The 54,071-nt window shown below is 71.7% G+C and carries 61 protein-coding genes and 1 tRNA gene (2 of these 62 only partly in view); 32 read left to right on the forward strand and 30 right to left on the reverse strand.

The features are described from left to right. The 3 genes from AB0O48_RS03240 to AB0O48_RS03250 form a co-directional block, all read right to left on the reverse strand. Positions 1-269, reverse strand: the beginning of a protein-coding gene (locus AB0O48_RS03240; protein ID WP_365062583.1) for an RNA methyltransferase. It extends 355 nt beyond the left edge of the window; 269 of the gene's 624 nt are visible here — the first part of the coding sequence; it begins with the start codon at positions 267-269; the stop codon falls past the left edge of the window. A 51-nt stretch (positions 270-320) separates the two neighbouring features. Then, the gene (locus AB0O48_RS03245; protein WP_357241173.1) at positions 321-836 is read right to left on the reverse strand and encodes a hypothetical protein; all 516 of its coding nucleotides are present in this window, start codon (positions 834-836) and stop codon (positions 321-323) included. Positions 837-953: 117 nt separating this feature from the next. Continuing rightward, positions 954-1,469 (reverse strand): MaoC family dehydratase, encoded by a 516-nt coding sequence (locus tag AB0O48_RS03250; protein WP_357241170.1) that lies wholly within the window; start codon positions 1,467-1,469, stop codon positions 954-956. A gap of 547 nt (positions 1,470-2,016) precedes the next feature. Here AB0O48_RS03250 and trxA point away from each other — a divergent pair. The 3 genes from trxA to AB0O48_RS03265 all read left to right on the forward strand — a co-directional run bounded on the left by trxA (position 2,017) and on the right by AB0O48_RS03265 (position 3,921). Next, a complete protein-coding gene (trxA, locus tag AB0O48_RS03255) occupies positions 2,017-2,379 on the forward strand; it encodes a thioredoxin (protein ID WP_074316526.1) in 363 nt (120 codons plus the stop codon). A gap of 148 nt (positions 2,380-2,527) precedes the next feature. Beyond that, entirely contained in the window at positions 2,528-2,968 is a 441-nt protein-coding gene (locus tag AB0O48_RS03260; protein WP_357241166.1) for a hypothetical protein, read from the forward strand. Beyond that, complete coding sequence (locus AB0O48_RS03265; RefSeq protein ID WP_357572088.1) at positions 2,965-3,921, forward strand: HTTM domain-containing protein; 957 nt, start codon at positions 2,965-2,967, stop codon at positions 3,919-3,921. The genes AB0O48_RS03260 and AB0O48_RS03265 overlap by 4 nt, the downstream gene beginning before the upstream one ends. Here AB0O48_RS03265 and AB0O48_RS03270 read toward each other — a convergent pair. After that, on the reverse strand, positions 3,885-4,304 hold the full coding sequence (locus tag AB0O48_RS03270; protein ID WP_357241161.1) for a DUF393 domain-containing protein: 420 nt from the start codon (positions 4,302-4,304) through the stop codon (positions 3,885-3,887). The genes AB0O48_RS03265 and AB0O48_RS03270 overlap by 37 nt on opposite strands. A 93-nt stretch (positions 4,305-4,397) precedes the next feature. Here AB0O48_RS03270 and AB0O48_RS03275 point away from each other — a divergent pair, with 93 nt between their 5' ends. Then, positions 4,398-5,444: an Rv2578c family radical SAM protein gene (locus AB0O48_RS03275; RefSeq protein ID WP_357572087.1), complete on the forward strand. Its 1,047-nt coding sequence runs from the start codon at positions 4,398-4,400 to the stop codon at positions 5,442-5,444. Positions 5,445-5,464: 20 nt separating this feature from the next. Then, positions 5,465-5,872, forward strand: a complete 408-nt coding sequence (locus AB0O48_RS03280; RefSeq protein WP_357241155.1) for a CoA-binding protein — start codon at positions 5,465-5,467, stop codon at positions 5,870-5,872. 206 nt (positions 5,873-6,078) lie between these two features. Here the strand turns inward: AB0O48_RS03280 and AB0O48_RS03285 are convergent, their stop codons facing one another. After that, entirely contained in the window at positions 6,079-7,275 is a 1,197-nt protein-coding gene (locus AB0O48_RS03285) for an acyl-CoA dehydrogenase family protein (protein ID WP_365062588.1), read from the reverse strand. A 178-nt stretch (positions 7,276-7,453) separates the two neighbouring features. On the opposite strand from AB0O48_RS03285, the gene AB0O48_RS03290 reads away from it, so the two are divergent. After that, complete coding sequence (locus AB0O48_RS03290) at positions 7,454-7,993, forward strand: DUF4190 domain-containing protein (protein ID WP_357241152.1); 540 nt, start codon at positions 7,454-7,456, stop codon at positions 7,991-7,993. Positions 7,994-8,006: 13 nt separating this feature from the next. Here AB0O48_RS03290 and AB0O48_RS03295 read toward each other — a convergent pair whose 3' ends face one another. Next, positions 8,007-8,912: an SDR family NAD(P)-dependent oxidoreductase gene (locus AB0O48_RS03295; protein WP_357241149.1), complete on the reverse strand. Its 906-nt coding sequence runs from the start codon at positions 8,910-8,912 to the stop codon at positions 8,007-8,009. A 118-nt stretch (positions 8,913-9,030) separates the two neighbouring features. On the opposite strand from AB0O48_RS03295, the gene AB0O48_RS03300 reads away from it, so the two are divergent. Further along, complete coding sequence (locus tag AB0O48_RS03300; protein WP_357241146.1) at positions 9,031-9,549, forward strand: DUF4190 domain-containing protein; 519 nt, start codon at positions 9,031-9,033, stop codon at positions 9,547-9,549. A 76-nt stretch (positions 9,550-9,625) separates the two neighbouring features. On the opposite strand, the gene AB0O48_RS03305 is transcribed toward AB0O48_RS03300, so the two are convergent. Further along, positions 9,626-10,582 carry a CoA ester lyase gene (locus tag AB0O48_RS03305; RefSeq protein WP_357241143.1) on the reverse strand — a complete coding sequence of 319 codons (957 nt, stop codon included), beginning with the start codon at positions 10,580-10,582 and terminating at the stop codon, positions 9,626-9,628. A 118-nt stretch (positions 10,583-10,700) separates the two neighbouring features. Here AB0O48_RS03305 and AB0O48_RS03310 point away from each other — a divergent pair, with 118 nt between their 5' ends. Continuing rightward, entirely contained in the window at positions 10,701-11,522 is an 822-nt protein-coding gene (locus AB0O48_RS03310) for an SDR family NAD(P)-dependent oxidoreductase (RefSeq protein ID WP_357242345.1), read from the forward strand. Positions 11,523-11,532: 10 nt separating this feature from the next. Next, positions 11,533-11,808 carry a hypothetical protein gene (locus AB0O48_RS03315; protein ID WP_357241140.1) on the forward strand — a complete coding sequence of 92 codons (276 nt, stop codon included), beginning with the start codon at positions 11,533-11,535 and terminating at the stop codon, positions 11,806-11,808. Here the strand turns inward: AB0O48_RS03315 and AB0O48_RS03320 are convergent. From AB0O48_RS03320 to AB0O48_RS03330, 3 genes are all read right to left on the reverse strand, one after another. Then, on the reverse strand, positions 11,786-13,180 hold the full coding sequence (locus AB0O48_RS03320) for a hypothetical protein (protein WP_365062592.1): 1,395 nt from the start codon (positions 13,178-13,180) through the stop codon (positions 11,786-11,788). The two genes, AB0O48_RS03315 and AB0O48_RS03320, sit on opposite strands and share 23 nt — an antisense overlap. Next, entirely contained in the window at positions 13,177-13,701 is a 525-nt protein-coding gene (locus tag AB0O48_RS03325; RefSeq protein WP_357241134.1) for a SigE family RNA polymerase sigma factor, read from the reverse strand. Before AB0O48_RS03325 ends, AB0O48_RS03320 begins: the two co-directional genes overlap by 4 nt. 96 nt (positions 13,702-13,797) lie before the next feature. Next, on the reverse strand, positions 13,798-14,754 hold the full coding sequence (locus tag AB0O48_RS03330) for a DMT family transporter (RefSeq protein WP_357241131.1): 957 nt from the start codon (positions 14,752-14,754) through the stop codon (positions 13,798-13,800). Between the two features lie 106 nt (positions 14,755-14,860). On the opposite strand from AB0O48_RS03330, the gene AB0O48_RS03335 reads away from it, so the two are divergent. After that, positions 14,861-15,568, forward strand: a complete 708-nt coding sequence (locus AB0O48_RS03335; protein WP_365062595.1) for an HAD family hydrolase — start codon at positions 14,861-14,863, stop codon at positions 15,566-15,568. Between the two features lie 39 nt (positions 15,569-15,607). Here AB0O48_RS03335 and AB0O48_RS03340 read toward each other — a convergent pair whose 3' ends face one another. Continuing rightward, the gene (locus AB0O48_RS03340) at positions 15,608-16,138 is read right to left on the reverse strand and encodes a hypothetical protein (RefSeq protein ID WP_357241125.1); all 531 of its coding nucleotides are present in this window, start codon (positions 16,136-16,138) and stop codon (positions 15,608-15,610) included. A 12-nt stretch (positions 16,139-16,150) separates the two neighbouring features. Next, positions 16,151-17,020 (reverse strand): PhzF family phenazine biosynthesis protein, encoded by an 870-nt coding sequence (locus AB0O48_RS03345; RefSeq protein ID WP_357572085.1) that lies wholly within the window; start codon positions 17,018-17,020, stop codon positions 16,151-16,153. Between the two features lie 33 nt (positions 17,021-17,053). Between AB0O48_RS03345 and AB0O48_RS03350 the strand changes: the two genes are divergently transcribed. From AB0O48_RS03350 to AB0O48_RS03360, 3 genes are all read left to right on the forward strand, one after another. Next, entirely contained in the window at positions 17,054-18,340 is a 1,287-nt protein-coding gene (locus AB0O48_RS03350; RefSeq protein ID WP_357241119.1) for a CBS domain-containing protein, read from the forward strand. Further along, on the forward strand, positions 18,333-18,983 hold the full coding sequence (locus AB0O48_RS03355) for a DUF1003 domain-containing protein (protein ID WP_365062599.1): 651 nt from the start codon (positions 18,333-18,335) through the stop codon (positions 18,981-18,983). Before AB0O48_RS03350 ends, AB0O48_RS03355 begins: the two co-directional genes overlap by 8 nt. Positions 18,984-19,060: 77 nt before the next feature. Then, on the forward strand, positions 19,061-20,212 hold the full coding sequence (locus AB0O48_RS03360; RefSeq protein ID WP_357241113.1) for an Mrp/NBP35 family ATP-binding protein: 1,152 nt from the start codon (positions 19,061-19,063) through the stop codon (positions 20,210-20,212). Between the two features lie 300 nt (positions 20,213-20,512). Here the strand turns inward: AB0O48_RS03360 and AB0O48_RS03365 are convergent, their stop codons facing one another. Together AB0O48_RS03365 and AB0O48_RS03370 are read right to left on the reverse strand one after the other, a co-directional pair. Further along, positions 20,513-20,932, reverse strand: coding sequence for a preprotein translocase subunit TatB (locus AB0O48_RS03365; RefSeq protein WP_357241110.1), 420 nt, complete (start codon positions 20,930-20,932; stop codon positions 20,513-20,515). Positions 20,933-21,007: 75 nt separating this feature from the next. Then, entirely contained in the window at positions 21,008-22,264 is a 1,257-nt protein-coding gene (locus tag AB0O48_RS03370; RefSeq protein WP_357241107.1) for a trypsin-like peptidase domain-containing protein, read from the reverse strand. A gap of 513 nt (positions 22,265-22,777) precedes the next feature. On the opposite strand from AB0O48_RS03370, the gene AB0O48_RS03375 reads away from it, so the two are divergent. Continuing rightward, entirely contained in the window at positions 22,778-23,422 is a 645-nt protein-coding gene (locus AB0O48_RS03375) for an O-methyltransferase (RefSeq protein WP_357241104.1), read from the forward strand. A gap of 6 nt (positions 23,423-23,428) precedes the next feature. On the opposite strand, the gene AB0O48_RS03380 is transcribed toward AB0O48_RS03375, so the two are convergent. Together AB0O48_RS03380 and AB0O48_RS03385 are read right to left on the reverse strand one after the other, a co-directional pair. Then, a complete protein-coding gene (locus tag AB0O48_RS03380; RefSeq protein ID WP_365062603.1) occupies positions 23,429-24,904 on the reverse strand; it encodes a M17 family metallopeptidase in 1,476 nt (491 codons plus the stop codon). Positions 24,905-25,050: 146 nt separating this feature from the next. Continuing rightward, a complete protein-coding gene (locus tag AB0O48_RS03385; RefSeq protein WP_007455245.1) occupies positions 25,051-25,218 on the reverse strand; it encodes a DUF3117 domain-containing protein in 168 nt (55 codons plus the stop codon). A gap of 189 nt (positions 25,219-25,407) precedes the next feature. Between AB0O48_RS03385 and AB0O48_RS03390 the strand changes: the two genes are divergently transcribed. From AB0O48_RS03390 to AB0O48_RS03405, 4 genes are read left to right on the forward strand one after another with little or no spacing between them, the layout of a single operon-like run. Then, the gene (locus AB0O48_RS03390) at positions 25,408-26,226 is read left to right on the forward strand and encodes a PaaX family transcriptional regulator C-terminal domain-containing protein (RefSeq protein WP_357241098.1); all 819 of its coding nucleotides are present in this window, start codon (positions 25,408-25,410) and stop codon (positions 26,224-26,226) included. Positions 26,227-26,230: 4 nt separating this feature from the next. Then, positions 26,231-27,022, forward strand: a complete 792-nt coding sequence (locus tag AB0O48_RS03395) for an enoyl-CoA hydratase-related protein (protein WP_357241095.1) — start codon at positions 26,231-26,233, stop codon at positions 27,020-27,022. Positions 27,023-27,081: 59 nt separating this feature from the next. Then, positions 27,082-28,380 carry a DUF1800 domain-containing protein gene (locus AB0O48_RS03400; RefSeq protein WP_357572083.1) on the forward strand — a complete coding sequence of 433 codons (1,299 nt, stop codon included), beginning with the start codon at positions 27,082-27,084 and terminating at the stop codon, positions 28,378-28,380. A gap of 14 nt (positions 28,381-28,394) precedes the next feature. Next, positions 28,395-29,636 carry a DUF1501 domain-containing protein gene (locus tag AB0O48_RS03405; RefSeq protein WP_357241089.1) on the forward strand — a complete coding sequence of 414 codons (1,242 nt, stop codon included), beginning with the start codon at positions 28,395-28,397 and terminating at the stop codon, positions 29,634-29,636. Here the strand turns inward: AB0O48_RS03405 and AB0O48_RS03410 are convergent. The 4 genes from AB0O48_RS03410 to AB0O48_RS03425 form a co-directional block, all read right to left on the reverse strand. After that, on the reverse strand, positions 29,633-30,256 hold the full coding sequence (locus AB0O48_RS03410; RefSeq protein ID WP_357572082.1) for a hypothetical protein: 624 nt from the start codon (positions 30,254-30,256) through the stop codon (positions 29,633-29,635). The genes AB0O48_RS03405 and AB0O48_RS03410 overlap by 4 nt on opposite strands. A gap of 13 nt (positions 30,257-30,269) precedes the next feature. Further along, positions 30,270-30,851, reverse strand: a complete 582-nt coding sequence (locus AB0O48_RS03415) for a DNA-3-methyladenine glycosylase I (protein ID WP_357572081.1) — start codon at positions 30,849-30,851, stop codon at positions 30,270-30,272. Between the two features lie 66 nt (positions 30,852-30,917). Next, positions 30,918-31,415: an SRPBCC family protein gene (locus AB0O48_RS03420; protein WP_357572080.1), complete on the reverse strand. Its 498-nt coding sequence runs from the start codon at positions 31,413-31,415 to the stop codon at positions 30,918-30,920. Next, positions 31,412-32,074 carry a DivIVA domain-containing protein gene (locus AB0O48_RS03425; protein WP_357572079.1) on the reverse strand — a complete coding sequence of 221 codons (663 nt, stop codon included), beginning with the start codon at positions 32,072-32,074 and terminating at the stop codon, positions 31,412-31,414. Before AB0O48_RS03425 ends, AB0O48_RS03420 begins: the two co-directional genes overlap by 4 nt. A 153-nt stretch (positions 32,075-32,227) precedes the next feature. Here AB0O48_RS03425 and folP point away from each other — a divergent pair, with 153 nt between their 5' ends. Further along, positions 32,228-33,097, forward strand: a complete 870-nt coding sequence (gene folP / locus AB0O48_RS03430; RefSeq protein ID WP_357572078.1) for a dihydropteroate synthase — start codon at positions 32,228-32,230, stop codon at positions 33,095-33,097. Between the two features lie 11 nt (positions 33,098-33,108). On the opposite strand, the gene ndhC is transcribed toward folP, so the two are convergent. After that, entirely contained in the window at positions 33,109-33,486 is a 378-nt protein-coding gene (gene ndhC / locus AB0O48_RS03435; RefSeq protein WP_088986508.1) for an NADH-quinone oxidoreductase subunit A, read from the reverse strand. A gap of 128 nt (positions 33,487-33,614) precedes the next feature. Here ndhC and AB0O48_RS03440 point away from each other — a divergent pair, with 128 nt between their 5' ends. The 3 genes from AB0O48_RS03440 to AB0O48_RS03450 all read left to right on the forward strand — a co-directional run bounded on the left by AB0O48_RS03440 (position 33,615) and on the right by AB0O48_RS03450 (position 38,257). Next, a complete protein-coding gene (locus tag AB0O48_RS03440) occupies positions 33,615-35,084 on the forward strand; it encodes a hypothetical protein (protein WP_357241071.1) in 1,470 nt (489 codons plus the stop codon). A 298-nt stretch (positions 35,085-35,382) separates the two neighbouring features. Next, positions 35,383-37,230, forward strand: a complete 1,848-nt coding sequence (locus AB0O48_RS03445) for a 2-oxoacid:acceptor oxidoreductase subunit alpha (protein ID WP_357241068.1) — start codon at positions 35,383-35,385, stop codon at positions 37,228-37,230. Beyond that, entirely contained in the window at positions 37,223-38,257 is a 1,035-nt protein-coding gene (locus AB0O48_RS03450; protein WP_357572077.1) for a 2-oxoacid:ferredoxin oxidoreductase subunit beta, read from the forward strand. The genes AB0O48_RS03445 and AB0O48_RS03450 overlap by 8 nt, the downstream gene beginning before the upstream one ends. A 70-nt stretch (positions 38,258-38,327) precedes the next feature. Here AB0O48_RS03450 and AB0O48_RS03455 read toward each other — a convergent pair whose 3' ends face one another. Continuing rightward, the gene (locus AB0O48_RS03455; protein ID WP_357241062.1) at positions 38,328-38,972 is read right to left on the reverse strand and encodes an NAD(P)H-dependent oxidoreductase; all 645 of its coding nucleotides are present in this window, start codon (positions 38,970-38,972) and stop codon (positions 38,328-38,330) included. Between the two features lie 82 nt (positions 38,973-39,054). Here AB0O48_RS03455 and AB0O48_RS03460 point away from each other — a divergent pair, with 82 nt between their 5' ends. Then, a complete protein-coding gene (locus tag AB0O48_RS03460; protein ID WP_357241059.1) occupies positions 39,055-39,534 on the forward strand; it encodes a MarR family winged helix-turn-helix transcriptional regulator in 480 nt (159 codons plus the stop codon). Positions 39,535-39,658: 124 nt separating this feature from the next. Here AB0O48_RS03460 and AB0O48_RS03465 read toward each other — a convergent pair whose 3' ends face one another. Then, positions 39,659-40,672, reverse strand: a complete 1,014-nt coding sequence (locus AB0O48_RS03465) for a potassium channel family protein (RefSeq protein WP_357241056.1) — start codon at positions 40,670-40,672, stop codon at positions 39,659-39,661. A gap of 277 nt (positions 40,673-40,949) precedes the next feature. Here AB0O48_RS03465 and AB0O48_RS03470 point away from each other — a divergent pair, with 277 nt between their 5' ends. The 4 genes from AB0O48_RS03470 (at position 40,950) to AB0O48_RS03485 (ending at position 43,534) form a co-directional block, all read left to right on the forward strand. Continuing rightward, a complete protein-coding gene (locus tag AB0O48_RS03470) occupies positions 40,950-41,435 on the forward strand; it encodes a helix-turn-helix transcriptional regulator (RefSeq protein ID WP_357241053.1) in 486 nt (161 codons plus the stop codon). 154 nt (positions 41,436-41,589) lie between these two features. After that, positions 41,590-42,171: an ATP-dependent Clp protease proteolytic subunit gene (locus tag AB0O48_RS03475; protein ID WP_357242342.1), complete on the forward strand. Its 582-nt coding sequence runs from the start codon at positions 41,590-41,592 to the stop codon at positions 42,169-42,171. A gap of 71 nt (positions 42,172-42,242) precedes the next feature. Beyond that, entirely contained in the window at positions 42,243-43,007 is a 765-nt protein-coding gene (locus AB0O48_RS03480; RefSeq protein ID WP_357241050.1) for a hypothetical protein, read from the forward strand. 176 nt (positions 43,008-43,183) lie between these two features. Next, positions 43,184-43,534 (forward strand): DoxX family protein, encoded by a 351-nt coding sequence (locus AB0O48_RS03485; RefSeq protein ID WP_357241047.1) that lies wholly within the window; start codon positions 43,184-43,186, stop codon positions 43,532-43,534. Positions 43,535-43,635: 101 nt separating this feature from the next. Here AB0O48_RS03485 and AB0O48_RS03490 read toward each other — a convergent pair whose 3' ends face one another. After that, the gene (locus tag AB0O48_RS03490) at positions 43,636-44,007 is read right to left on the reverse strand and encodes a helix-turn-helix domain-containing protein (RefSeq protein WP_357241045.1); all 372 of its coding nucleotides are present in this window, start codon (positions 44,005-44,007) and stop codon (positions 43,636-43,638) included. A gap of 46 nt (positions 44,008-44,053) precedes the next feature. On the opposite strand from AB0O48_RS03490, the gene AB0O48_RS03495 reads away from it, so the two are divergent. Both AB0O48_RS03495 and AB0O48_RS03500 read left to right on the forward strand, forming a co-directional pair. Then, positions 44,054-44,938: an NAD(P)-binding domain-containing protein gene (locus AB0O48_RS03495; RefSeq protein WP_365062612.1), complete on the forward strand. Its 885-nt coding sequence runs from the start codon at positions 44,054-44,056 to the stop codon at positions 44,936-44,938. A 203-nt stretch (positions 44,939-45,141) separates the two neighbouring features. Further along, positions 45,142-46,032, forward strand: a complete 891-nt coding sequence (locus AB0O48_RS03500; protein ID WP_365062613.1) for a DUF1963 domain-containing protein — start codon at positions 45,142-45,144, stop codon at positions 46,030-46,032. A 163-nt stretch (positions 46,033-46,195) separates the two neighbouring features. Here AB0O48_RS03500 and AB0O48_RS03505 read toward each other — a convergent pair whose 3' ends face one another. Next, entirely contained in the window at positions 46,196-46,858 is a 663-nt protein-coding gene (locus tag AB0O48_RS03505) for a response regulator transcription factor (RefSeq protein ID WP_365062615.1), read from the reverse strand. After that, on the reverse strand, positions 46,855-48,000 hold the full coding sequence (locus tag AB0O48_RS03510; RefSeq protein ID WP_365062617.1) for a HAMP domain-containing sensor histidine kinase: 1,146 nt from the start codon (positions 47,998-48,000) through the stop codon (positions 46,855-46,857). Before AB0O48_RS03510 ends, AB0O48_RS03505 begins: the two co-directional genes overlap by 4 nt. A gap of 117 nt (positions 48,001-48,117) precedes the next feature. On the opposite strand from AB0O48_RS03510, the gene AB0O48_RS03515 reads away from it, so the two are divergent. From AB0O48_RS03515 to AB0O48_RS03525, 3 genes are read left to right on the forward strand one after another with little or no spacing between them, the layout of a single operon-like run. Further along, positions 48,118-48,867: an ATP-binding cassette domain-containing protein gene (locus AB0O48_RS03515; protein WP_365062619.1), complete on the forward strand. Its 750-nt coding sequence runs from the start codon at positions 48,118-48,120 to the stop codon at positions 48,865-48,867. Positions 48,868-48,914: 47 nt separating this feature from the next. Then, positions 48,915-50,432, forward strand: coding sequence for an ABC transporter permease subunit (locus AB0O48_RS03520; protein WP_365062621.1), 1,518 nt, complete (start codon positions 48,915-48,917; stop codon positions 50,430-50,432). Positions 50,433-50,445: 13 nt separating this feature from the next. Then, positions 50,446-51,240: an ABC transporter permease gene (locus tag AB0O48_RS03525; protein ID WP_357572073.1), complete on the forward strand. Its 795-nt coding sequence runs from the start codon at positions 50,446-50,448 to the stop codon at positions 51,238-51,240. A 278-nt stretch (positions 51,241-51,518) separates the two neighbouring features. Here the strand turns inward: AB0O48_RS03525 and AB0O48_RS03530 are convergent, their stop codons facing one another. From AB0O48_RS03530 to AB0O48_RS03545, 4 genes are all read right to left on the reverse strand, one after another. After that, positions 51,519-52,760 (reverse strand): MFS transporter, encoded by a 1,242-nt coding sequence (locus AB0O48_RS03530; protein ID WP_357241020.1) that lies wholly within the window; start codon positions 52,758-52,760, stop codon positions 51,519-51,521. 267 nt (positions 52,761-53,027) lie between these two features. Beyond that, a tRNA-Arg gene (locus AB0O48_RS03535) sits at positions 53,028-53,103 on the reverse strand. A gap of 424 nt (positions 53,104-53,527) precedes the next feature. Then, positions 53,528-53,983, reverse strand: coding sequence for a SitI3 family protein (locus tag AB0O48_RS03540; protein WP_365062624.1), 456 nt, complete (start codon positions 53,981-53,983; stop codon positions 53,528-53,530). A 14-nt stretch (positions 53,984-53,997) separates the two neighbouring features. Continuing rightward, positions 53,998-54,071, reverse strand: partial view of a hypothetical protein gene (locus AB0O48_RS03545; RefSeq protein ID WP_365062626.1) — the end only. Its footprint extends 337 nt past the window's final position; the window shows 74 of its 411 coding nt (coding positions 338-411); its start codon lies off the right edge, out of view; its stop codon occupies positions 53,998-54,000.

A 54,071-nucleotide genomic window follows, 5' to 3' on the forward strand; every position in this document is an offset into this window, starting at 1 on the left:
ACGATGTGCACCTCGGCGGCGTTGAACGCGTTGGCGTTGCGGACCACCGTGCCGATGTTGAAGTCGTGCTGCCAGTTCTCGATCGCGACGTGGAAGCCGTGCCGGTGCCGGTCCAGGTCGGCGACGATCGCCTCGTGCCGCCAGTAGCGGTAGCGGTCGACGACGTTGCGCCGATCCCCCTCCGCCAGCAACTGCGGGTCGTAGCGAGGGTCGTCCGGTGGGTCCCCCGGCCAGGGGCCCACGCCCACCTCAAGCTGGTCGTCGGTCACGATCACCAGAGGGTACGGACCGTGCCGGCGCTCGGCGCGACGGCCTGCCGGTCAGCCCAGACCGAGCGCGGCACCGAGTCGGTCCAGGAAGCGCCGGTCCGCCGGGGTGGCGGGCTGGTCCACGCGGCGTTCGCCGGGGCCGGGCACCGCGCGGCAGACCCGGGCCGCGACCGACTGCACCCACTGGCGGTACGCGGCCGAGTCGGCGGGGTCGGCGCGCCGCCCGAGGACGCGACTCGCCGCCCGACAGGCGGCCAGCAGGTCCACCAGGTCGGCGAGGCGTTCGACCGGCGGCGACGTGCCGTCGTGCCGGGCGTAGATGGCGGCGACCACCGCACGGACCAGGTCGCTGTCGGAGGCTCGGCCCGCGGCCACGGCGTCCAGGCCGGTCAGACCCGCCAGCACTCCTCGATCCGGGCGACCGGGGCGGGGCGCCGCGGTGGCCACGAGAACGCGACCGGGCAGGCTGATGAGCAGATCCCACTCGGCGGCGGAGTAGACAGCGGTGGTCAGGGGTGCGGCTCGACGGCCGGCAGAGGGCGGCTCTCCGGCGACGGAGTGGCTCATCGGAACCTCCGGCGTCAGCATATGTCCCCCGCGACCCGGACAGCGCCCCTTCGCCACACAACCCGCTGACGGGTGAGCTGGGCCGGAGTACGGGCGGCGGTCGTCCCGCCGCGCCGCTCAGCGTGGCTCGGGGAAGCTGGGCCGCTCCGGATCCACTCCCTCGGGGGCGGCGGCGGCCGCGTACTCCCGCTTGGGGACCATGACCTTGCGCCGGAAGACGCAGACCATCGTGCCGTCCTGGTTGTATCCGCGGGTCTCCACCGACACCACGCCCCGGTCGGGCTTGGAGCCGGACTCACGCTTGTCCAGCACGGTGGTCTCGCCGTAGATGGTGTCGCCGTGGAAGGTCGGCGCGACGTGCCGCAGCGACTCGACCTCGAGGTTGGCGATCGCCTTCCCACTCACGTCCGGCACCGACATGCCGAGCAGCAGGGAGTAGATGTAGTTGCCCACCACGACGTTGCGCTTGAACTGGCTGGCTGTCGCGGCGTAGTGCGCGTCCAGGTGCAGCGGGTGGTGGTTCATGGTGAGCAGGCAGAAGAGGTGGTCGTCGTACTCGGTCACGGTCTTGCCCGGCCAGTGCCGGTAGACCGCGCCGACCTCGAACTCCTCGTAGTAGCGGCCGAACTGCATCCTGGTCCCCTTCGACGGGCGGCGATGGAGTTCGGCACAGCATGCCTTACCGGTGGTTAAGGAAACTGCCCGGGAGCGACCACGGCGGAAATGTCACACCGGTCACCCACAAGGGGGGAGACGCAATGAGCGGCGGGGCCCTCCCCGGCACCCGCCGCCCACGCTCTGATGGGGAGAATTCTGCCCTACGGATGCGTAGGTCCGACAGAGACTGAGGTCACATTTATCTTTTTGTAACACTACTCTCAGTGATGGACCGAGAGTTGATCAGCGATCTCCGCAGGCCGGATACCTCCTCGTCAGGCACCAAGTTACCGATTCGTAGCGGCTAGGCGGGTGGATCTCCCTGGAACCGCTCCCATCACCGCAGGTCACGCAAGTGCGTCATGCATTTGCGTTCCGCAGATCGAGATGAACAGACGTGGGTCGATGACCCGCAGCGCCCCCCGGCAGGCCGCGCACGTTTCGGGCCGGACCGCCCGGGAATTCGATACGGTCAGCCCTGGTTCTACGGGACGTAGACAAACCGCGGTGATCGGAGAGTGCAATGGCAACCGTTGAGCTGACCTCGGCGAACTTCGACGAGGTGACCGGCAACGACGGCATCGTCCTGGTCGACTTCTGGGCCGACTGGTGTGGTCCGTGCAAGCGGTTCGCCCCGGTCTACGAGCGCTCCTCGGAGAAGCACCAGAACATCGTCTTCGGCAAGGTCGACACGGAGGCTCAGCAGGAGCTGGGCGCCAAGTTCGACATCCGGTCGATCCCGACGATCATGGCGATCCGCGACGGCGTGATCGTCTTCGCCCAGCCGGGCGCCCTTCCGGAGTCCGCCCTCGAAAACCTGATCGAGCAGGTCGAGGCACTGGACATGGACGACGTCCGTAAGCAGCTGGCCGAGCACAAGCACTGAGTCGTCTCCACGACGGCATCCGAAGGCCGGGCCCCGGCAGGGGGTCCGGCCTTCGTCGTGCCCCCTTCGTGATCAGCTGCCCGGGCAGGCCCACCTGACCGTCGGAGGGACCCGAGGCGGCCGGTACATCCCGTATCGTCACGACCTGATGGAGACCCTGACCACCCGCGGGCGCGTGACCCGGCTGGGCGCGACCGCACTCGTTCTCGTCCTGCTGCTGGCCGGCACCTTCTGGGGCAGCGACGACGACTTCCCGTTCGGCCCGTTCCGGATGTACTCCACCTCCAACCCGCCGAACGCACCCGCGCCGGACACCCGCGTCGAGGGGGTGACCAGCACGGGCGCCGTGGTCGACCTCGACCAGAACGCGACAGGCATCCGCCGCGCCGAGATCGAGGGGCAGCAGGACCGGTACGCCGCCGACCCGGCGCTGCTCGCCGAGGTCGCCGACGCGTACGCCGAACGCCACCCGGATGCCGCCGCGCTCGTCGAGATCCGCATCGTCATCCGCTGGCACGGCATCCGTGCCGGCCGGCCGACCGGCAAGCACACCGACGAGACCGTGGTCCGCTGGCAGGCTCCCCGATGAGCCGCTGGCTGACCGAGGCCGTGCCGCGCGGTCGCATCGCCGCGTTCCGGACCGTGATCTACCTCTTCGTCGCCGCCGACCTGGTGTTCTTCACCCCCTGGGTGCGCACCCGGGTCAGCGTGCCCGGCGAGCTGTACCAGCCGCTGCTGGTCGGCCGCCTGCTCCCACTACCGACGCCGACCCCGGCGCTGGTGGCGGTCATCTTCTGGGCACTGCTGCTCCTCGCGCTCCTCGCCGCGACCGGGCGCGCGCCCCGACTGCTCGGTTGGGCGGTCTGCGCGCTGTACCTGGAGTGGATGATCATCGCGATGAGCTACGGGAAGGTCGACCACGACCGGATCGGGCTGCTCGTCGCACTGGCCGTCCTGCCCACCGCCGGTCGAGCCCGCCACGGCGACACCACCCGCACCGAGGCCGGCGGGTGGGCGCTGCGCGTCACCCAGCTCGCGGTGATCTGCACGTACTTCCTGGCCGCCTTCGCCAAGCTGCGCTTCGGCGGCCTGGACTGGCTGACCGGCTCGGTGCTGGCTCGCGCGATCATCCGGCGCGGCACCGACCTGGCCGACCTCATCGCCCAGGTGCCGCACCTGCTGATCGTCGCCCAGTTCGGCATCGTCGCGTTCGAGCTGCTCAGCCCGGTGGTCTTCCTGCTGCCGGCCCGCTGGCGGCTCGCCATGGTCGGCTTCTTCTACTCGTTCCACGTCGTCACCATCGCGACCATCACGATCTCGTTCGCGCCGCACCTGGCCGCGATGACCAGTTTCCTGCCGCTGGAACGGGTCCGCCCGGTGGTCTGGGCCCGCCGGCTCGCCGGCCGGGACACCCCCGGATCGACCTCGACGGACGTCGACACCGCATCGCCGCCGCCTGACCAGGAGCGGGTCGGCGCCAGCACGGACCGGACACCGCTCGGCGATCAGGCCCCGGTGGTCGGACGTCCGGCCGGACCGTAGAGCCGCTCGCGCGCCTCCTGCGGCAGCGAGCACGCCGCCGTGCCGCCCGGCAGGCGGTGCCGGTTGCGCGCCACCCAGCGGTACACCGGCCAAGCCGCCGCGCGCACCGGCGGGAACCGCAGGCCCGCCCCGGCCATCCGCCAGACCGGGCCGCTGTCGGCGAGCAGCTTCGCGATGGCATCCGGACCGGCGGCACGTACGCCGTCCGCCCCCACCCACTGCACGGCCTCCTCGCACTCGGCCACGGTGAGACCGAGCGCGTCCAGGTCGGAGAACTGCCAGGGCACCACCCGCGCGCCCGTGGGAATCCGGCGAGCGATGAACTCGGCGCACTGCGTGCAGAACGCGCAGTCCCCGTCGTAGACGAAGGTCGACGTCTCCATACCGTCCATCCTCCCCTCTCCGACCACCCGAACGACCACCGGTGTACGGCGGGTCACTTGCACTCCACTCGTACGCGTGTTCGAATAGTGGCCATGCGCTGGGACAACCTCACCGCTCCCCCGGTTGAGGGAGACCCCGAGCGGGCAGCGCCAGCGACACCACCCCTGCCGCTGGCGCTGCCCGGCGCCGTCGCCCGCACCTTCGACACTCCCGAGTTCGCCGGGATGACCTTCTACGAGGTGCAGGCCAAGTCGATCCTCAATCGGGTGCCCGGGCAGTCCCGCGTCCCGTTCGAGTGGACAATCAACCCATATCGGGGCTGTTCCCATGCTTGTGTTTACTGTTTCGCGAGAAATACCCACACTTATTTGGATCTCGACGCCGGTGCGGACTTCGACCGGAAGGTGATCGTCAAGGTCAACGCCGGTGAGCTGGTCCGACGGGAGTTGGGCGGGCCGAAGTGGCGGGGCGCGCACGTGGCGATGGGCACCAACGTGGACTGCTACCAGCGGGCCGAGGGTCGCTACCGGCTGATGCCGCAGATCATCGCGGCCCTGCGGGACTTCGCCAACCCGTTCTCGATCCTCACCAAGGGCACGCTGATCCTGCGCGACCTGCCCCTGCTGCGGCAGGCCGCCGAGGTCACCACCGTGGGCATCTCCTTCTCGGTGGGGTTCGTCGACGAGCAGCTCTGGCGTTCCGTCGAGCCGGGCACGCCGCATCCTCGCCGCCGGCTGGACGCGGTCCGGGCGCTCACCGACGCCGGCTTCTCCGTCGGGGTGCTGATGGCCCCGATCCTGCCCGGCCTCAGCGACAGCGACGAGTCGATCGACGCCACCGTGTCGGCGATCGCCGCGGCCGGTGCGACGAGCGTGACCGCCCTGCCCCTGCACCTGCGTTCCGGCGCTCGGGAGTGGTACGCGCACTGGCTCGCCCGGGAGCACCCGCACCTCGTGCCCCGCTATCGCGAGCTCTATCGGGCCGGCGCGTACGCCCCACAGGCCTACCAGCGGGAGTTGACCGCGCGGGTGCGGATCGCGTCCCGCCGGCACGGCCTGCACCGCGGGGAGCGGGGCGACAACCGCAGCCTGCCCGAGCCACCCGCAGCGCCGGCCTCCGAACAGCTCACCCTGCTCTAGGGCAGAGCTACAGTCGGCGGGTGCGTACCGCTTCGCAGATCCTCGCCGACTCCGCCGTGATCGCCGTCGTGGGCGCGTCCCGCGACCCGTTGAAGGCCGCGCACGGCGTGCCGTTGCAGATGCAGCGGTACGGCTGGCGCATCATCCCGGTCAACCCGACGGTCGACGAACTGTTCGGGGAGCGGGCGTACAAGTCGCTTGCCGACATCCCGCATCCGGTCGACCTGGTGGACGTGTTCCGGCCGGCGGCCGACGCCGTGCAGGTGGTTCGGGACGCGGCGGCGATCGGCGCCCCGGCGGTCTGGCTGCAACTGGGCATCGTCTCGGCCGAGGCGCGGCGGATCGCCGAGGAGGCCGGCATGGACTACGTCGAGGACCGCTGCCTGATCGTCGAGCGAGCCGCCGCCAACCTGACCCGCCTGACCTGACCCCACCCCGCTCCCGGTGGTCGGCGGCAGGGACACCGTGCCCGCCGCCGCGGACGACCTCGGCGGGGAGCGTGATGCCGGTGAGTCATATTGATGCCTCACAGTCATCACGCTCTTGACCGACGACGGCGCTGGACGTCCGAGCGGAGGGTGTCGGCGGCGGGCAGAGCGACCAGACGACCGGCGACCGGATCAGCAGGCGCGGGTCAGAGCTTGTACTCCTTGAGCAGGCCGCGGGAGATGATGGTCTTCTGGATCTCCGAGGTGCCCTCGCCGATGAGCAGGAACGGGGCCTCCCGCATCAGCCGCTCGATCTCGTACTCCTTGGAGTAGCCGTAGCCGCCGTGGATGCGGAACGCCTCCTGGACGACCTCGGCGCAGTATTCGGAGGCGAGCAGCTTGGCCATCCCGGCCTCGACGTCGTTGCGCTGGCCGGCGTCCTTGAGACGGGCGGCGTTGACCATGAGGGCGTGCGCGGCCTCGATCTTCGTGCCCATTTCGGCGAGCTTGAAGGCGATCGCCTGGTGCTTGGCGAGCGGCTGGCCGAACGTCTTGCGCTGCTGGGCGTAGCTGACCGCCAGTTCGAAGGCGCGGATGGAGATGCCGCAGGCGCGGGCGGCCACGTTGACCCGGCCCACCTCGATGCCGTCCATCATCTGGTAGAAGCCTCGGCCGACCCGGTCGGCGCCGCCGAGGATCGCGGAGTCGGGCACGGTCACCCCGTCGAGGATCATCTCGGTGGTCTCGACGCCCTTGTAGCCCATCTTCTCGATCTTGCCGGGGATGGTGAGGCCGGGGGCCGTCTCGCCGAAGCCCGGCTCCTTCTCCAGCAGGAACGTGCTCATGTTGCCGTAGACGGAGTCCGCGCCGGTGTCGGTCTTGACCAGGGTGGCCACCACCGAGGAGTACGCCCCGTTGGTCAGCCACATCTTCTGGCCGTTGAGCACGTAGTTGTCGCCCTCCCGTACGGCCCGGCTCTTGATCGCCGCGACGTCGGAGCCGGTCTCCGGCTCGGACATGGAGAACGCGCCGCGTACCTCGCCGGTGGCCATCTTCGGCAGCAGGCGGGCCTTCTGCTCGGCGGAGCCGTGCTGGGAGATCAGGTACGCCACGATGAAGTGGGTGTTGACGATGCCGGAGATCGACATCCAGCCCCGGGACAGTTGCTCCACCACCAGCGCGTAGGTGAGCAGTGATTCGCCGAGCCCGCCGTACTCCTCGTCGATGGTGAGGCCGAACAGGCCCATCTCGCGCATGCCGTCGAGGATGTCGGTGGGGTACTCGTCGGCGTGCTCCAGCCGCTGCGCGTGCGGGATGATCTCCTTGTCGGCGAACTCCCGGACGGTCTCCAGGATCGACGTCTGCACATCGGTCAGGCCGGGCGTCTGGGCGAGTCGGGCCATCTCAGCCTCCGGGGATCCGCGCACTACTCGTGGGTAACTGAACGCTGGGTCAGTATCGGCCTCCCGCACCGACGAGGCCAAGGTGACCAGTCCACACAACCGCTGTGAAAAGGTTCACCGCTACGGGTAGCGTCCGGCAAGAGGGACTTTTCCGGCACCGGCAGGAGGAGGACAGCGCGTGAGCCACCCGCCGCCGTCGGGACCACCAGCAGACGAGCAACCGCCGTCACCCTACGAGCCACCCCGGGACCAGTCGCCGTACGCGCCGCCGCCGGCCGGCCAGTCGCCGTACGCGCCGCAGCCGGACCAGCCGGCGTTCGAGCTGCCGACGGAACGCTCACCGTACGGGCCGCCAGCCGACGAACCATCGCCGTACGGGCAGCAGGGGCCGCACCAGTCGGGGCACTGGGGTCAGCAGCCGCCGTACCCCCCGCAGGGCCCCTACGCCCAGTACGGCCCGCCGCCGTCCGGACCGGGTCGGGGCACCAACGTGCTGGCGATCCTGTCGCTGGTCTTCGCCTTCGTCTTTCCGCCGGCCGGCGCCGTGCTCGGTCACGTCGCGAAGCGGCAGATCCGCACCAGCGGCGAGGAGGGCGACCAGCTCGCCACCTGGGGGCTGATCCTCGGGTACGTGTTCACCGGGCTCACCGTGCTGGCCTGCTGTGGCTGGCTGGCCCTGGTGGCTCTCGGTAACACCGGCGACAGCGGGGGCTACTGACCCGCCGCGCCGGTCAGCGGAACCGGGCCTCGCGGACGCTGTTGCCGCCGTCCACCACGAGCATCTGACCGGTGATGTACGAGGCGGCCGGCGAGCAGAGGAAGCTGATCGCGGCGGCGACCTCGTCCGGAGTGCCCGGTCGACCCACCGGCGTGCCCAGCCCCTGCTTGATCTCGGCCATCGTGGACGCCGCGGTGTAGATGGTGCCGGGCGCCACCGCGTTGACGGTCACCCCGTCCGCGATCATCTCCATGGCCAGCGCCCGGGTCAGCCCGACGACCCCGGCCTTCGCCGCCGCGTACGCGGCCTCGGTGGGCAGGGCGTTGACCGGGCCGGCCGTGGCCGACAGGTTGACGATCCGGCCCCAGCCCCGCTCGGCCATCCCACCGATGAACGCCCGACTGCACAGGAACGCGGTGGACAGGTTGCGGTCGATCTCGCCGCGCCACTCGTCGTAGGTCAGCTGGGCGACCGGTCGCAGCACCCCCTGGCTGGCTCGACTGGCCAGGCCGGCGTTGTTGACCAGCACCTCGACGTCGCCCAACTGCTCGGCGACCGCGTCGGCCAGCGCGCCGACCTCGGACTCGTCGGTGAGGTCCGCGACGAATCCGGTCACCCCCAGCTCGGTCGCCCGCTCGTGGATGCGCCGGGTGGTGGAGACGATGGCCACGCGCGCGCCCAGGTCGGCGAGGCGCCGGGCGGTGGCGTACCCGATGCCGTCCGGGCTGCCCGCCCCGGTCACCAGGGCGACCCGCCCGTCGAGGCGCATGGTCACCGGGTCGGCGAGCGCGACCGGCTCATCCGGGCCCGGGCTGCCCGCCGGCGTGGCCGCGCGGGCGCGCCGGGCCCCACCCGGGCGGCTGACGTCCCGTCTGGGTCGGCTGCCGGAACGGTCCGCGGCGCGCGCGTCGAATGCCATGCCAGGATCCTGCCCGTTAGGACCGGTCCGAGCAACGCGGCACCCGGTAGTGGGGGCAACGGGTTTGGTCACCCCTGGCTACCCTGACGGCGCACCCGACCTGACGGAGAGAGCTCGCATGACCAATCCCCCGCCGCCCGGCAACTGGTCCGACCCCACGTGGTCGGCCCAGCCGTCGAGCCACGCACCGGATCCGACCCTCGTGGCCGGTCAGCCGGTGCCCGCCCAACCCGGCCCTGCCGACCCGTACGCGCCGGTCGACCCGTACGCCGGGGGCCAGCCGCCGTTCGGTGAGCCGATGAAGGGTTACGCACCGCCGGCCTACGGCCCACCCGGTTATCCCCCGCAGTACCCCGGCTACGGCTACCCGCAGAAGACCAACGGGATGGCGATCGCGGCGCTGGTGCTCGCGCTCGTCGGTATCGCGTCCTGCATCACCGCGCCGGTCGGCGCGATCCTCGGGCACGTGGCGCAGAAACAGATCCGGCTCAGCGGCGAGGGCGGTGCGGGGATGGCGAAGGCCGCCATCATCGTCGGGTGGATCCTCACCGGGCTGCTCGGGCTGCTGATCCTCTTCTACGTTGGCGCGATCATCCTCGCGGTCACCACGGGCGCGAGCAGCGACAGCAGCTACTGACCGACGGGCGGGGTCGACGTACCGCCGACTGTCGGGCCGGACCGACGGCCGGCGGCGGTCGTCCCGGCCCGACCGGTCATTCGGCCGGTGGGGTGAACGACGAGGTTCGGCTCATCCCGGCGGCCCGGCCCTTGGCGGCGATGACGAGCGCCATCTTGCGGGAGGCCTCGTCGATCATCTCGTCGCCGAGCATCACCGCGCCCAGCTTGCCGCCGGCCTCGGAGGTGTAGTGGTCGTACGCGTCGAGGATCAGCTCGGCGTGGTCGTAGTCGGCCTGCGCCGGCTGGTAGACCTCGTTGGCGGCGTCGATCTGACCCGGGTGCAGCACCCACTTGCCGTCGAAGCCCAGCGCCGCCGAGCGCTTGGCCACCGCGCGGAACGCGTCGACGTCCCGGATCTGCAGGAACGGGCCGTCGATGGCCTGCTTGTCGTGCATCCGGGCGGCCATCAGGATCCGCATCAGGATGTAGTGGTACGGGTCGCCCGGATAGTCGGGGATCAGGCCGCCGACCACCATCGACTTCATGTTGATGGACGCCATGAAGTCGGCCGGGCCGAAGATGATGGTCTCCACGCGCGGCGAGGCGGCGGCGATCGCGTCCACGTTCACCAGACCGGCGGCGTTCTCGATCTGCGCCTCGATGCCGATCCGGCCGACCTCCAGGCCGAGCGTCTTCTCGATCTGGGTGAGCAGCAGGTCCAGCCAGTGCACCTGCTCGGCGGTCTGCACCTTCGGCAGCATGACGCAGTCCAGGTTCGCGCCGGCGCCCTCGACGACCTCGATGACGTCCCGGTAGGTCCACGGGGTGGTCAGGTCGTTGACCCGCACGACCCGGGTCTTGCCGGCCCAGTCGCCCTCGTTGAGCGCGGCCACGATGTTCTTGCGCGCGTCCGGCTTGGCCAGTGGGGCGACGGCGTCCTCCAGGTCCAGGAAGACCTGGTCGGCGGGCAGCCCCTGTGCCTTGCCGAGCATCTTGACGCTGGAACCCGGCACGGCGAGGCACGACCGGCGGGGACGACCGACTGCGGCCATGGATGCGCTCCTTCCAGCGTCCGGCGGGCACGCCGACGCCACCCACGAAAACTTAACGATCCTAAAGGGCGTTGTGACGCCACGGTAACCTCGCGCCATGACCGGGGTGAATGGACCTGTGGAAGATCTCACTGGGCGTCGACTGGTGGTGGTGACCGGGGCCAGCTCCGGCATCGGCCTGGCCGCCGCCGTGCACCTGGCGTGCCGGGGTGACCGGGTGGTGCTGGTCGGGCGGGACCCGGCCCGCCTGCAGGCCGCAGCCGTTCGGGTACGGGAGGCCTCCGGCGAGCGTCCGGAGCTGTTCCGGGCCGACTTCGCCAGCCTCGACGACGTGCGCCGACTGGCCGAGCAACTCCGGGCCGCGTACGACCGGATCGACGTGCTCGCCAACAACGCCGGCGCGATCGCGTTGCAACCCCTGCGCACCGTCGACGGCTTCGAGATGTCGATCCAGGCCAACCACCTCGCCCCGTTCCTGCTGACCAACCTGCTCGCCGACCGGTTGGGCCGGATCGTGGTGACCGCCTCCGGCGCACACCGATTCGGCGCACTCGACCCGGACGACCTGAACGCCCCGCTGCGCGGCTACCGCTCGATGGGCGCGTACGGCACCAGCAAGCAGGCGAACGTCCTGTTCGCCGCCGAGGCGGCGCGGCGCTGGCCGGACGTTCCCGCGTACAGCTTCCACCCCGGGGTGGTGCGCACCCGGTTCGCGAACGACAGCAGGTTGGTGGCGTTCGGCATGCGGATCATTCCGTTCCGCAGCCCGGAGAAGGCCGCCGAAACCCTGGTCTGGCTGGCCGGTCAGGACCGTTCCCGACTCGTCGACGGCGCCTACTACATCGACCGTCGGGTGCGTCGCCCGTACCGGAAGGCAGCCGATCCACACCTGGCCGCCCGGCTGTGGGAGGCCAGCGCCAAGGCCGTCGGTCTCGACTGACGTGGGCGGCATGCTGACGCTCGTCGCGCTCGTCGAGTTTCCCGCCGGGGCCGAGGCCACCGGGCGGCGCTACGAGGACGCCGTGCTGGCCCTGCTCGGGCGGCACGGCGGCCACCTGGACCGGCGGCTGCGCGGCACCGACGGGCAGACCGAGGTGCACGTGATCCGCTTCGACGGACGGGCCGGTTACGAGTCGTTCCTCGTCGACCCGGAGCGGACGGCCCTGCGTGCCACTCTCGGTGACACCGCGCCGACCACCCGGGTCATCGAGGTGCACGAGGTCTAGGTCCGAGCCCTCGCGGGCCGCGCCAGCGGCGCAGCAGCGACAGCACGGCCCGGATGACGAGAACCGCCAGGACGAACCCCACCACGAGCGCCCAGAACGGCGGTGGCCCGTAGTGGGGGGGGCCGGACTCGCGTACCGCGCCGCGGATCGCGAGGTCGGCGGCGACCGACAGGTCGGTGATGCCCTCCGGCGTCCGGAAGAGCACCTCCGGCGCGGTCGCCCCCCGACGTAGCGCCACCAGCTCCACCGCCTCCGTGCCGACCTCGTGATACGGCCCCCAGGCGATGTCGTGCTCCTCCGGGCTGTCCACCGCCTCCGGACCCGGCACACCGACCAACGCGACCGCCTCGTCCGCCGAGCGCCAGCCCAGCAGCTGCACGAACGAACGGGAGCGCAACGTTGGGAACGCCGCGCCGGCCAGCGTTGTGCCGTCGGCTGCGGACCGCACCGACAGTGTCCAGGTTCTTCGGTAGGACGGAACCGGGCAGTCGGTACAGGTGGACCGGCCGAGGACAGCCACCGAACGGCCGTCCGGCAACCACGACCCGGCCCCGGCGAGCCGCCCGCCCGCCAGCGGCAGCTTCCGGTACGGCGTGGCGACCCGATCCGCGCCCGCGTCGCCCACCCGGGTCAGCCAGACCTCGTCGCGGATCTGGAGGGCGAGATCGCCGCCGTCCGACGACAGCGCGGCCGTGCGCCCTGGCGGGACCCAGGTGGTGCCGACCGGCACCCGCAGCACGTCCGTCCCACGATCCCGGTCGTAGACCCCCACGTACGGGGTGGCGTAGGTGTTCGGGGACGTGAACGTGGTGTCGTCGTCGGCGTAGACCAACCGTTTCCCGTTCGGCGCGAAGGCGAGCGGAAAGCCGTTCGGGCGATCCGGGGTGGTCTTCCCCGACGTCAGGTCGAGGAGGGAATCGCCCACCCAGACGTACCGGCCGTCCGGGGAGAGCATCGCCTCGAAACCCGCGACGGCCGGATCGCCGTTCAGCACGCGGTACCGGTCGTCGTCGGCGGCCACCACACCCATCCGGGTCTCGAACCAGTTGGTGCGCACGGCGGGACCACCGAAGAGCATCGCCGCCACGCCAGGTGCCGAGTAGCCGACCGAGGCGGTCCGCAGCGGCGGGTCGACGAGCCTGGTGGGCAGGCCCGGGGTCTCGTGCCGCGGGCCCGCGGGCAGCGGCAGGGCCACCGGGTGCAGCGCGTACCCGGTGCCGAGAAGGAGGACCAGGACGGCGAGCGCGCCGGCGACGACGGCCCGGCGACGGCGGTGCCGGGTCCGCGCCGCGTCGAAGAGCCCCTCCGGTACGCGCGCCGGCGGCACGTCGTCGGCGAGGCGGCGCAGCGCCGCGGAGAGTCGGGCGGTCACCGGGCCACCTCCTGCGGGTCACGGCCGACGAGTTCGGCCAGTTCGGGGGCGAGGACGCGGAGTCGGCCGAGGGCGTGGCGGGTCTGACTCTTCACGGTGCCGACCCGGCAGCCGAGCAGTTCCGCGGTCTCCGTCTCGGTGCGGTCCTCGTAGTAGCGCAGCACGAGGACCGCACGCTGCCGCACGGTCAGCCGGGCCAACGCCGCCGACAGCACCAGGCGCAGATCGGCGTCGTCATCCGGACCGGATCGTTCCGGCAGCGCCCCGCCCAGCCGCTCCGCCGGGCGAGCCCGCCGCCAGCGCCACCAACTGGCGGCCTGGGTGCAGAGCACCCGACGCAGGTACGCGGGTGGGTCCTCGATCCGCTCCCAGCGCACGGCGACCCGAGCCAGCGCGACCTGGACCAGGTCCTCGGCGTGGTGCCGATCGCCGGTCAGCAGGTACGCGAACCGGGTCAGCCCGGCGGTCTCCGCCCGGACGAAATCGACGAAGCCGTCCCGGGTGCGGTCCTCAGTCGTCAACGGATCGCCCTCCTCACCCGGATAGACGCCGGGCGGGTCCGCCGCGGAGGGAACCAGTGTCCAGGTTCCTCACCTCGCCGCAGCGCCGTCGCGCGGTCAGTCGGCCAGCGGGGTCGGGTCGGTCGGCAGCGCGGTCGGCGCGACCCGGCGAGCGGCCCGACCACCGCCGAGCACCACCACCGCCACCCCGACCAGCAGCAGCGCCATCCCGACAAGCGCGTACGGGCGGGGCAGCTGCCCCAGCCACGCCCAGCCGAGCAGGGCCGCGCCGGGGGCTTCCAGCAGGATCAGCACGCTCACCGTGGTCGCCGAGATCTTCCGCAGGGCGTAGTTGAACATCGAGTGCCCGAGCAGCTGGGCACCGGCCACCAGGGCCAGGATGGCCAGCCACGTGTGCCCGTCGAACCCGGTCAGCCGTACGCCGCCGACCAGGCACACCAGCAGCAGGATCAGCGCGCAGATCCCGTAGCAGATGGTGGTGTACGTGGTGGTGCTGATGCTGGCGCGGGCCCGCTCGCCGAAGGCGGTGTAGCCGGCCGCGAACACGCCGCCGGTCAGCGCCAGCACGTCACCGAGGACGGCCGCGCCGGAGACACCCACGTCCGTCCCGGTGGTGATCGCCGCACCGCCGACCGCCACCGCGATGCCGAGCCACACCACCCGGGGCAACCGCCGCCCCTGGGCGCGGGCGATCAGCCCCTGCCAGACCGGCTGCGTGGCGACCAGGGCGGTGGACGTGGCAACCGAGGTGAGCTGGGCGCTCGGCACCCAGGTGGCGAAGTGCCCGGCGAGCGCGACCCCGGCCAGAACGCAGAACAGGCCCTCCCGCCGTCCCGCCCCCACGGTCAACCTGCGGAACTCGGCGCGGCGCCGGGCCAACGAGAAGGGGCTCAGCACGGCCACCGCGAGCAGGTTGCGCCAGAACGCGATGGCCAGCGCGGGAGCGGCCGCGTACGCGATCAGCGGCGCGGACGACGACACGGCGACCACGGCCAGGCCGACCGCGCCGGTGGTCGACAGGTCCGGGGACGGACGGTGCGGAGGTGGGGACACGGGACGTAATCCTCACACGTATGACGGACAACACGGACCGTCAGCACTCCGTTACGATCACGCGGGTTCGCGCCGGCGACCCTCGACCGGCCGGAGGCGTTTTGCCATGCCCAGCTACCAGGCGGTCCTGTTCGACTTCTTCGGCACCCTGACCCGTTCGGTGCAGCGCGGTGTCGCGCACGTCGGCACCGCCGAGCTCCTCGGGTGTCCCACCGAGATCCTGACCGAGGTGCTGAACCGCACCTACTACGAGCGGGCCAGCGGCCGGCTCGGCGACGCGGAGGCGACCCTGCGCTGGGTCTGCGCCCAGGCCGGCGTACACCCCAGCGACCACGCGGTGCGGGCGGCGGTGGCGTCCCGGCACCGGGCGGTCCGCGCGGACACCTGGCTGCGGGCCGAGGCCGTGCCCGTCCTGGCGGCCCTGCGCCAACGCGGCCTGCGGACCGGCGTGATCAGCGACTGTACGCACGAGCTGCCGGCCTTCCTGCCCCAACTCGCGGTCGCCCCACTGCTCGACGTGCGGGTGTTCTCGGTGCAGGTCGGGCGATGCAAGCCGGATCCGGTGCTCTACCTGACCGCCTGCCAGCGGCTCGGGCTGGCGCCGGCGGACTGCCTCTACGTCGGTGACGGCGGCAGCCAGGAGCTGACCGGCGCCGAGCGGGCCGGGATGACCGCCGTCCGACTCGCCGCGCCGGACCTGGCCACGCACATGGTGTTCAACGCCGACCTGGACTGGCAAGGCCCCACGCTCGGCGCACTGGGTGAGGTGCTCACCCTTGTCGACAGCTACGTCGACGTGGTCCCGGCCGGCTGACCCCAGCAGCGGCGGCGGCCCCCTCGTGGGCGGTCGCCGTCAGCGGCGACGGACCCGGTGCAGGCGGAACGGTTTGCGGGTGGCCCGGACCGCCGGGGTGGGCCGGGGTGGCTCGGCCTGGGCGTCGGCGGGCAGGTCCGCGCCGGCCAGCGACGTACCCGCCGGGGTGAGCCGGTTCACCGCGCACCCGTCGGATGCCCAGCGGGCCACCAGGTCGGCGGTCGGACCCGGTGCGTTGAGGCGCTTCGCCGCGACCAGCGGCGCGGCGGTGTCCCACGCCTCGGTGCCCGGCAGCACCCGGCTCACCCGGGCCGGCCAGGTGACGATCCGACCGCCGTGATCGCCGCGCAGGGTGACCTGCGCCTCGGTCGCGTCGGCCAGCCCCGGCGCGGCCTGCTCGCCCGGCCCGGAGACCACCAGCAGCGCGCCCTCCAGTGGGGCGCACCAAAGGGCGAGCGCCGGCCCGCCGGACACGCTGACCCAGGCCACGGCGGCCTTCTTCATCGCCTCGTCGACAAGCGGTGTGCCCCCGGGGGCGTTCTCGTCCGTCACACCCGCATCCTCCCGCATCGGCACCCCAGCTCACCCCACGAAGGGCGGGACGGTGATCTCGCCCCGGGCCACCGGCATCACCTGACCGGCGACCGTCGCGCCGACCGCCACCCCGTCCACCGCGGTGACCGTGCACGCCAGCGCGGACGGGCGGTTCATCTCCACACCCTGACGCACCGCGTACTCCGACAGCCCCACACCGGGCAGCAGCCCGGTCGCCACCAGCCAGACGCCGAGGCCGAGCGCCGCCGAGCCGGTCGCCGGGTCCTCCGGGACGCCCATCCCCGGCACGAACACCCGCGCGTGCGCGGTTTGCGTGGCGGCGTCCCAGGAGAAGACGCTGACGTGCGACACCCCGTACCGCTGCGCCGCCGCCGCGTTCACCCGCGCGCGGGCCACCGACTCCGGACGCACCGGCAGGTACGGGAACTCCAGCCCGCAGCCCGCGACGCGGGGAGCGGGACCGACGTGGTCGTCCGCGGTCAACCCGGCGATCTCCAGCAACGGCTCCGGGTCCAACTCGGGGCCGAGGGTCGGGGTGCCACCGGTCAGCGTCGCCCCGGTCGCGGTCACCTCGATCGGCAGCACTCCGGCATGGCACTCCTGGGTGACCTGCCCCACACCGAACATGCCCCGCCGGCTCGCGGTCACCGCCGCGCCGACGCTCGGGTGCCCCGCGAACGGCAACTCCTCGACCGGCGTGAAGATCCTGGCCCGGTAGGTGGCACCGAACTGGGTCGGTGGCAGCACGAACACCGTCTCGGACAGGTTGAACTCCAGCGCGAGCGCCTGCATCTGCTCGGTGGCCAGCGCCTCCGCGCCGAACACCACGGCCAGCGGGTTGCCGGCGAAGGGGCGGTCGGTGAAGACGTCCACGATCTCGTAGGCCAAGGTCGACATGTTGATAAACACTAGGCGCTTAGGCTGGTGCCCGTGAGCACGCCGACCCGGGTCTACATCGCCCGTCTCGCCGGAGTCGCCGTCTTCGACCCGAACGGTGACCAGGTGGGGCGGGTTCGCGACGCCGTGGCCCGGCTGCGGGCGACCAAGCGCCCCCCGGAGGTGGTGGGTCTCGTCGCCGAGATGCCGATGCGTCGCCGGATCTTCCTGTCCATCAACCGGATCACCTCCATCGACGCGGACGCCGTCGTGCTCGGCTCCGGCACCCTCAACCTGCGCCGCTTCGAGAAGCGCCCGAACGAGCTGCTGGTCCTCCAGGAACTCCTCGACCGGCGGGTGCAGCTCGACCCGGGCGGCCAGCCCGGCGCCGTCGTGGACGTCGCGATGGAGTGCACCCGCGGCGGTGAGTGGTCGTTGACCCGCGTCGCCGTACGGGAGCAGACCGGCCGGCTCAGCCGCCGCGGCCACCTGCACCAGGTCGAGTGGGACCGGGTGCGCGGGCTCAGCGGCATCGCCGACAACCGGGGTACGGCCAACCTGCTCGCCGTCCTGGAGGACATGCGCCCCGCCGACCTGGCCAACGCGCTTCAGGACCTGCCCGACGCACGGCGTAACGAGGTGGCTGCCGCACTGGACGACGAGCGGCTGGCCGACGTGCTCAGCGAGCTGCCGGAGCACGACCAGGTGGAGATCCTCGCCGCACTGGACCGGGAACGGGCCGCGGACGTACTGGAGGAGATGGACCCGGACGACGCGGCCGACCTGCTCAACGAGCTGCCCCCACCGGAGCAGGACGTGCTGCTGGACCTGATGGAGCCGGACGAGGCCGACCCGGTGCGCCAGCTCCTGAAGTACACCCCCGGCACGGCGGGCAGTGTGATGACCTCGGAGCCGGTCATCCTCCCGCCGGACGCCACCGTCGCCGAGGCGCTGGCCCGGATCCGGGAACCGCAGCTCTCCCCCGCCGTCGCCGCGCAGGTCTTCGTGACCCGGGCGCCACAGAACACCCCGACCGGTCGCTACCTGGGCATGGTGCACTTCCAGGCGCTGCTGCGTGAACCACCGGCCGACCTGCTGGGCAAGGTGGTGGTCAACGACATCGACCCACTGCGCCCGACCACCCCGCTGCCGGAGATCACCCGTCGGATGGCCACCTACGACCTGGTCGCCATGCCGGTGATCGACCGGAGCAACCGGCTGGTCGGCGCCGTGACGGTGGACGACGTGCTGGACCACTCGCTCCCCCGGGACTGGCGGGACCGCGACGCCCTGGCCGCCCCGGGCACCACCGACGCGACGCTGGACGGCGCGGATGGCTGAGCGGCGGCGGAACGAACGCCTCGACCAACCGCGTGAGCCCCGGGGCATCAAGCTGCCCCGGTTCGACGCGGAAGCGTTCGGCAGGTGGTCGGAGGGCATCGCCCGGGGCATGGGCACCGCGAACTTCATCGTCGTCATGACGGTGGTGATCACGATCTGGTTCCTCTGGAACACGTTGGCCCCGGCGGACCTGCGCTTCGACCCGTACACCTTCACGTTCTTGACCCTGGTGCTGTCGTTGCAGGCCAGCTACGCGGCGCCGCTGATCCTGCTGGCGCAGAACCGGCAGGCCGACCGGGACCGGGTGGCCCTGGAGGAGGACCGGCGGCGAGCCACCGCGCAGAAGGCGGACACCGAGTACCTGGCGCGGGAGATCGCGGCACTGCGGATCGCGTTGGGTGAGGTGGCGACCCGCGACTTCCTCCGCTCCGAGCTGACCCGGCTGGCCGAGGAGCTGGACGAGGCGGGGCAACGCCGGCAACGCCTGGAACGCCGCCAGCAGGACCGGGACAGCCGGCAGGAGAAGCGGAGCCACCGGCCGACCGACGGTGTCGGCCTGGACGAGCCGCGCGACGACCTGGACGGCGACTTCACCCGGGACGTCCGGCCGGACGGCACCGGGCCGCGCCTGCCGGAGGGCTGATCCGTGGGGTCATCGATTGGCTCACACCACCCCGGGCAGCAGCGGCAACGGATGCCCCGCGACGTAGCATTGCGGGCATGTCAGCACCCGTGAGCACCGTCGAGGACGCGATCCAGGCCGCCCTGGCCACCGTCAACGACCCGGAGATCCGCCGGCCCATCACCGAGCTGGGCATGGTCCGCTCCGCCACGATCGCTGCCAGCGGCGTCGTACGCGTCGAGCTGCTGCTCACCGTCGCCGGTTGCCCGCTCAAGGACAAGCTGCGTACGGACATCACCACCGCGCTCGCCGCGGTGCCCGGAGTGACCGGTGTGGAGATCGACTTTGGGGTGATGACCCCCGAGCAACGACAGTCGTTGCAGTCGCAGCTGCGCGGTGGCGGCGCCGCCACCGAGGAGCCCGTCATCCCGTTCGCGCAGCCCGGCTCCCGCACCCGCGTGTACGCGGTGGCCAGCGGCAAGGGTGGCGTCGGCAAGTCCAGCGTGACGGTCAACCTGGCGGCGGCGCTCGCCGCTCGTGGGCTCTCCGTCGGCGTGGTCGACGCGGACATCTACGGCCACTCGGTGCCCCGGATGCTCGGCACGGAGGCCCGGCCCACCCGGGTCGAAGACATGATCATGCCGCCGCAGGCGCACGGCGTGAAGGTGATCTCCATCGGCATGTTCACCTCGGGCAACGCCGCCGTGGTGTGGCGCGGCCCGATGCTGCACCGGGCGTTGCAGCAGTTCCTGGCGGACGTCTACTGGGGCGACCTGGACGTGCTCCTGCTCGACCTTCCCCCGGGCACGGGTGACGTGGCCATCTCGCTGGCCCAACTGCTCCCCAACTCGGAGATCCTGATCGTCACCACCCCGCAGACCGCCGCCGCCGAGGTGGCCGAGCGGGCCGGCGCGATCGCCCTGCAGACCCACCAGCGGGTGGTCGGCGTCATCGAGAACATGTCCTGGCTGGAGCTTCCGGACGGCTCCCGGATGGAGATCTTCGGCTCCGGGGGCGGCACGGCCGTCGCCGAGTCGCTGAGCCGGACCATCGGCGCTCAGGTGCCGCTGCTCGGTCAGATCCCGCTGGACACCCGGGTCCGTGAGGCCGGCGACGCGGGCAACCCGATCGTGCTGGCCGAGCCGGAGTCCCCGGCCGCGCAGGCCCTCGGCACCATCGCCGACCGGCTCGCGCTGCGCCGTGAGTCGCTGCTCGGCAAGCCGCTCGGTCTGAAGCCCGCCGGCCGCTGACCACCACGTCCCACCGCCAGCCCGTCGGCCGCTGTTGGCCGGCGGGCTGAGTCGTGTCGGTGGGTGGCCGCAGCCGGCACAGCCCCGGCGTAGCCGGCACCGCCGCGTAGCCGGCACCGCCGCGTGATCGACTCGGGTTTCTGAAAGTCGCGGCGTCCTGGGCCGGTTGAGGGGCCGAATTCCTGAAAATCGAGTCGATCAAGGCACCGAGCGCGGGCGGGGCCGGTCGATCGCGAGCGCGGGCCGGGCGGGCGGGCCGGGCGGGCGGGCCGGGGGGCGGGCCGGGCGGGCGCGGGTCGGTCAGGTGGCGTCGTCGTAGCTGGCGCGGGGTGCCGGGGTGGTGCTGCCGGTGGCCGTGGTGGGCCGCGTCCCGTTCGACCGCAGGTCGGCGGCGCTGGCCACGTCCTTCAGGTCGTCGTGCACGCCGCTGACGTCCGCGCGGAGGTTGTCGTAGACGCCCTGCAACGGCTTGCGGATCGCCGCCTCGTCCTCCTCGCTGAGGAGGTGCTTGCGGATGAAGGCTTTCGGGTGCAGGTCTTCCAGCTGGATGTCGGTGCCCAGCTCACGACTCAGGTCGCCGGTGGCGTTGCGGGCCATGTTTCGCAGGTTGCGCACCAGCCGCAAGCCGTCGTTGATGACCGCGGGCAGCCGATCACCGAAGATCAGTAGCGCCAGGAGCAGCAGCGCCCCGATCTCCCACCAGTTCAGGTTCTCGAACATCCCGCTGGCCTCCTCTCCGCGTCAGCAGCAAGACTACGCACGCCAGGCGGCGTTCGAGCAAGGGGTGAGCCGTGTTCACTTCGCGTCGGCGGCGAGAGTTACCGAGGTGTTCTGCCGGTCGGAGCCCCGTCGAAACTCGACGGATACCACCGAGCCCGGCGCGAACTTGCGAACCAACGCGGTCAGGTCCGTCGGCTCGGTCATCGGCCGACCATTGATCTTGAGGATGACGTCACCAACCTTCAACCCGGCGCTGTCCGCCGGGCCGGACGGCGCCACCTCCGCCAGCCGCAGGCCACCCCCGGCGACCCCGGTCGGGCCGTCCGCCCGGGCACCGATCACCGTACGCCGGGCCTTGCCGGTGCCGATGATGTCCTGGGTCACCCGCTTGGCCTGGTTGATCGGGATGGCGAAGGCGAGCCCGATGTTGCCCGCCTCCTGCCCCTCGGCGACAAGTGACTTGATTGTCGAGTTCACCCCGACCACCCGCCCGGCGCCGTCGACCAACGGCCCGCCCGAGTTGCCGTGGTTGACGGCCGCGTCGGTCTGGATCGCCGCGTAGTAGCGGATCGGACCACCGGGCTCGCCGGCCTGCATCGTCCGGTCCAGGGCACTCACGATGCCGGCGGTGACCGTGTTGGCCAGCGACAGCGGCGAGCCGATGGCGAGCACCGGGTCACCGACGGCCAGGGCGTCGGAATCGCCGAACTCCACAGGTCGCAGCCCGCTACGGCTCACCTTGATCACCGCGATGTCCGACTCCGGATCCTGACCGACGATTGTCGCCGGCGCGGTGCTGCCGTCGTTGAAGACCACCGAGGCCTTGCCGCTGCCGCCGGCCACCACGTGGTCGTTGGTGATCACGTGGCCGTCGGCGGTGGCGACGAAGCCGGAGCCCTCGCTGGTCCCGCCGAGGCTGCTCACGCGGACGGTGACCACGCTGGGCAGGACACGTTCGGCGACACCGGCAAGCGATTCCGGCTTGCGCTGGGCCAGCGCGGGGGGCTCTGCCGGCGCACCGCCGAGCACCACTCCGGCAGCCCCGCCGCGAACCGCGAACGCGTAGCCCAGCGCCCCGCCGAGGGTGCCGGCCAGCAGCGCGGTGATCACGGGAATGAGCAGCAGTTGGCGTAGCGTCGGTCGACCCGGCGCGTCCGGATCGGTGACCGGCTCGGGCTCGGAACCGGCCGCCACCACCCCCGGCACCACCACCGCGGTCGGCGCGGCCGGGTCCCGCCAGGGATCGGCGAGCGCGTCCGACCACCAGGGCGACGCCCCGGCCGTCCCGGGTCCGCCCGCGACAGGTACCGGCCAACCCGGTGACGGCCCCACGGGCGGCACCGGCGGGTATCCGGCTGCCGGCACGCCTGCCGGCGGCACAACTGGCGCACCCCCCGGCGGCCCCACGGGCGTGCTCCCCGGCGGCCCCATGACGGGCATGCTGCCCGGCGGCACCACTACGGGCATGCTGCCCGGTGGCACCACAGCAGGCGTGCTGCCGGCCCCCGGCATGGATGGCGATCCCACCGGCGGGGCCTCTGCCCCGGGCGGTCGCGCCGGAGCCGGAGTCTCACCGCCCCGGCGCCAGTCCCAGCCGTCGGTCACGTCGGTGCCTCCCAGTCCGTCCCCGGATCCCGCGCCGCGTCGCCCGGCCACGGGCCGGTTCGGTCGCGGCTGACGGGATACCGCTTCCAGGATTGCACGGATGCGCGCGGTGGAGTCAGCGGTTGCCCCCGGCGATCGCTTCGGGCGGAGGCCCGGCTGCGCCCCCTGGCGGTCGCCTCTACGCTCACAGTGCCAACCCGCCCCCGCACCACGCACCGCCCCCGGAGGTGCCCCATCGCCATGGTCGCCGGTACCGGCAGTTCGACGGCCCAGGCTCAGCAGTTCGCTGAGTCGTACGTCACCGAGGATCTCGTCCTGCGCACCGCCCGTAGCCTGGCCCTGGAGGTGGGCCTCGACGCGGTCACCCCGGGCGCGGGAGCGGCGTTGCGGCTGCTGGCCGCCGCCGGCAACGCCCGCGCGGTGGTGGAGATCGGCACCGGCACCGGCGTGAGCGGTGTCTGGTTGCTGCGCGGCATGCGCGCCGACGGTGTGCTCACCACCATCGACGTGGAGGTGGAGCATCAGCGGATCGCCCGGCGGATCTTCGCCGAGGCGGGCTTCGCGGCCGGCCGTACGCGGATCATCACCGGTCGGGCGCTCGACGTGCTGCCCCGGCTCGCCGACGGCGCGTACGACCTGGTCTTCGTGGACGCGGAGGCCACCGGCTTCCATGCCTGCGTGGAAGCCGCACTGCGGCTGTTGCGACCGGGCGGAGTGCTCGCGCTCAACGGCGTGTTGGCCAGCGGCCGGATCGGTGATCCGGCCGCCCGGGACGCGGAGACGGTGACGGTCCGCGAGACGATCAAGGCGGTCCGGGAGTCGGAGCACTGGATCCCCGCGCTGCTTCCGGTCGGGCACGGGGTGCTCGCCGCGGTGAAGTGCTGACCCGGGTCAGTCGACGCTGGCCAGCCAGCGCAGCAACCACCGAACGCCCCAACCGGTGGCGCCGCGGCTGACCTCGGCCTGGTCGCCGTCCGCCCAGGACGGGGCCGACATGTCCAGGTGCAGCCAGCGGTCCCGCAGCTCGCCGGTGAACTCGCGCAGGTAGAGCGCGGCCAGCACCGAACCGGCACCCTGTGTCGGCGCGCTGTAGAGATCGGCGACGTCGCTGCCCAGGTATTCGGCGTAGTCGTTGTGCAGCGGCATCCGCCAGGCCGACTCGCCCGCCGCCTCGGTCGCGGCCAGCACGTCCGCGGCCAGTTGGTCGTTCTCGCTGTACAGCGCGGCGGTGCGCTTGCCCAGCGCAACGGCGTTGGCGCCGGTGAGGGTGGCCAGGTCGAGCAGTAGGTCCGGTTCGAGCTGCTGCACCGCGTACGCCAGGGCGTCGGCGAGGACCAGACGGCCCTCGGCGTCGGAGTTGGTCGTCTCGCTCGTCGTGCCGCCGTAGTGCCGGATGACGTCGCCGGGGCGGAACGCGGAGCCGCTGACCATGTTCTCGGCGAGCGGGGCGAGCGTCGTGATGCGCACCGGCAGCCGCAGCGCGGCGGCACCGAGGGTGGCGGCGACGACCGCGGCCGCGCCGGCCATGTCCTTGCGCATCAGTTTCATCGCCGGTACCGGCTTGATCGAGATGCCGCCGGTGTCGAAGGTGATGCCCTTGCCGACCAGCACCACGTGGGTACGCGCGTCGGCGGGGTGCCAGTCCATCTCGACCAGCCGGGGGCCACTTGCCGAGCCGCCGCCCACGGCGAGGATCCCGCCGAAGCCCTCGGCGGCCAACTCGGCCGGGCCGCGAACCCGCAGTCGCAGGTCCGGCAGGTCGGCCGCGGCGGACGTCACCTGGTCGACGAACCACTGCGGGGTCTTCGTCGAGGAGGGCGTGTTGGTCAGGTCACGGGCGAGATGGGTCATCGCCGCGGTGGTCCGGGCCGTGGCGACGGTGGCCTCGAACGTGGTCGGATCGTCGAGCAGCAGGTCGATGCCGTCGAGCGTCGGCGCGTCGCCGGCCTCGGTCAGCCGGTACCGGTACGAGGCGAGCAGCAGCCCCTCGGTCAACCCGCGCACCGCGGCCGGAGTCAGCTCGCCCGGCAGCGCGATGGTGATATGCGTCTCATTCGCGGCAGACCGGGCCAGGGCCGCGCCGGCCGTCCGCCAGGCTGCCTCGCCGCCGTCGCCGATGCCGAGCAGCAGAAGCCGGCCGGGGGTACGTCCGGGGCGCAGTTGGGTGTGGATCTCGCCAGCTCGGCCGTTCAGCCGGGCCGCCGACACCAGTGCGGTCGCCTCGTCGGCCGTGTCGTCCGGCGGGGCCGCGGCGGTCGACACGGGCTCGGCCGAGGCGTCACCTCCGGCTGCCGGATCGACGGGACGGACAGGCAGGACGAGGACGTCGAGCCGGTCGGGCTCGGCGATCAGACGGATGGCGAGCACGCGGAACCGTACCTCCAGGAAAGTGTCGCGGAGCGGAACTCAGCCCACCTGCCCGCAGTGATGAAGACCCTGAGCCACCGGCGGTACCGGTGGCTCAGGGTCACGGAACGCTCCGGGCGGTGCGAGCCGCCCGGACCACTCCTTACTCAGCCGGCCGCCGCCTTCAACGCGTCACCGAGCGCGTTGGCCTCGTCGGGAGTCATCTCGACGACGAGCCGGCCACCGCCCTCCAGCGGGACCCGCATGACGATGCCCCGCCCCTCCTTGGTGACTTCCAGCGGACCGTCGCCCGTCCGCGGCTTCATCGCCGCCATGTTGTCTCCCCTCAGACCTACACCAGGGTCGGTGGGTTGCCCCACAGCCACTTCGTCACGACCACCCGCAACGGTCGCGGGGGTGTCGACAGCGATTTTCCCTGATGAACACCGCCGGACCCAAACCGGAGCAGCATTGATGTAACAGCATCTAGCTTATCTTGAGAAGGCCTGTCACAATGTGCGGTCATGCAGGCACGGTCGGCACTCTTCGACCTGTACGGCGACCACCTCCGACCGAGGGGTGGCCGCGCACCGGTTGCTGCCCTGGTCAAACTGCTGGCGCCGCTGGGAATCGCACCGCCAGCCGTTCGCACCGCCGTGTCCCGGATGGTGCGTCAGGGCTGGCTCGAACCGCTCCGGTTGATCTCCGGACCGGGATATTCGATCACACCGAAAGCCGCCCGACGACTCGACGAGGCGGCCTCCCGGATCTACCGGACCGGCCGGGTCACCTGGGACGGCCGGTTCGATCTGCTGGTGCTGGAGGCCCCGGGCTCCCGACGGGACCGCCAGCGGCTCGCCGCGAACCTGAGCTTCCTCGGCTACGGCACGCTCGACGAGCAGACCTGGGTCGCCACCCGTCCCGCCGAGGACGTCGACCTGATCCTCGCCGAGGCCGGCATCCGGTTCGAGCGGTTCAACGCCGCACACTTCGCCGGCACCCCCGGTGCGATGGGCGTGGTCCGGCGAGCATGGGACCTGACCGAGATCGGCCGCGCCTACGAGCAGTTCGTCGCGGACCAGCGCCCACTGCTCTCCGCCGTGACCGTGCGCAGCAGCGACGAGGAGGCGTACGCGACCCGGTTCCGGCTGGTGCACGCGTGGCGTACGTTCCTCTTCCGGGACCCGCAGCTACCCCCGGCGCTGCTGCCCGAACGCTGGCCCGGCACCGCCGCGGCCAGTTTCTTCGACCGGCACGCGGCCCGCCTGCGTCCGGCCGCGGACCGGTACGTCGAACAGTGCCTCGACGCCGGCAACCGCCTCGTCCGACAGAAGGGTCGTTAGACACGTGACCGAGCCGCTGCTGGTCGACCGGACCGACGCCGTCGTCACCCTCACGCTGAACCGGGCGAACGCGATGAACGCGCTCGACGTGGCGCTGAAGGAGGCGCTGCGGGACGCCCTGGCGGAGCTGGAGACCGACCGGTCCTGCCGGGCGGTCGTGCTGGCCGGGGCGGGCGGGTCGTTCAGCGCCGGTCAGGACCTGCGCGAGCACGTGGCGACGCTGGAAAGCTCCGGGAACGATCCCCTGGGCACCGTGCGGGCGCACTACAACCCGATCGCCGCCCGGCTGGCCAACCTGCCCAAGCCGGTGATCGCCGCGGTCCGTGGCATGGCCGCCGGTGCGGGCGCGTCGCTGGCCTTCCTCGCCGACATCCGCATCGGTGGCCCGACCACCAGCTTCCTGATGGCCTTCGCCAAGGTCGGCCTCGCCGCCGACACGGGCGCCTCCTGGACCCTGCCCCGGCTGGTCGGCCACGCCAAGGCGGTGGAGCTGCTGATGCTGGCCGAGCCCGTCCGTGCCGAGGAGGCCTGCCGGATCGGCCTGCTCAACCGCCTGGTGGATGACGACGAGTTGGTCTTGCCGACCGCCCAGGAGCTGGCCGCCCGCCTCGCCGCCGGCCCGACGGTCGCCTACGGGGCGATCAAGCGGCAGCTCTCCATCGCCGACGCCGGCACCCTCGCCGACGCCCTCGCGGCCGAGGCGCAGGCCCAGTCGATCTGCGGTGCCACCGCCGACCACCGGGCGGCCACGTTCGCCTTCGTCGGCAAGCAGAAACCGGTCTTCGAGGGACGCTGAACGCGATTCGCACGCCGCCCTTACCGTCCTCGAACACGGGCGGCCTAGCGTCGGCCGGTATGAGCGATCGTGAAGCGGTGGCGCACCTGCTGCGCCGGGCCACCTTCGGGCCGACCGCAGACGAGGTGGACGCCGCCGAGCGGGCCGGTCCGGCAGCGACCCTGGACCGGCTGCTCACCCCGCCCGCGACGGACCGGGGTGCGGCGGCCACGCCGATCCCCACGCTGTCCGCCGACCCGTACGCCGGGCTGACCAAGGACTCCACCCGCGAGCAGCGGCAGCAGGCCAACGCGGAGCGGCGCAAGCAGCTCCAGCAGGTCACCGCCTGGTGGCTGGACCGGATGGTGGCCGCCGAGGACGGGCTGAGCGAGAAGCTGCTCTTCTTCTGGCACGGGCACTGGGCGACAAGCGCGCAGAAGGTCAAGTCGGCCCGGGTGATGCAGGGCCAACTGGACACGCTGCGCCGGCACGGACGCGGGCCACTGGCCCCGCTCGTCACCGCGATGGTGCGCGACCCCGCCCTGATCATCTGGCTGGACGGGCAGAAGAACACCCGCAAGGCCCCGAACGAGAACCTGGCCCGCGAGCTGATGGAGTTGTTCACCCTCGGCATCGGCGCCTACACCGAGGCCGACGTGAAGGCCGGCGCGCGCGCCCTGACGGGCTGGGTGGTCGACAGGCGTACCGGGACGGCCCGCTTCGAGGCCAAGCGGCACGACCCCGGCGAGAAGACCATCCTCGGGCAGAGCGGCCGGTTCGACGCCGAGGCGTACGCCGGGCTGCTGGCCGCCCAGCCCGCGGCGGCGACGTTCGTGGCCGGCCGGCTCTGGTTCCGCTACGCCGGCACCGACGTCCCGGCACCGGAGGGCCTGGCCGGCGCGGACACCATCGCGACCCTGCGGGCGATCCTCTCGGCACCGGCCTTCGCCCAGACCAGGGGCACGCTCGTCAAGCAGCCGGTGGAGTGGCTGGTCGGGGCGCTGCGGCAGCTCGGCATCCGACCCTCCGCCCTGCCCGAGCAGGAGCACAAGCAACTACTGGCCGGCCTGAACGCGCTCGACCAGGTGCCGCTGCGACCGCCGAGCGTGGGCGGCTGGCCGGCCGGGGCCGCCTGGCTGACCACCTCGTCGTTGCAGGCACGGCTGCGGACGGCCGGGATGCTCGCCGCCGCGGTGAATCCCACGGTGCTGGCCCGGCTGACCGCCGCGCCCACCGCCGGCCGGCCGGACGCGCTGGCGCGACTGCTGGTGGTCGACGGCTGGAGCGCGCGTACCCGGGCCGCCCTCACCCCGCTGGCCGGCGATCCGCGCAAGTTGCTGGCCGCCGGCCTGGTCAGTCCCGAATACACAGTCAGCTGAGCGGAGGAGTCGACATGGACACCCAGACCCGACGCAGGTTCCTGCTGACCAGCGGGGTGGTCGGCGCGGGCGCGCTGGCCGCCGGCGCCGGCGCGTACCGCCTGCGGGACCTGCTGGACACCGGCGGGGACCGTGATCCAGAGGCCCGCACGCTGGTGCTGGTGACCCTCTACGGCGGCAATGACGGGCTCAACACGGTCATCCCGTACGGCGATCCGGCCTACCGGGCGGCCCGTCCCGAGCTGGCGTACCCCGACGGGGAGGTGCTGCGGTTGGACGACGGCTTCGGCCTCAACCCGGCACTGGCCGGTCTGCACCGGCGCTGGTCGGGCGGTGGGCTGGCGATCGTGCGCGGGGTCGGCTACCCGAAGCCGGACCGCAGCCACTTCCGGTCGATGGACATCTGGCACACCGCGCAGCCGGACCGGCCGGGAAACACCGGTTGGCTGGGTCGTTGGCTGGACTCCGTCGGTGGCGACCCCCGGCTGGCGGTCTCCTTCGAGCCGGCGCTGCCGCCACTGCTGGCCGGGGAGCGGAGCGCGGGCGCCGCCGTGCCGGTGGCCGACCGGAAGGCCGCCAAGGGGCTGCCCGCCGAGACACTGACCGCGCTCGCCGCCGCCGAGGCGGGTGAGTCGGCGGCCCGGGGCCGGGCCGCCGCCTGCTTCGCCGACCTGCGGTCGGTGGACGAGATGATCCGCCAGGTACGCGACTCCGCCGACCCGGACGCGGCGGAACCGGACGGCGAGCAGGCGCCCGCGACGGCGACCGGCGGTGCCCGCACCCCGCTGGACGCGCAACTCGACCTGGTCGCGCAGTGCGTCGAGGCCGGAGTGTCCACCCGGGCCTTCTCGGTGTCGCTCGGTGGCTTCGACACGCACGCCGACGAGAAGCAGTTGCAGGCCGTCCTGCTGGGTCAGGTGGACCGGGCGCTGACCGGGTTCGCCGACCGGATGAGCCGCACCGAGGCGGGTCGGAAGGTGGTGGTGGCGGTCTACTCCGAGTTCGGCCGCCGCGTCCGGGCCAACGCCTCGGACGGCACCGACCACGGCACCGCCTCGGACGTGCTGCTGCTGGGTGCCGGGGTGCGCGGCGGCTGGCACGGTGCACCGCCGAGCCTCACCGATCTCGACGACGGCGACCTGAAATACACGACCGACTTCCGGGACGTCTACGCCACGCTGCTGGAACGGGTGCTGGACACCGACCCGGGACCGATCCTCGCCGACTGGCGGGGACGCGTGGACAAGCTGTTCTAGTCGTCCTCTTCCGGGTCCTGGTTGGCCTCCGCGCCCAGCACGAACGCCTGCATGGCCAGCTCGTCGTCGGACGGCGAGACGAAGGCGGGCAGCTCACGCGGACCCAACTCCTGCACGTACGACCAGAACAGCCGGACCGCCTCCGCCCGCGTGCCGGCCTCGATCGGCAGGTCGAGGCTGACCAGCCAGGTGCGCCGCTCCGGGGGCGGGCCGAGCTGGTCGGCCAGCGCCCGGAAGGCCGCCGGCTCCAACGCGGTGACCGGCCCGTCGAGCGTCAGCAGGTCGGCCGGCACCGGCTCGTCGAAAACCCGCCGGGTGTACGACACCACGACCGTCCCCGGCTCGACCGAGGACTGCGGGTCGTCCGGGTCTTCGCGGTGACGGCGACCCGGCGCGCGGACCCGGCCGAGCGCGACCAGCCGTGGCGGCGCGTCGACGAGCACCGCCACCTGGTCTCCCGTGCTCGGCCGGCTGCTGTCGGTCAGCCCGGTCAACTCCAGCGTGTCGTGGTGCACGAGCCGCTCGGCCTCGTACCGCTCGGCCGGCAGCAGCACGGCCCACGCGCCCACGCCGTCGGCACGGCCGGATCCACCGGCCCGGTACGCGGTCTCGGTCGTCATGCCTGCCATCCCATCATGTCGCCGCGGGAAGGGTGACGTGACAGCCGACGATGTGATCGTCGACCATGCCGGTGGCCTGCATCAGCGCGTACGCGGTGGTCGGGCCGACGAACCGGAAGCCGCGCTTCTTGAGCGCCTTGGCCATCGCCGTCGACTCCGCGGTGATCGGCGCCAGCTCGGCGAACGAGGCGGGGCGGGCCGGTCGGGGCTCCGGGGCGTAGGACCAGAGCAGCGCGGACAACCCTTCCGGCACCTCCAGAGCGGCGCGGGCATTGGCGATCGCCGCCTCGATCTTGGCCCGGTTGCGGACGATGCCGGCGTCGGCGAGCAGCCGGGTCACGTCGGCGTCGGAGTATCCGGCGACGGTCGGGATGTGGAACTCGTCGAAGGCCAGCCGGAACGCCGGGCGTTTGCGCAGAATGGTCAGCCAGGACAACCCGGATTGGAACGCCTCCAGCGTCATCCGCTCGTAGAGCGCGTCGTCTCCGCGCAGCGGCCGACCCCACTCGGTGTCGTGGTAGATGGCGTAGTCAGGGGTGCTCGACCCCCAGGCGCAGCGGGCCAGCCCGTCGACGCCGATCACCAGGTCAGTCACGTCGTACACGCTAGGGCATCGCTCCGACACCCCACCGCCGCCGGCACCGGCTGGCCGCCGGCGCGGTCAGGGCAGCCGGCCCTGCTCGACCAGACGGGCGAACCTCTTCAGCGCCTGGGTGAGGCCGAGCTTGGAGCCGGGCCAGAGCACCGGCCACGCCAGTCGACCGGCCCGGCCGCCCGGCAGGTGGAACCACTCGTGCCAGACGACCTGGGTACGGTCCCGACCCAGCTGGGTGCAGCGCAGCACACCCGGGCCGCGCAGCAACTGCCCGTAGTGCACCACGCCGATCTCGTACGGTTCGTCGACCCGGACCACCCGCATCTCGTCGCGCAGCACGGCCCGGCCGAGCGCCGTCACGGCCTCGATGCGGCTGCCCTCGCGCCCGTCGCCCTCGACCACGCGCACCCGCGTGAACGGGATCCAGTCGGACTGCCGCTCCCAGGCGAGCAGGGCGGCGAAGACCCGCTCGGCGGGGGCGTCGACGATCACCGTGGCGGTTACCTCACCAGCACCGGGTTGGGCGGCCTCCCGAAGATCGTCGGCGCCCCCCGGGCCGGTCACGCCGACTCCGACCGAACCGTCGCGCCGTGCTGCCCGGTGCCGTCGGCGGAGGCGCCGTCGGTCTGCTCAGGATCGCCCGTCGTACCACCGGACGGCACGGCGGCCGGCGCCACACCGTCGGAATCCGCGGGTGACGCGGTGGCGGTGGGTTCCAGGCCCGCGCTGGTCGAGCCGACCGGGGCAGCCCCGGAGCCGGTCGCGTCGGCCGGCGGCCCGGCCGCGTCGGACGTCGCCGCGTCGGACTCGGCGGTGGTGGACTCGGCGGTGTCGGACTCGGCGGCGTCCGCGGTCGTCGCCTTGCTGACGGACCGAACACGAGCGTCGCGCAGCACGTCCGCGTCGTCGATACGGCCGGCACGCAACGCGGTGACCTCCGCCTCCAGTACGCCGATCAGCTCCGACTTGTAGCCGATGTCGTAGGCGGCACGTCGCATCGCCTGATCGACCTGGGACATCCGGTACCCGCGCAACGCGGTGTCGAAACGGACCGCCCCCACGTCGGATTCGCGCAGTGGCCGGGTGCCGGGCAGCGCCACGGCCTGCGAATCCGGCTCGGCGGGCGCCAGACCGGGATCACGGCCGCTGACCAGCACCGTCACGCCGAATATCACCGCCGCGACCGTCAACGCCACGACCAGGAGGAGCAGAAGCTGACCCATGTACTGATCGTGGCACGGCAGCCGGCCGGGAGCGACCCCGCCACCCGTCCCGATCACGATCCGTACCGACGCCGCCCGGAGTTGCGGTCGGACCAGCGACTAGCGTCGGGGTCGGCCGACGTGGCAGCGACGGCGGACTCTCGGGAGGCGGGCATGGCCGGGGCGCTTCGGCTGGGTGGGCGCACGTTCGCCCCCGACGAGCTGGTGGTGATGGCGATCGTCAACCGCACCCCGGACTCGTTCTTCGACCGGGGGGCCACCTACGCCGCCGACAGCGCGCTGCGCGCGGTGGAGCGGGCCGTGGCGGAGGGTGCGGCGATCATCGACATCGGCGGCGTCAAGGCCGGCCCCGGCGCGGAGGTGGACGTCGTCGAGGAGATCCGCCGCACGGTGGACACCATCGCCGCCGTCCGGGTCGCGTTCCCAGAGGTGGTGATCTCCATCGACACCTGGCGCGCCGAGGTGGCGACGGAGGCCGTGGCGGCCGGCGCCGACCTGCTCAACGACACCTGGTCGGGTGTAGACCCGACCCTGGCCCGGGTGGCCGCGCGCACCGGCGCGGGCCTGGTCTGCTCGCACGCCGGCGGCCTGGTCCCCCGGACCCGGCCGCACCGGGCCGCCTTCACCGACGTGGTCACCGACGTGGTCGCGACGGTGACCGGGCTCGCCAAGCGAGCGGTCGCAGCCGGGGTACGCCCCGACGGCATCCTCATCGACCCGGCCCACGACTTCGGCAAGAACACCAGGCACTCCCTGGAGATCACTCGCCGACTGGGCGAGCTGACCGACACCGGTTGGCCGGTGCTGGTGGCGCTCTCCAACAAGGACTTCATCGGTGAGTCCCTGGACCTCCCGGTGCCGGAACGCCTGGAGGGGACGCTCGCCGCGACGGCGGTCTCGGCCTGGCTGGGCGCCCGGGTGTTCCGGGCTCACCAGGTCGGCCCGACCCGCCGGGTGCTGGACATGGTGGCCTCGATCCGCGGCGACCGCCCACCGTCGGCAAGCCGCCGGGGCCTGGCCTGACGCGGTGACGGTCAGGTCCAGCGGAGGATGTTCCTACGCCAGGCGTAGAGGATGCCGAGTGCGAGCACGGCCACGAACACCGCCATCTCCACCACCGTCACCAGGCCGAAGCCCGGCCGGTCGAAGACCACCGCCCAGGGGAAGAGAAACACCGCCTCGACCGCGAACAGCACGTACAGATACGCGTAGACGTAGTAGCGGATCTGCATCTGCGCCCAGTCCGCGCCGACCGGGTCGAGCCCGCACTCGTAGCTGGCCCGCTTGCCCGGCGGGTCGGCCGGACGCGCGGGGCGTAACACCCGGTTGGCCGAGAACGCCGTAACAAAGAACAGAACGCTGGCGAGCAGCAAGAGCCCGAGCGTCGCGTACGAGCCCAGGTATCCGGTCACAGTCGGGAGCCTACCGTCCGCCCGTCAGGGCCGTCCCAAACACGTTACGGATTTGTTTCCTGTCGGGACTAGTGCGCCGGGGCAACTGTTACCGACCATTGGACACCCACCCATGCACCGGAGGACAGATGGCCCGCCTGAAGGCATCGCCCGGTAAGCGGGCGGCGGGGCGGCACCCCATGTCCCTGCTGGGGACCTCGCTGGCGCTCGGTCTGCTCGCGGCGCTCGCCGTGGGGCCGGCCTGGGCCAGCGCGGCGACGCCGGAGGCGGACCCGGTCGTGTCGGCTACCGACCCGGTCGGTGAACCCGGGGGTGAGCCGGAGACCAGCCCGACGGACGAGCCGCCTCCGACCGAGGAGCCGGGCGGGTCTCCGGAGCCGACCAACCCGGCGCCGGAGACCACCGCGCCGCCGCCGGAAACGCAGCCGCCGGCACCGGAGACCACCGCGCCGCCGCCGGAAACGCAGCCGCCGGCACCGAGCAACAACGCGCCCGCGCCGGGCGGACCAGCCACACCGGCACCCCCGGCACCTCCGGCACCCCCGGTGCTGCCGGCGCCTCCGGCCCCGCCGGTCCGGCCGCCCGCCCCGGGTGCGGAGGCGCCGCCGGCGAATCCGCTCGGTGTGCAGGTCACCACCCAGGACGTGACGCTCTCCAAGGCGTACTGGAACGCGGCCAGCACGGCCACCACCCTGCAGGTCACGGTCAACAACACCGGCACGACGACGCAACGGATCCGCCTCTCGTACACGCTGCCGGTCGGGCTGACCGACGCGGGGACGAAGGGCTGCGCCGCCGCCGGCGGAGGTACGTACCACTGTGGGGCCTGGACGGTCGAAGCCGGCGTCCGGTTCAGCGCTCTGCTCCGCCTGCGGGTCGACGGCACCGCATGGCAGAAGATGCCCCTCGCCGGCTCCGTCCAGGTCGTCGCGGACGCGCCGGGGGTGCCCGGGGAAGCGGTCGACGACCAGGGCTTCGCGGTGCTCTTCCCGCCCGGTCCCCCGGTTCCCGGCATCACGCTGGCCGCCGACGAGGTCGCCTTCGACATCAGCGGCACCGCCAGCACCCTCGCGCTTCGGCTGGGCAACACCGGCGCGGTGGACGCCGCCGGCCGGGTCGAGGTCGTCCTGCCAGCCGGGGTGACCATCCCGACCCCGCCGTCCGGCTGCGTGGCGTCCGACCCGAGCCGGATCCGCTGCGACGTGGGCACGGTGGCGGCGGGCCGGACCACCGAGTTGCGGCTGCCGGTGGAGGCGACGCCGCAGGCCCAGCGGGAGGCACCGTTGTCCGGTGCCGTGATCGCCCAACTCGACCCACGCAGCGGCGCGACCCGGCAGGTACAGATGAGTTTCCGGATCACCGCCGCGGCCGCGCTGGCCACCCCCGTGGTCTCACCGCCCGCGCCGGCCGGATCCCAGGGCGTGCTTCCCGGAGGGGCTGCCGACGACGACGGAACGACCTCGGTACGGCGTACCGCGATCATCCTGATCGTGGTCTCCACGCTGCTGGTGGTGCTGGCCCTCACGCTGGCCACCATCTCGCTGCGCCGCCGGTTGTCCGGCCCGGCGCCCGAGCCGGTGTCGCACACCGCCGACTGAATCGACGAGCGGCCCCGGACCGCGTGTGTTCGGTGCCGCCGGCGTGCAACCTCTGGTGATCTGAATTACGGCGGGCGGGGCAAAAGCTCGCAAAGTCGGATATTCCTACTCCCATTCCGGTCCCAGTCGGCGGACCTCCGGCGATGGTTAGGGCTCCCTTAGACGTAGGCTCTCAGAAGAGGTACGACAGCGGCCGGACCAGCCTGGGGCGGTGCGGCGAAACGTCGCGTCAAGGAGGTCCCGTGGCCGGGCAAGGCGAGCTTCTGCGAGCCCCGCAGTCGCGAACGAAGGTGGCACAGTGACCAAGCAGATCCGTCAGCTCGACCGGGTGGTCATCCGGTTCGCCGGTGACTCCGGCGACGGCATGCAGCTGACCGGCGACCGGTTCACCTCGGAGACGGCGCAGCTCGGCAACGACATCTCCACGCTGCCAAACTTCCCCGCCGAGATCCGGGCTCCCGCCGGCACCCTGCCCGGTGTGTCGAGCTTCCAGGTGCACTTCGCCGACTACGACATCCTCACCCCGGGCGACGCGCCCAACGTGCTGGTGGCGATGAACCCGGCGGCCCTCAAGGCCAACCTGGCCGACCTGCCGCGCGGCGCGGACATCATCGTCAACACCGACGAGTTCACCAAGCGCAACCTCGCCAAGGTCGGCTACCAGGCCAGCCCGTTGGACGACGACTCGCTGGCCGGCTACGTCGTGCACCCGGTGGCGCTGACCTCGATGACCGTCGGTGCGCTCGCCGACTACCAGGTGTCCAAGAAGGACGCCGAGCGGTCGAAGAACATGTTCGCCCTCGGCCTGCTCTCCTGGATGTATTCGCGGCCCTACGAGTCGACGCTGCGATTCCTGGAGCGCAAGTTCGCGTCCCGTCCGGAGCTGGTCGCGGCCAACGTCGCCGCCTTCCGGGCCGGCTGGAACTTCGGCGAGACGACCGAGGACTTCGCCGTCCGCTACGAGGTCAAGCCGGCGAAGATGAAGCCGGGCACCTACCGCAACATCACCGGCAACGCGGCGCTCTCATTGGGGCTGGTCGCCGCCGGGGTCCGCTCCGGGCTGCCGGTCTTCCTCGGCGCGTACCCGATCACGCCCGCGTCGGACATCCTGCACGAGCTGAGCAAGCACAAGCGCTTCGGCGTCACGACCGTGCAGGCCGAGGACGAGATCGCCGCGGTCGGCGCGGCGCTGGGCGCGTCGTACGGCGGAGCGCTCGGTGTGACCACCACCAGCGGCCCCGGCGTGGCACTCAAGAGCGAGACGATCTCCCTCGCGGTGGCGCTGGAGCTGCCCCTGGTGATCGTGGACGTGCAGCGCGCCGGCCCGTCGACGGGCATGCCGACCAAGACCGAGCAGGCCGACCTCAACATGGCGCTCTACGGTCGGCACGGCGAGGCCCCGGTCGCGGTGATCGCACCCCGGTCGCCGTCGGACTGCTTCTTCGCGGCGCTGGAGGCGGCCCGGATCGCGCTGACCTACCGCACCCCGGTGATCCTGCTGTCCGACAACTACGTCGCCAACGGCTCCGAGCCGTGGCTGCTGCCCGACGTGGAGTCGCTGCCCGACCTGCGGGTCGAGTTCGCCACCGAGCCCAACGGCGAGGACGGCACCACCTTCCTGCCCTACCTGCGTGACCCGGAGACCCTGGCCCGGCCGTGGGCGATCCCCGGCACCGCCGGGCTGGAGCACCGGATCGGCGGCCTGGAGAAGGCCGACAAGACCGGCGACATCTCGTACGACCCGGCCAACCACGATTTCATGGTGCGCACCCGGGCCGCCCGGATCGAGGCGATTCCGGTGCCGGACATCGAGGTGGAGGACCCGGACGGCGACGCCCGGGTGCTGGTCCTCGGCTGGGGCTCGACGTACGGGCCGATCGGCGCGGCGTGCCGGGGGGTGCGCCAGCGCGGGCTGTCCATCGCCCAGGCGCACCTGCGGCACCTGGCCCCGATGCCGGCCAATCTCGGTGCGGTGCTGCGCGCGTACGACCGGGTGGTCATCCCGGAGATGAACCTGGGCCAGCTCGCCCACGTCATCCGGGCCCGCTACCTGGTCGACGCGATCAGCTACAACCAGGTCCGTGGCCTGCCGTTCACGGCCACCGAGCTGGAGACGACGCTGGAAGAGGTCCTGAAGAATGTCTGAGCCCGTCGCCCTCAAGCTCACCGCGAAGGACTTCAAGTCCGACCAGGAGGTGCGCTGGTGCCCCGGCTGCGGTGACTACGCGATCCTCGCGGCCATTCAGCAGTTCATGCCGGAACTGAACATCCCCCGCGAGCGGACCGTCTTCGTCTCCGGGATCGGCTGCTCGTCGCGCTTCCCGTACTACATGAACACCTACGGGATGCACTCGATCCACGGCCGCGCCCCGGCGATCGCGACCGGCCTGTCGGTGTCCCGGCCGGACCTGTCGGTCTGGGTGGTCACCGGCGACGGCGACGCGCTCTCCATCGGTGGCAACCACCTGATCCACGCCCTGCGGCGCAACGTCAACCTCAAGATCCTGCTGTTCAACAACCGGATCTACGGTCTGACCAAGGGTCAGTATTCTCCGACGTCCGAGGTCGGCAAGGTCACCAAGTCGACTCCGTCCGGCTCGGCGGACGCCCCGTTCAACCCGCTCTCGCTCGCCCTCGGCGCGGAGGCCAGCTTCGTCGGGCGGACCATCGACTCCGACCGCAAGCACCTGCAGTCGGTGCTGCGGGCCGCCGCCGAGCACGAGGGATCGGCGTTCGTGGAGATCTACCAGAACTGCAACATCTTCAACGACGGTGCGTTCGAGCAGCTCAAGGACCCGTCCACCCGGGACGACTACCTGATCCGCCTGGAGCACGGGCAGCCGATCACCTTCGGCGCGGACGGGCAGTTCTGCGTGGTACATCCGCCGGGCGCGTTCGGCCTGGAGGTCCGGGAGACCAGCTCGGTCCGCCCGGAGGAGATCGTCGTGCACGACGCGACGGTGGCCGACCCGGCGTACGCCTTCGCGCTGTCCCGGCTGCCCGGCCTGGACCTGCGCAACACCCCGATCGGGGTGTTCCGCTCGGTGGACCGACCGTCCTACGACAGTGTGGTGCAGGGTCAGCTCGCGGCCGCCAAGGCGACGGTCACCGAGACCCCCGAGCAGCAGCTCGCCGGCCTGCTGACCAGTGGCGACACCTGGACCATTCTCTGACCTGTCCGACCTGACGAGAGCGGCCGTCCCCGAACCGGGGGCGGCCGCTCTCGTACGTGCCGGTGCTGGCTCAGCGCTGGGCGGAGGCCGGCGTCCAGAGGTTGTCGATCTCCTTCTCGGTGGCCGCGAGGCTCGCCTCGTGCAGCGGGATCAGCTCGGCCATCGCCGGCACCGAGGGCGCCAGGGTCAGCTCGGTGCTGATGAAACGCGGCTCCAGGCCGGTCATCGACAGACCGTGCGGGAGCCACTGCTCCGCGTGGTCCCAACCGTGCCGCGGGGTGCCCTCACCGTAGCCGCCTCCCCGGGTGGCCAGCACCACGAACTCGCGGCCGCCGAGCAGGCCCTCCTGGGTCGTCGGGTCGTAGGTGAGGCCGGCGACGATCAGGTGGTCGACCCAGGACTTGACGCTGCTGGGCGCGCCGTAGTTGTAGAGCGGCAGCCCGAGCAGCACGACGTCGGCCTGCTTCACCTCGTCGACCAGCCGCCCGCTGAGTTCCCAGGATTCGCGCTGCGCCGGGGTGTGCTGGTCCGGCGGAGTCATCCGAGCCAGACCACCCGCCGCGTCGAGGTGCGGCAGCGGTTCCGCGCCGAGGTCCCGGTAGGTCACCGTGCCGTCCGGGTGGGCGGCGCGCCAGGTGTCGACCGCGCGGGCGGTGAGCCGACGGCTGACCGACCAGTCACCCCGAATGCTCGAGTCGATATGCAGCAGATGCATTATTTCTCCTCCAAGGATCGTCTGTGCAGCACCAACTATTTATAGCAGGCCGATGTTCCATCAGCTCGGTAGACTGGGTCACATGTCCGCCCCGCTGCCCGCCCCCTCGGAGCACCGCTCTGGCGCGCTCCTGGACCATCTGGCCCGGCGGATGCGGCTGCGGTCGGAGTCGGTGCTGGCGCCACTCGGCCTACGGCCGCGGCACCTGGTCGCGCTCACCGTGCTGCGCGCCGGCGGCGGCACCAGCCAGCAATCGCTCGCCTCCATCCTGGAAATGGACAGCACCAACATCGTCGGGCTGCTCAACGACCTGGAAGCGGAGCAGTTGATCGAGCGTCGCCGCTCACCCGAGGACCGGCGCCGGCACGTCGTCGAACTCACCGAAAGTGGTGCAAAACGCCTCAGCGAGGCCGAATGTGCCCTCGCCGGAGCCGAGGACGAGGTGCTGGGTGCGCTGGCTCCCAGCGAGCGGGAGACGCTCTACGAGTTGCTGCGGCGGGCCTCCACCACGACGCCGGTCAGCTGCACCGAGGCGATCTGCGCCGCCGACGACACATTCTGACGCGCCGCGCCTGCACCAACACCCCGACGGCGCGCCTGCACCGCCACCCCGACGACGGGACGATCAACCGGCCGGACGACAAGCTGCGCCGGGACGGGCGGTCAAGCGTGCGAGGGCGGGACGGTCAGGAGGTCGTCGCCGACTGCGGACGATCGTCGCGGACATGCACCAGCATGTCTCCGGTCTCGATCACCGCACCGGCCCGGTCGGCCAGCGTGACCACCTTGCCCCGTCGCACCAGGGCGATCACCAACGAGTCCAACTCGCGTGGTGAACGACCCACCTCGTCCCGCTCCGCCGAGCGCATCGCCAGCGCCATGCCCTGACCGGGGGTGAGAAGATCCTCCACCACGTCGATCAGCGGCGGGGCCGAGGTGGACAGGCCGAGCAGCCGACCCGCGGTGGCCGACGAGACGATCACGTGATGCGCGCCGCTCTGCTTGAGCAGCGGCGCGTTCTCCGCCTCGCGGGCCGCCGCGATGATCCGGACCTGCCCGGCGGTGAGCTGTCGCACGGTGAGCGCGACGAGCACCGACGCGTCGTCACTGTCGGTCGCGATGATCACGGCCTTCGCGTTCTTCACGTGTGCCTCGTTAAGCACCGACGAGCGGGTCGCCGAGCCCTCGATCGCCACCAGCCCGGCGGAGGTGGCCTGCCGCAGGGCAGCGGCGCTGCGCTCCACCACCACGATCCGCGACCGGTCCAGACCATTTTCCAGCAGGGCGGAGACGGCGCTGCGCCCCTTGGTGCCGTAGCCGCAGATGATGACGTGGTCCTTCACGGCTCTCCTCCACCGCGACAGGCGACGGCCGGTCCGGTACTGCTCGGTCAGAACTTCCAGGGTGGTACCGACCAGGATGATCAGGAAGATCACTCGGGCCGGGGTGATGAAGAGGACGTTCACCAGCCGAGCCGACGGCGCGGCGGGCGTGATGTCGCCGTAGCCGGTGGTGGAGAGCGACACGACCGCGTAGTAGAAGCAGTCGAGCAGGGTGAGGCCGTCCTCGTTGACATCACGGTAGCCGTCCCGGCCCAGGTAGACCGCGGCGACCACGGCGAAGACCAGGCCCAGGGCGGCGGCGAGCCGCAGGCTCAGCGCGCTCAACGGACCCCTGCGCTGCGCGGGAAAATGGATCACCGTCGAACCTGCCCCGCCACCGTCGCCTGCACGAGCACAACATAGCGGGTACGCCGCCCCCGGCACGTCCGGGTTGGGCAGGGACGACCGACGTCCCTCCCGCACCGGCTGTCGGACGACAACGACGAACCGGTGCGGGCCGGCAGACGGAGGCGGTCGCGACCCTCGCGACGACCAGCCGCGGACGACGCGACCGAGAAAGGATGGGACGGTCCGGATGGCCCGGGAAGGGCATGATGAGGGTGTTCCCGACGACGACCGCGAAAGTGAGGCCGGCATGTCGTTGCTGCGACGAGTCATCGGCGGAGTGCTGCGCCGACTGCGTCAGAGCCAGGGCCGCACGCTGCGCGAGGTGGCCGCCACCGCCGGAGTCTCCGTGCCCTACCTGTCCGAGGTGGAGCGGGGCCGCAAGGAAGCCTCGTCGGAGGTGCTCGCGGCGATCTGCCGAGCGCTCGGCATCCGCCTGTCCGACCTGCTGGAGGAGGCCCGCGACGACCTGCGGCGCGTCGAGCCTCGAATCCCGGCCGCACCACGGGCACAGCTCAACCGGATCGAACGGGCCGAGGTCGTCCGACACGACGCGCGCCAGCACGCCCTGCGGACGAGCAGGCCGATCCCCCACCGGGCACCCGGGGCGAGCGGCCCGACCCTCTGCGTCGGGGCGACGGCGTCCGCTGGTGGCTCGCGCTCCGGTCCGCGTACCGCCGCTCTGCGGGGTTGTGCGTGGGCTCGGGCGGGCGCGCGGCGGCTGACCGCCGCGTAGGCCGCCCGGTTCTGCCGTCGGCGGATCTGCCGGCGGCAGAATCACTGGGCCAGCGACCACCGTCGCCCGCACGCTGGAGGGGCCGGTCCACCGGGCGGTCCCACCGCTCGCCGGCGTGGTGGAAGGCGGCGGCGTGATCTCCTCCGGGGTACGGATGCTGGACGGCGCACAGCCGTCCTTCGGCGACCAGGTGTTCGAGCGATTGCTGCGGGAACGGATCGTCTTTCTCGGCACCGAGGTGACCGAGGAGTCGGCCAACCAGATCTGCGCGCAGATCCTGCTGCTCTCCGCCGAGGACGCCGAGCGGGACATCTTCCTCTACATCAACTCGCCGGGCGGGTCGGTGAGTGCGGGGATGGCGGTCTACGACACGATGCGCTACGTCCGCAACGACGTTGCCACGCTGGCGCTCGGGTTCGCCGGTTCGATGGGGCAGTTCCTGCTCTGTGCGGGCGCGGCCGGCAAGCGGTACGCGCTGCCGCACTCGCGGATCATGATGCACCAGCCGTCCGGTGGAATGGGCGGCACCGCCTCGGACATCACCATTCAGGCCGAGAACATGCTGCACGTGAAGCGGACGATGCAGGAGCTGATTGCCCAGCACACTGGACGAACCCTCGCCGAGATCCAGCAGGACTGGGACCGGGACCGTTGGTTCACCGCCGAGCAGGCCCGGGATTACGGCCTCATCGACCAGGTGATCACCCGGGCCGAGCAACTGCCCACGATTGCCTGATCCGTCCCGGCCTGTCGACGCTGCCACCACTGGCGAAAATCCGGTGGCGGCCGTTTATTAGGGTCACGTCTATGCGCCGACTGATTCCCACCCTGTCGATAGTCCTCGCCGTCGCCCTCGTCGGCGGCTGCGGCACCAAGTCCGACGACTCCGCGAAGCCCGACGCCACGGCCGCGGCACCGTCCAAACTCGAACCTGTCGCGGCCGTCAAGCAGGGCATGGACCGCAGCCTCTCGGGCACGCTCAGCATGCAAGCCTCGATCAAGGCCGGCAGCCAGTCGATGACCCTCGGCGGAAAGATGGATCCCGTCGCCAAGGCGATCCAGATCAGCGGCAAGGCCCCGGAACCGATCGAGGTCCGGATGCTCGACAACACCGCCTACATCAAGTCCGAGTCGATGGAGGGCGAGAAGCCCTGGATGAAGATCGACCTCGGCAAGCTCAAGCCGACGAGCACGCTGCGCCAGTCGTTCGACGTCAAGTCGCAGACCGGCCTCATCGGCGGCACCGTCTCCGCCCAGGAGGTGGGCGAGGGCCGTTACACCGGCGTCGCCGATCTCAACAAGGCGGCCGAGGTCGCCAGCACCGAGGCCGGAATGCGGGAGGGCCTCGAGTCGACCGCCAAGTTGGCGAAGGACCCGACGGCGATTCCGTTCGAGGCGACCCTCGACGCCGACGGACGCCTCACCACGCTCTCCTACACCATCGCCACGAAGTCGCTTGGTGACCTCGTCACCGAGATGCGGATGAGCGAATTCGGCAAGCCGGTCACGGTGGAAGCCCCACCCGCCGGCGAGACCGAGGCGGCCGCCGACGAGATGTACGCGTTCCTCTGACCGACCGGCACATCGTCGGCGTCACAAGCGTGGGCTGCGGGTCTCCCGCAGCCCACGCTGCGTCGGACGCCCGACACGACCCGATGTGGCACACGCTGTGCCTCAGGTCACAGCACCGCAGGTAACAATCCGCGGCACCGATCCGTCCTTGAGGCAGACAACCACAGGGAGGGCACATGTTCGCCGCGTACGTCACGCTCACGATTCTTGCCTCGGTCTTCACCGGCATCGCTGCCGTCACCTACCTGATCGGCCACGACTATCCGAAGGCCCAGGCCGACATGAAGCGCGTCCCACACTCGTGGTTGCCCCGGTTGGGCCTGACGCTGGCGGCGGGATCCCTGGGCCTGCTTGTCGGATTCGCCGTACCGCTGCTGGGCACCCTCGCCGCCGCCGGCCTCGTGCTGTACTTCGTCGGCGCGCTCATCGCGCACCTGCGGGTGGGCTCCCGCCAACTGGCGGGGCCGGCCGTCTTCTTCACCACCACGGTGGCCACGCTGGCGGTGAATGTGGCCTACCACTGGTGATCCGAGGGCTCCGCGCCGCCTGCGGTAGCCACTTATTTGTGGGTACTTGCCGGCGCGTGGGCGCGGCATGAGTCTGGTGGTGGGCAGTCGCGAGGGCCGGATTACGGGGAGGTGGCCGATGGTTCAGGAGGCCCCCCGGCCTCGATGAGCTTCTCCAGGCGACGGTGGCCCCAGTCGGAAACGGGGGCCAGCGCCTCGGAGAGGTCCCGGCCGAACGCCGTCAGCGAGTAGACGGTCTTCAACGGCAGCACCTCGTGCACCTCCCGGTGCACCAGTCCGTCGGTCTCCATCTCACGGAGCGCCTGAGTCAGCACCTTCTCGGTCAGGCCCGGCAGTTGACGGCGCAGCTCGCCGGGCCGGTGCGGACCGGATTCCAGCAACCAGAGCAGAGCCGTCTTCCACTTGCCGTCGATCACGGCGATCGCGGCGGTCACCCCGCAGACATTCAGGTCCTGTGCACGACTGCGCGTCATATCCGTCCTATTCGCTGCTTTTACTATGCTTTCCGGGAGTTGAATCGTGTCCTCGTACTCCGAAAAGTCTGTCACGGTGCTGGGCCTGGGGCCGATGGGGCGAGCCCTGGCCGGCGCATTCCTGGACACCGGCCTGCGGACCACGGTCTGGAACCGGACCCCGGGCCGGGGACGAGAGTTGGTCGAGCGGGGCGCCACCGCCGCCCGGTCGGCCGAGGAGGCGGTCGCCGCGAGTGGGCTGACCGTGGTCTGCGTGGTGAACTACGACGCGTCGGACGCCATCCTGAGACCCGACGCGGTCACCGATGCGCTCCGGGGGCGCACGGTGGTGAACCTGACCGCGGACACTCCGGACCGGGCCCGGGACACCGCGCGATGGGCGGCACGGCACGGCATCGGGTACCTGGACGGGGCGATCATGACGCCGATCCCCACCATCGGGACGCCGGACGGGGTGTTCATCCACAGCGGACCGACCGACCTCTACCAGGAGCACCGGCCGGCGCTGAACGCGCTGGGCGGGACCCACACCCACCTCGGCGACGAGATCGGCCGGGCAGCGGCGTACGACATCGCGTTGCTCGACATCTTCTGGACCGCGATGGCGGGCTACGCGCACGCGTTGGCGGTGGCGCGGGCGGAAGGTGTCACCGCACGGGACCTGGCCCCGTTCGCCAAGGGCATCGGTGCGATCCTCCCGCCGATCTTCGAGCAGACCGCGGAGGAGGTGGACAGCGGCCGCTTCTCCGGCGAGGACAACCCCATCACCTCGGCGGCATCCTCCATGGCCCACATCGTCCACACCTCGGAGGCACACGGCATCGACGCGGGCGTCATGCGCGCCGTCGAGGGCATGGCCCGCCGCGTGATCGGACTGGGCCACGGCACCGACGGGTTCATCCGGGTCACCGAGATGCTGGGACGGCGCTGAGGGTCGGACGCCGGTCCGCGACAGAGCCGCATCCCGGTCAGCCAGAGCATCCCGCCGGTTGGCTGCTCGGCTTCCTCGTCTGCCGATCTGCGCGCGCCCGAGCACGGCGGCAGCGATGCCGACGACAGGGCGTGCGGGCCATGGGCACCCGCTCGCTGAGGGCTCGCCTCCTGGTCGTTGTCTTCGTGGCATCATGTTGCGCTGTGGATCATCAGGGGCAGTTTTGTCGTGCAGCGCTCGCGTTGGGCGTCCCGGACGACGAGGTCAGCCGGTTCAATCAGCACCTCCGTTTGTCGATCCGGTTGAGCGGAGGATCCGGCGGTGTTCCGGTCGGGCAGTTCGGCGGGTTGCCCCGGCTGCCGGTGGACATGGACTGGCCGTCCGACGGGGTCGATCCGTTGCCGTTCATCTTCTCGGTCGACTGTGCGGCACTGCCAAGAGTCGACGGCTTCGGCCTGCCGGCAGACGGCTCGCTGCTGTTCTTCCTGAACCACGAGCAGGCCGCTGCCACCGGGGAGCGGAGGTACGGGCGAGTCGTGTATGTGCCGGCCGACGCCGATACCGAGGTGGCGGCAGGGTCCGCCGGCCACGCGCTCGTCGACAAGCAGTACGACGTCGGCGCCACGCTGCGCGCGGAGTTCCCCGATTGGTTCGAGGCAGACGAGGACGAGGACGAGGACGAGGACGAGGACGACCTGTCGCCCTTCCAGCAGCAGTTGGCCCGTGACCTCGAGCGGGACCTGCCGCACCTTGACGAACTTCGCACCCTGGCCAACGATCTCTGGCCGCCTGACAACGGGTACGCCAGCGCCTATATCGGTGGGTACGCCGACGAGGAGGTAATCAAGAGCATCGCGGAGCAGACCCTCGCGTGGCGCGAGAAGATCGGCGAGATCGTCATCCCGGTCGCGAAATGGTATTCCCATGTGGAGAAGGAGACACACCGGCTAACGAGTGAGTGGGTGTCGCTCGCCCGCTTCCCCGTAGACAACGAGTCCTATTACCGGAGTGACGGGAGTTTCGTGATCCGTCACGACGACCTGGCCGCCGGCCGGCTGGACGAGGCACTTTCCGTGGCTGAGTTGGTCCCATAGAAGAGCGGGTCTGGCGCCTGCACGAAGTCCAGGCAGCCCGGCGCAAGGCGGGCCACGTCCACAACCCCCGGCGAGGTAGCGGTCGCGGTCGGAGGGGTCGAGGTGAAGCCTTCCAGCACGTCCGGAATCTGTGGGCGGATGCGAACCCGGCGGCCACCCCGGCCTACTGGTCGGCGATGCGGTAGCCGACGCCGGCCCTGGTGGTGATGATCTGCGGTTCGCCGAGTTTGCGGCGCAGGCGGCCGATCGTGACCGTGACGGTGTTGGTGAATGGGTCGGTGTTCTCGTCCCAGACCTGGTCCAGCAGCGATTCGGCGCTCAGGAACGTAGGCGCCGCCCGCAGCAGCGCCTCCAGCAGGGCGAACTCTTTGACCGACAGGTCCAGCCGGCGGCCGTCGCGGGTGGCGGTGCGCCGGGCCGGGTCGAGCTCCAGGCCAGCCGCGCGCAGCGTCCTCGGCTGCGCCGACGGGCGGCGGCGGGCCAGGGCGCGGATCCGCAGCACCAGCTCGGGGAAGTGGAACGGCTTGGCCAGGTAGTCGTCGGCGCCGAGCGTCAGGCCGGTGACCCGGTCGCCGGGCGCGCCAGCCGCGGTCAGCATCAGGACCATCGGGCGGTCGCCCCGTTCGGTGATCATCTGGCAGAGGGTGTCGCCGTGCAGGCCCGGCAGGTCGCGGTCGAGCACCACCACCTCGTACGGCGCGAGGTCCAGCTTCTCGGCGGCCGTCAGGCCATCCACCGCGACGTCGACGGCCATCCCCTGGTCGCGCAGGCCCTCGGCGATCACCTCGGCGAGCGCCCGCGCGTCCTCGACCACCAGCACCCTCACGCGGCCTCGTCCTCCCCGGACGCCGGCGGTATCAGCGGGAGCCGGATCGCCACGTGCAGGCCGCCCTCGGGCCGGGCACGCAGCACCAGCGTGCCGCCGTGCGCCGCCGCGACGGCCGCCACGATCGACAGGCCCAGCCCGGTGCCGCCGCCGGCGGTCCGCTCCAGGCCGAGCCGCTGGAACGGCTGGCCGAGCCGGGCGACCTGCTCCGGGTCGAGGGGCGGGCCGCCGGTCTCGACGGCCAGCAGTGCGGTGCCGGCCTCGGGCGCGGCGACCACCCGGACCCAGCCGTCCGGCACGTTGTGGGTGATCGCATTGTCGATCACATTGCCGGTCATCTGGGCGAGCAGCACCGCGTTGCCGCGGGTCCAGGCGTCCGGCCGCACGTCGGCGCGGACCGTCAGCCGCTTGGCCTCGATGTCGGCGGCGCGGGCGGACACCACCTCCGTGACCAGCGCGCCTACGGAGACCGGTTCGCGGTCGGCGAGCGCACCGTGCTGGATGCGGGCCAGGGTGAGGAAGCCGTCGAGCAGCCCGTCGACCCGGTCCAGCTCGGTACGCAGCCGGCCGGCGAGCGCGACCGTCTGCGGCGGCACCGGCCCGGGCTTCGCGACCGCGACGTCCAGCGACGCACGCATCGTGGCCAGCGGGGTGCGCAGCTCGTGGGAGGCGTTGGCGACGAACCGGCGCTGCGCCGCGAACGCCTGCTCCAGGCGTTCGAGCAACTCGTCGATGGTGTCGGCGAGCGCCTTGACCTCGTCGTCGGGACCGGGGGTGGCCAGCCGCTCGTGCAGGTTGTCGGCGGTGATCCGGCGGGTGGCCGCGGTGATCGTGCGCAGCGGGCGCAGTACCCGCCCGGCGACGGACCGGCCCAGCAGCACCGAGGCCACCCCCATCACGGCCAGCGCGATCGCCGAGCCTCCCAGCAGTTGCCGGGCCTGATCCCGGTGCACGGCCTCCAGTCGGGCCTCCAGTTCGGCGATCCGCGCGGCGGAGGCGTCCGGCCGTTGTTGCTGAGCGGGCACGACCGGGGAGGTAGTGCGGGCGATCGTGAGGAAGCTGGTGAGGCCGAGCAGCGCGACGCCGGAGAGCATGAACAGCGCCACGTAGATGATCGTGAACCGCAGCCGAGCCGTCCGCATCCGTTCCCCCTGCCGCGCCGCCGACCGGCACGTGACCAGCATTCCGGTCCGGACCTAACAACGGCATAACGGTGCGCGTTCGACCGCTGTTACGGCGCGCGCCGTAGAACCGAGCCCATGGAAACCACCATCGAGGTCTCAGACCTCCACAAACGGTACGGGCGCACCGTCGCCCTGGACGGCATGTCCTTCACGGTACGGCCGGGGCACGTCACCGGCTTCGTCGGCCCGAACGGCGCCGGCAAGTCCACCACCATGCGGGTGGTCCTCGGTCTCGCGGCCCCGAACGCCGGCACCGCGCTCGTCGGCGGCGTGCCCTACCGGACGCTGCGCCGGCCACTGACCCACGTGGGGGCGCTGCTCGACGCCGGGGCGCTACAGCCGAGCCGCTCCGCCCGCAACCACCTGCTCTGGCTGGCCCATTCGCAGGGCTTCGCTGCCCGGCGGGTGGACGAGGTGCTGGAGCAGGCCGGGCTGGGCGAGGTCCGCCGCCGCAAAGCCGGCGGCTTCTCCCTGGGCATGCGGCAGCGGCTCGGGATCGCCGCCGCGCTGCTCGGCGACCCGCCGGTGCTGATGCTGGACGAGCCGTTCAACGGCCTCGACCCGGAGGGCATCGTGTGGATGCGCGGGCTACTGGGGACCCTCGCCGCCCAGGGGCGGGCCGTGCTGGTCTCCAGCCACCTGATGAGCGAGCTCCAACACATCGCCGCGCACGTGGTGATCGCCGGCCGGGGCCGGGTCCTCGCCGACACCACCGTGTCCGAACTGCTGGCGGCGACACCGGGGGGAGGCGCGGGCTCGCTGGCGGACGCCTACTTCGCGCTGACCCGCGACGCGGTTGAGTTCCGCGGGGAGGTGGCCCGATGAGCGAGCGTGCGGGCGAATCAGCGTCGGAGCGTAGCGGCGGTGGCGGCATGAGCGACTTCGGACGACTCGTGCGGGCCGAATGGACCAAGTTCCGGACGGTCCGCGGCTGGGTGCTCGGCATCGTGGCCGCGGCCGTGGTGACCGTGCTGCTGGGGCTGTACGTCGCGTCGAACAGCCTGTCGTCCTGCTCTCTGGGGACTGTCGAGGTCGAGTGCCCGACGCCCCCGGTCGGCCCGGACGGCGAGGCGGTGCGGGACAAGTTCTACTTCGTGCACCAGCCGCTGGCCGGGGACGGCGCCATCACGGTACGGGTGACGTCGATGACCGGCCTGATCACCTACCCGCCGCCGAATCACAACGAGATCGTCCCCGGCCTGGTGGAGTGGGCGAAGGCCGGCGTCATCGCCAAGGACGGCACCGCCGAGGGATCCCGCTATGTGGCCCTCATGGTCACGGCCAAGCACGGCGTGCGGATGCAGCACGACTTCATCCACGACACCGCGGGCAGACCAGGCGCCGTATCCGCCGACGCCCCGCGCTGGCTGCGGCTGACCCGCGCGGGTAACACGCTCACCGGAGAGGAGTCGACCGACGGCGCATCCTGGACCAGAGTCGGCACCGCGACGCTGGCAGGCACCGTCCAGATCGGCCTCTTCGTCACCTCACCCAGTGACCTCACCGTGGATGGTGGTGTCGGAGGCGGGACCGCCCAGGCCCGGCTGGCCAAGGCGACCGCCACCTTCGACAACGTCGGGCTGACCGGCACCGCGCCCGGCGGCGACTGGCTCCGCGACGACGTCGGGGCCAAACCGAACCTGGACGGCGTCCCGCACCACCCGGGCAGCGTCGAGGAGGCGGGCGGCGTCATGACCCTTTCCGGCAACGGCGACATGGCACCACTCACCGGCGAAGCCGGGCCCGCTGTCCCGCTTGTACTGATCGGACTGGTCATCGGCCTGATCGTGGTGATCGTGGTGGCCGCCCTCAACGTCTCGACCGAACTCCGGCGGGGCCTGATCGGGATGACGCTGCTGGCGAGCCCACGGCGGGGTCGCGTCCTGGCGGCGAAGGCCGTCGTGCTCGGCACCGTCACCTTCGTCGCCGGGACGGCCGCGGCCGCGCTGGTCATCCCGCTCGCCTGGGACCTGCTGCGGGATAACGGCTTCCGGCAGCCGGGGTTGCCGCCGCCGACCATCGCGCGGGTGGCCGTCGAGGCCGGTCTGCTGGTTGCCGGCACGGCGCTGCTCACCCTGGGGCTCGGCGCGTTGCTCCGGCGCGGGTTGGCGGCGGTCGGCATCGCCGTGGCGGTGGTGGTGTTGCCGTACCTGGCGGTGATCATCGGCGGCCTGCCGACCGCGGCGTCGGAATGGCTGCTGCGGCTGACCCCCGCCGCGGCCTTCGCGATCCAGCAGGTCACGCCCGAGTATGCGCACGTGGTGGCCAACTACACACCCGGGTCCGGCTACTACCCGCTGCCGGCATGGGGCGGCCTCGCCGTCATGGCCGGGTACGCCGCGCTGGCCCTCGGCCTGGCGGCCGCACGGCTGCGCCGGAGCGACGCGTGAGCGAGGAGCGAGCTTGCGAGCCCCACAGCGAACGCACCTGGGGCACGGCGTGAGCCGGGCGCTGCACGCCGAGTGGACGAAGCTGCGGACCGAGCCGGCCGCCTGCTGGCTGCTGCCGTGCCTCGTGGTGGCGACGGTGCTGGTGAGCCTGTTCGCGGTCGCCGCGGCGAGCTGCAAGGTGGGTGGATGCGGTGTCGATCCGGCGGCGCTGAGCCTGGCCGGGGTGCAGTTGGGCCAGGCTGTCGTCGTGATGCTGGCCGTGCTGGCGATCGGCGGCGAGCAGGGCACGGGCCTGCTCCGCACGACGTTCACCGCCGCGCCCCGCCGGATAGCGGTGCTGGCCGCGAAGGCGGTCCTGATCGGCGGCCTGACCCTGGCCGCCGGGACCGTCGCCGTGCTCGGCTGCGTGGCCGCCGGCCGGGCGATCCTGCCCGGCAACGGCATCGCCGCGCCGTCGCTGGCCGACGGTCCCACGCTGCGGGCGGCCGTCGGGTCGGTGCTCTATCTGGTGCTGATCGGGCTGCTCGCGCTCGGCGTCGCCGCCGCGATCCGAGACTCGGCGGCCTCGGCGGGGGCGATGTTCGCCCTGCTCTACACCGTGCCGCTCGTCGCGGCGGTGATCAACGACCCGGAGCTGCAACGGACGCTGCGCCGGTTCGCGCCGATGACGTCGGGCCTCGCCATCCAGGCCACCACCGACCTGGACAACCTCCCGATCGGCCCCTGGGCGGGCCTCGCCGTCCTGGCCGCCTGGTCCGCCGCGTCCCTACTCCTCGGCGCCCTCCTCCTCCACCACCGCGACCCCTGACCCGCCCCTCCCCGCGACCGTAGGCCCCACCGAGCAAGAACTCCTCTCGGCGATCAAGGACTTATTGGACTCAATTGGAGTCAAAGCACAATGATATGTCCGATTGAATGCCCCGGGGTGGTCCGCAGAGCATCCACGGGCACTCCAGAGGGCCGACGGTCGGCGGCAGGCAGATCCGCGACATCGGTGTCGGCCCGCGAGAAGCCTGGCGAGTGTTTAGCGCCGACCGTCCACTTCCTTTGATTCTGCGCCCTTAGAAGAGCTCACCGAATCCGTGGTCACGATCCTTGGCTGGAGCAGGAGCGGGCGAGTTCGTCCTCGACGAACGCGGGCTTGGCCAGCGTGAACGCCGGGATGACCGCCACGAGGGCGACGGCGAGCAGAAACAGCAGCGGCAGGGTCCATCCGCCGTTCACGTCGTGCAGCAGCCCGACGAGCAGAGGACCGAGCGCGCCCAGCGCGTACGCGATCCCCTGCGCGAAGCCGCTCAGCGCGACGGTGCCGCCCTGGGTTCGGGTGCGTACGTTGACGAGTACGAGGCTGACCGGGAACAGGATCGAGCCCGAGCCGATGAGCAGCACCCAGAGCAGTGTGAGTGTCGCGGGCGCGAGCAGCAGGCCAAGGTAGCCGAGCACGAAGCTGGCGGTACCGGCGGCGATCAGCCAGCTGACAGAGCGCAGCCGCGCGACGAGCAGGGGTGCGATGAGCGCGATGGGGGCGCTGATGATGCCGGTGACGGCGAGCAGCACACCGGCTTCGGTCGGCGTCGAGCCAGCGATGTCGCCGAGGATCTCGGGCAGCCAGGCGAAACACGCGTAGGTAAGGATCGTGCTGGTCGAGAAAACGACGGTGATCGACAGGGCCACGCGTGACCGCCACAGTCGCGTGACGAGGGTGGTGGGCGGGGACTCGACGGCGTCGGCGTCCGAGAGTCGTCGGCGGCGCTCCCGCGTGCTGATGACGAGCCACGGAACGAGCGCCACCACCGAGGTCGCCGCCCACATGCCGAGCGAGAACCGCCATCCGACCTGCTCGGCGACCGGGGAGGCGACCGCCGCGGGCAAGGCCGTGCTCACTCCCAGGATGCAGACGTAGATGGCGGTCAGCAACGCTATCCGGTCGGGGAAGTAGCGCCGCACGATCGGCGGCAGCAGCACATTGCCGATGCCCGTGCCGGCGAGCGCGACGACGCTGCCGACGAGCAGCACCGCGTAGCCCGGGGCGGCTGCGCGCACGAGATGGCCGAGGGTCATGAGCAGCAGCGCCAGCACGATGCCGCCGTCGAGGCCGATGCCGCGGGCGACGCGCGGCGCGACGAACCCCGATACCGCCAGCAGGATCGGTGGCAACGTGCCGAGCAGCCCGACGCCGATGTTCGAGATCGGGATGTCCGCACGGATGTCACCGAGGATCGGCGACATCACCGCAACCGTCTGGCGCAGGGTGAGCGCGACAAGCACGATGCCCAGCAGCGCGGCTACGCGTCCCGCCCATAAGGTAAGGGGTCTATCCGCAGACATCTCCTTACCGTAGTGCTCCCGGCGGGATCGTGATCATCAGGGTTCGATGATTCTCAGCGCTCACGGCGAGGCGGTTGACGGCTTGCGAGGGCTCGGTGGATCAGGCTGACTCAGTCGTCGCCCGCTGACTTTGCCGGCGGGCTCGGCACACCTGAGCACCTAGCAGCCCCACGGAGACTCGCAGAGAAGTGCTAAGGATGTCGGCTTCTTGCGGAAGTGGTGAGGCCACGCCCGGTGCCAGATCAGGGAGGTGATCTACGTTTTGCCTGGTGCCCCCGGCAGGATTCGAACCTGCGACACACGGTTTAGGAAACCGATGCTCTATCCCCTGAGCTACGGGGGCGCGAGGGCACAGTCTAGCGACCTGGGGGTTCACCTGGGGTGGCAGGGAGTGGCCCGCGTTCACCCGCGTTCCCCGGACCCGTGTTGTCGCAGCCCAGGAGCACACCCGGAGCACACGAACCCCGGGTTGCGACCGGCGGTCGGCCACGGTGACCCGCGTTGGCACCGGTTCACCCGGGTTGGCATCCGCTGGAGAGCACACACCGCGCACATCACCGAAGATCATGTGGGGCTGCCCGCTCCCCCGGCTGGGCGCCGCCTCCCACGGGAGATACGACCAGGTCGCCATCAGCCGCGCGGCGGCCGGGTCGTCGTTGTCGCGGGCCAGGTCCGTCGGGTTGTCGAGGAAGACGACGTCGACGTCGCGCACGGACGACGGGTCGAAGCCGCGTCGTTCGTCAGCGGGTCACCCGCGCTCGGCTGGCTCATGGGGTGATGAGGTCGTCTATGCCGTAGTGGCTCCACCAGGTAGGCCGATGTCTGCGGAGTTCGCCTGCGGTGCGGGTCAGCAGAAGCCAGTTGCCGTTCTGGACCAGCGCCGCGTCCTCCTGCCGGGCGGCCAACACACGGGCGACGGCCTGCATCATGTTCGGAATCCCCTTGTCGACCAGGTCGTCTGCCCGCATGGAGAAGTCGATGTCGACGTACGTCTCCGGCTCCCACTCCCAGCGGGCACCGTCGTCGGCCTCGGCATCGAAATAACCCTGGCTCCCTGAGGAGACGGTCAGCGCGTACCCGCGGGTGTCGTAGAGCCGAGCACTGAACAGCCGCGGGTTGGTGCCGCTCGGCCTGGGCTTCTCGGCGGCGTCCACCGCCACGAGATCAGCCACGTGGTCCAGGGGCAGGTCACCCGCCAGGGTCAACCTGAACTCGACAGCCATCTCTGTGCCTCTCCTCAGTCTCGGCGGGCGATCTGCACGATCGCGCCGCTCGGCGTTACCGCGACGAGTTCTTTCAGCCTCTCGACGG

It is taken from the genome of Micromonospora sp. NPDC085948, assembly GCF_040686315.1.
In the GTDB taxonomy this organism is placed as follows: Bacteria; Actinomycetota; Actinomycetes; order Mycobacteriales; family Micromonosporaceae; genus Micromonospora.

Excerpts from the sequence above, each read along its gene's own strand:
- AB0O48_RS03250 (WP_357241170.1), bottom strand. The coding sequence starts at position 1,469 with ATGCAGTTCGGCCGCTACTACGAGGAGTTCGAGGTCGGCGCGGTCTAC.
- AB0O48_RS03295 (WP_357241149.1), bottom strand. The coding sequence starts at position 8,912 with ATGGCATTCGACGCGCGCGCCGCGGACCGTTCCGGCAGCCGACCCAGA.
- AB0O48_RS03470 (WP_357241053.1), top strand. The coding sequence starts at position 40,950 with ATGTCGTTGCTGCGACGAGTCATCGGCGGAGTGCTGCGCCGACTGCGT.
- folP (WP_357572078.1), top strand. The coding sequence starts at position 32,228 with ATGGCCGGGGCGCTTCGGCTGGGTGGGCGCACGTTCGCCCCCGACGAG.
- AB0O48_RS03475 (WP_357242342.1), top strand. The coding sequence starts at position 41,590 with ATGCTGGACGGCGCACAGCCGTCCTTCGGCGACCAGGTGTTCGAGCGA.
- AB0O48_RS03520 (WP_365062621.1), top strand. The coding sequence starts at position 48,915 with ATGAGCGACTTCGGACGACTCGTGCGGGCCGAATGGACCAAGTTCCGG.
- AB0O48_RS03410 (WP_357572082.1), bottom strand. The coding sequence starts at position 30,256 with ATGACGACCGAGACCGCGTACCGGGCCGGTGGATCCGGCCGTGCCGAC.
- AB0O48_RS03355 (WP_365062599.1), top strand. The coding sequence starts at position 18,333 with ATGGCTGAGCGGCGGCGGAACGAACGCCTCGACCAACCGCGTGAGCCC.
- AB0O48_RS03405 (WP_357241089.1), top strand. The coding sequence starts at position 28,395 with ATGGACACCCAGACCCGACGCAGGTTCCTGCTGACCAGCGGGGTGGTC.
- AB0O48_RS03375 (WP_357241104.1), top strand. The coding sequence starts at position 22,778 with ATGGTCGCCGGTACCGGCAGTTCGACGGCCCAGGCTCAGCAGTTCGCT.
- AB0O48_RS03360 (WP_357241113.1), top strand. The coding sequence starts at position 19,061 with ATGTCAGCACCCGTGAGCACCGTCGAGGACGCGATCCAGGCCGCCCTG.
- AB0O48_RS03285 (WP_365062588.1), bottom strand. The coding sequence starts at position 7,275 with ATGGCCCGACTCGCCCAGACGCCCGGCCTGACCGATGTGCAGACGTCG.
- AB0O48_RS03270 (WP_357241161.1), bottom strand. The coding sequence starts at position 4,304 with ATGGAGACGTCGACCTTCGTCTACGACGGGGACTGCGCGTTCTGCACG.
- AB0O48_RS03440 (WP_357241071.1), top strand. The coding sequence starts at position 33,615 with ATGGCCCGCCTGAAGGCATCGCCCGGTAAGCGGGCGGCGGGGCGGCAC.
- AB0O48_RS03400 (WP_357572083.1), top strand. The coding sequence starts at position 27,082 with ATGAGCGATCGTGAAGCGGTGGCGCACCTGCTGCGCCGGGCCACCTTC.
- AB0O48_RS03450 (WP_357572077.1), top strand. The coding sequence starts at position 37,223 with ATGTCTGAGCCCGTCGCCCTCAAGCTCACCGCGAAGGACTTCAAGTCC.
- trxA (WP_074316526.1), top strand. The coding sequence starts at position 2,017 with ATGGCAACCGTTGAGCTGACCTCGGCGAACTTCGACGAGGTGACCGGC.
- AB0O48_RS03345 (WP_357572085.1), bottom strand. The coding sequence starts at position 17,020 with ATGTCGACCTTGGCCTACGAGATCGTGGACGTCTTCACCGACCGCCCC.
- AB0O48_RS03265 (WP_357572088.1), top strand. The coding sequence starts at position 2,965 with ATGAGCCGCTGGCTGACCGAGGCCGTGCCGCGCGGTCGCATCGCCGCG.
- AB0O48_RS03335 (WP_365062595.1), top strand. The coding sequence starts at position 14,861 with ATGCCCAGCTACCAGGCGGTCCTGTTCGACTTCTTCGGCACCCTGACC.
- AB0O48_RS03365 (WP_357241110.1), bottom strand. The coding sequence starts at position 20,932 with ATGTTCGAGAACCTGAACTGGTGGGAGATCGGGGCGCTGCTGCTCCTG.
- AB0O48_RS03530 (WP_357241020.1), bottom strand. The coding sequence starts at position 52,760 with ATGTCTGCGGATAGACCCCTTACCTTATGGGCGGGACGCGTAGCCGCG.
- AB0O48_RS03315 (WP_357241140.1), top strand. The coding sequence starts at position 11,533 with ATGCTGACGCTCGTCGCGCTCGTCGAGTTTCCCGCCGGGGCCGAGGCC.
- AB0O48_RS03245 (WP_357241173.1), bottom strand. The coding sequence starts at position 836 with ATGAGCCACTCCGTCGCCGGAGAGCCGCCCTCTGCCGGCCGTCGAGCC.
- AB0O48_RS03490 (WP_357241045.1), bottom strand. The coding sequence starts at position 44,007 with ATGACGCGCAGTCGTGCACAGGACCTGAATGTCTGCGGGGTGACCGCC.
- AB0O48_RS03425 (WP_357572079.1), bottom strand. The coding sequence starts at position 32,074 with ATGGGTCAGCTTCTGCTCCTCCTGGTCGTGGCGTTGACGGTCGCGGCG.
- AB0O48_RS03455 (WP_357241062.1), bottom strand. The coding sequence starts at position 38,972 with ATGCATCTGCTGCATATCGACTCGAGCATTCGGGGTGACTGGTCGGTC.
- AB0O48_RS03385 (WP_007455245.1), bottom strand. The coding sequence starts at position 25,218 with ATGGCGGCGATGAAGCCGCGGACGGGCGACGGTCCGCTGGAAGTCACC.
- AB0O48_RS03460 (WP_357241059.1), top strand. The coding sequence starts at position 39,055 with ATGTCCGCCCCGCTGCCCGCCCCCTCGGAGCACCGCTCTGGCGCGCTC.
- AB0O48_RS03260 (WP_357241166.1), top strand. The coding sequence starts at position 2,528 with ATGGAGACCCTGACCACCCGCGGGCGCGTGACCCGGCTGGGCGCGACC.
- AB0O48_RS03485 (WP_357241047.1), top strand. The coding sequence starts at position 43,184 with ATGTTCGCCGCGTACGTCACGCTCACGATTCTTGCCTCGGTCTTCACC.
- AB0O48_RS03510 (WP_365062617.1), bottom strand. The coding sequence starts at position 48,000 with ATGCGGACGGCTCGGCTGCGGTTCACGATCATCTACGTGGCGCTGTTC.
- AB0O48_RS03305 (WP_357241143.1), bottom strand. The coding sequence starts at position 10,582 with ATGGCCGCAGTCGGTCGTCCCCGCCGGTCGTGCCTCGCCGTGCCGGGT.
- AB0O48_RS03480 (WP_357241050.1), top strand. The coding sequence starts at position 42,243 with ATGCGCCGACTGATTCCCACCCTGTCGATAGTCCTCGCCGTCGCCCTC.
- AB0O48_RS03275 (WP_357572087.1), top strand. The coding sequence starts at position 4,398 with ATGCGCTGGGACAACCTCACCGCTCCCCCGGTTGAGGGAGACCCCGAG.
- AB0O48_RS03390 (WP_357241098.1), top strand. The coding sequence starts at position 25,408 with ATGCAGGCACGGTCGGCACTCTTCGACCTGTACGGCGACCACCTCCGA.
- AB0O48_RS03300 (WP_357241146.1), top strand. The coding sequence starts at position 9,031 with ATGACCAATCCCCCGCCGCCCGGCAACTGGTCCGACCCCACGTGGTCG.
- AB0O48_RS03515 (WP_365062619.1), top strand. The coding sequence starts at position 48,118 with ATGGAAACCACCATCGAGGTCTCAGACCTCCACAAACGGTACGGGCGC.
- AB0O48_RS03340 (WP_357241125.1), bottom strand. The coding sequence starts at position 16,138 with ATGCGGGAGGATGCGGGTGTGACGGACGAGAACGCCCCCGGGGGCACA.
- AB0O48_RS03540 (WP_365062624.1), bottom strand. The coding sequence starts at position 53,983 with ATGGCTGTCGAGTTCAGGTTGACCCTGGCGGGTGACCTGCCCCTGGAC.